Source organism: Desulfovibrio desulfopostgatei (assembly GCF_053570645.1).
The window spans coordinates 1-57671 of the sequence record NZ_JBRBQS010000002.1 but is presented as its reverse complement, the minus strand read 5'-3'; the positions used below and the strand labels follow the sequence as shown (position 1 = coordinate 57671).

Genomic DNA, 57671 nt, shown 5'->3' with positions numbered 1-57671 from the left:
AATTCGACAAGATAAATGGCCACATGCGTATTTACCAGAAATAGAATTAAGCGTACTATATATTTCAGCAGATTAAAGCTGCAAATTCTGCGCGGAAGAAAGCTACAATAGGGATGCGGAAGGCACAAACGATGCTGCCCACGCAAAACAAAAATAATTTCGTCATGCACAAAAGGCGCAAAACAGCGCCTAATGCGGATTTAAGGCAAGGACAAACGGATATGAACGCGGCAGACCAAAAGAATTTTACAAATTTTCTTGACAGTCAGAGGCCAAGCGCTTACATATCTGTTCTCGCAGCGAGAAACGCTGCACGTGTCGCGGGGTGGAGCAGCTCGGTAGCTCGTCGGGCTCATAACCCGAAGGTCGTAGGTTCAAATCCTGCCCCCGCAACCAGATAATTCAAGCCCTTACGGAGACGAGCCGTAAGGGCTTTTTTATTTGTCCTACCCTATTCCTACCCTCCCTCACTATAAGAAAAAAGTTGATTTAAGATACCACCATAAGCACATCGAAGGTGGATCAAATATGTTTTGGGAAACTGTCAGCTCAACGCCAAAGCTAACAAATGAAGCCAGCGTCGAACAGCACGTCGCTTATCCTCTATTGCGCGTTCTCGGCTTTGAAGAATCGGACATCAAGGCTAAACACCCCATCGAATTCCAAGAAGGACGGAAGAAAAGGGGGAGAAAGCATGAGGCAGACTATGTTGCATTCTATGGCCCTGATACAAATGCCTCCACCTCTTTGATTGTAGTTGAAGCAAAATCGCCCAAAGAAGAGCTCGATGATGCTTTGCCACAAGCAGAAACATATGCACGTATTTTACGCGCACCTTATATTATCCTTACAAATGGAATAAAACTTCAAATTTGGCAGCGCCAACCCGCAGACATCAGTACATTGGTTATCGAATGCTTTGTAACAGATGTAGGCCAAAAAAGAAGCCTCATAGAAAAGGTACTTTCCAAAGAATCTGCCTGGAAATTTTGCGTAAACAGCAAAATAAAGAATCCAATTTCTACAAACTATGATGTGGATGATTATATTTTACATGAAAACATACGAAACACGTCTGATAAATTCTACACCGAAAGAAGGCTAACTAGTGATGAGGACCATAAAAGCTTCACACAGTCAGCCAAACTTCTTAATGAATTCACCAAAGGAGCAATTATAATTGCCCCTTCTGGATATGGCAAAACTTCATTAGCCAAGAGCCTCTACAGCAAGGCGATAAATAGCCACAAATCAGGCCATTATAAAAAAATTCCAATCGAAATTTCAATACGCGACGTAATTAATACCAACGAGCGCATGACAGACTTCATATTTTCGCGCTTAAGTTCGCACTGCCCACATATAACAAAGTCTCAATTTCTCAGCATCCTACTCACTCAAGGACTATTACTAATATGTGACGACTTCGACACAACCGATATTACCAAAAAAAATTTTCTCGAAACTGAATTCAATAACATTATCCGAGATTACCCCCATTCTCAAATATTTATCTTTTCACGTATTACCTCTAACATTAACCTTCCTAGATTGTATCTTCAGCCGCTGAATGACACCGAGAGATGTGCACTATGTGAACTTTATGGAAATTCAAATGGATTACAAAAATATTTCTACCACAACATGCCTGAACCGCTTCAAGTTCTCTGTGGAACACCTTTAATATTACGCCTATCATTAGAACACTATAAAAAACATCATGAATACCCAACTAGAATTGAAGAGTTGTTTATTTCCTGGACAGACAGCCTTTTACATTCAAGATTTGAAAGAATTACAAATGTAATCACAAAAGAAAAAGCCCTAATACTCCTATCGGTTAATTCAGTAGATTATAAGATTGATAGAAAAAAGTTTTTATCAATTCTTATGACAGAAAATATTGCGATACAAATTTTTGATGAATTAATAACGGATGGAGTAATCATACAAACAAATACATTATTACATCTTCAGCATGATGCGTTAGTAGACTATTTTAAAGCAAAAAACATAGCAGACAACAACGAAACATATATTTCAAAAGATCTACAAGTCGCCGCCGTCAATGATGACTCTTTTTTTGTTGTAATCTTGATGTCTCTGCTTAAAACAAGAGAAGCACAGCTAGCCCTATGGGAACAATTTAAATCTCTAGGCATAAAGTCGTATATCAATACCCTACGGTACAGATTCGATACGACAAAAAACGCTTTAATTAATGATGATGATCATTCAAATTTGTATCTAGACGATATATATAAAGGAATAACATCACCTCTAAAATTCTTCTTTGATCCTATTAAACATATTATTCTTGAATCCCTTTGCGAAGAACCAGCTTCAGATATTACTATTTCTGGCGCATTATACAAAAACACATCTGAACTATTCTACTCTATACACCCTAAGGAAGACAATAATGCAAGCAATATACAATTAACCTCTCCACAATTCACAAAAAATTATGTAAATCTATTACGTTCAAGACTCAGATTAGATAGTGGAAGAATTTTAGGATTCGACCTTCTTCGCAAGCACCTTATCAAAGCTATCTCAAGGAGATCTTTAATCGGCGGGTCACACCTTGCTAATGAACGTCTCATCAGCAGAATACGGTTTTTAAGCAACATCTATAGAATACAAATTTCTCCACATCACAACTTTACACAATTAAAGAGAACCCTACATAAATATAAACGTAAACATGCCTACCTCACGCCGAGTAAGTATCTATTTTCGATCACAGAAATGCTAGAAGATATTTCAATTTTAGAGGCATCGGGGAAGACAACACCCAACATTTGGTGGCGTGACATTGTACCGGATACAGATACATACAGTTCGCAACCAGACAATATTTCTTTATTTATCAGCGAATTCTATAATAGAGTTCAACTTCTATTTAAAGAGATTATAGAAACAAGTTTTATATTAGTAAAAAAAGAAATCGACCTTTATAACCAGCTACCATTACGGTTTTCAGTCTATCTTTCCCCAGCAAACAACAAACAGCGCTTTCACTACTACTGCAAACCTGTCTTTACCTGGAATGAAGCTGGCGCCGATGTTGAGTTTACCGACACCCCTCCTCCAATAGATATATCACTATGTGATGATATTATAAGCCAGCTACACAAATTCAATCGCCCCACCAGAAATTTCTACTGGCACGGTTTCAAGAGTCCGCCCAATTTTGATACACAGGGACACATAGGCTCAATCTCTGGAGAAACACCCGTCCTTCATGAAGCCTTCTCCTGGGTCAACACTTCTATTAAACACTTACTCTCAGGTTTTTCTGGACGAGATTATGGGATACCAGACTGAGATTACTCCCTACGATTAGCTAGGACGATATACCTAGCTAATCGTAGCTCATCGCATATAAAATACACAGGACTTGACCGAAATGAAAAATTGTAAAATGGGTTCTACATGGAAAAAATGCGATTTACATTTTCACACTCCAATTTCATTTGACCATCAATATCGTGCTCAATCTCCAGAAGAAACAATCCAAAAACTTACCTCTGAGGGCATCTCTCTTGTTGCCATCACCGATCACTATTTTATTGATGCAGAATACATTCAATCTCTGCGGGAAGCATCAAATGGCACAATAACTTTTTTGCCGGGTGTTGAAGTCCGAACAGACTTGGGCGACGACGCAGTACACATGATTGGAATATTTTCAGAGGAACTTGATATAAAAAGATTGAGCAATGAGCTGTGCGGGCTAACCGAAATTTACAAAGAAGACCTCAAGGATAAACGTAAATTAGAGAGTAGCTATACTAAGCATGAAGCATTCATCGAATTTATCAGAAGCAAGCGTGGATTACTTTCAATTCATGCAGGCTGCGGTAGAAGCGGCTCGTTCGAGACAATTGGAAATAAGGATTGGTGCCAGCGCGCTTTCAAAACTGAATTTCTAAAAACAAATGTCAACTTGCTCGATGTAACAAAGGATAAACATGTCACGGACTATAAGACCATTGTCTTCCCCACAACTGGCTTGTGCCACCCCTTAGTCTCGGGCTCTGACAATCATGATATCCGATCTTATACACTAAGACTGCCCTGCTGGATGAAATGCGACTCAACCTTCAAGGGACTCTTACAAGTCATCAGCGAACCAGAGGAACGAGTTTACTTGGGGGAGCTGCCGCCTGCACTTCAACGTACTCAGGCGTTCCCAACGTGCTATATCCAATCTGTGACAATTGAAAAAAATACAGATTCAAACTTGGCACAAAAATGGTTTAACAAATGTTCCCTTGAGCTCAATCCAGGCCTTGTCTCTATAATCGGTAACAAAGGAAACGGCAAAAGCGCACTCGCGGACATTCTAGCATTACTTGGCAATAGTCACCACAAGGAAGAAGACTTCAGCTTTCTTAATAAACAAAAATTTCGTCATAAAAAAAATGGAAAGGCTGCTCACTTTCACGCGCAGTTAACTTGGCTTTCTGGAGAAAAATCTGAATCTATTAACCTCGCGAAAGACGTAAATTTTTTAGATTCTGAACGTGTAAAATATATACCACAAAGTTTTTTGGAAGAATTATGCAATGAATATGATGGCAAAGAAAGATTTCAAAATGAACTTCAAAAAGTAATTTATTCCCATATTCCTGACGATGAGAAACTTGGCACAAATACATTAGATGGCCTTGTTAGTTATGTTGCGAACGAAACTCTCGACGCAATACATGAGATCAAAAATCGCCTCAGCAAGGTGAACAAAAATATTTCAACTTTTGAACAAGAGATATCTACTTCAAATCAGATCCGGCTCAACAATTCTTTTGATTTAAAGGTCAATGAATATCTTGTGCTTCTATCAAAAAAACCCCCTTTCATCTCAAATCCAAGTAAAAACGTTGAAAGCAAAAATTTTGTGTCAGACATTTCGGAAAAAATCGAACGCACAAAGGCTGAAGTTCAAGTATTAACGCATCAAGACTCCGATAATAAAAATAAATTGCGCTTATGTAAAATCAGATTAGCAAAGCTTCAGAAATTACAAGAAAGACTTACCAATTTTAAGATTCGATTTGATAGCTTTAAATCAGAATCTCCAGAGTTTTCTGAACTTGAGTTAAACATTGATGACATTATAACGTTAAAAATTGATGACACACCTATAAAACAATTAACAACAATTGAAATAAAAAATGAACAATATTTAAAAGACAGTACAGATATAAACATTGTTGGATCAACTGCACATCAGCTTTTATTAAAGACTGAAGAGTTAAAAAATCTCATTAATAAATTGAGTGAACCTGATCGTATTTATCAAAACTACATCAACGACAGGCTAGAATGGAAAAATCAAATAAAAAGTATAGTTGGAGACAAGAAAACTCCAGAGACTCTCAGGTTTATTCACTGCAAAATTAAGAATTTAGCTACTACTCCGGACAAATTAAAGGACTTATTTGAACAGAGAAAAAAGATTTCGGAAGAAATTTTTTCTAAAAAAGCATCATTACGTGATAAATATGCACGGTACTATTCTGCCGTTGAGTCCTTCATAAAAAAACATCAACTAGCTCAGCAACAACAATTCAAGCTCGAGTTTACTGTCTCAATAGCAGATCAAGGCTGCTCTGAACGATTTTTGGCAATGATCGACCAGGGAAGAGCTGGATCCTTTTATGGAAAAGAAGCGGGGAGAAACAAGCTTGAGGATGCAATCATCAAAATAGATTTTAATGCTGCGGAACAAGCAATCAGCTTTGCTGAAGAAGTAACGCGTCTTCTCAAAATTGATATTCGCTCCAATGTCCCGCAAGATGATGTGAGTAGCCAGCTAGTCAAGGGCATTAGCATCTCTGAAGTCTATGATTACATATTTTCTTTTGACTACCTTCAACCAATCTACAATTTGAGTTGGGCAGGAAAAGAATTAGAGCAATTATCCCCTGGTGAAAGAGGCAATTTACTCTTAATTTTTTATCTCCTCATTGATCAAGAGCAAATTCCACTCATACTTGATCAACCTGAAGACAATCTCGATAACCATACAATTTATAAAAACCTCGTCCCATGCATTAGAGACGCGAAAAATAGACGACAGATAATCATGGTTACACATAACCCGAATTTGGCTGTTGTGTGCGATTCTGAACAAATTATTTATGCAGAAATAAAAAAGGAAGTTGATTCCGAAGTAATTTTTACATGTGGGGCGATTGAAAACCCTGAGATAAACAAGCATGTTGTAGATGTACTGGAAGGAACTCGCCCTGCATTCGATAAAAGAGATTCAAAGTACCTTTCCTAACGGGCAGGACGCCTTGAGTTGATTAACCGTTAGACTTGCACTAAAATTTTATTAAATTCGGGAGACTCTCATTATATCCTGATTCTTCAATCATCTCTATATGCCAAGAGACTGACCGCCATGAACAACAAATTTTTCATCTTTGCCCTGGAGTATACGACGATTTTCAACCTCCTTCATTTGTTTTCGTCGTGCAAGCAGGCTGTCAATTTGGGCAATAATTTTTCCAGAGAGCTGGATAAGTCGTTCAAGCGCTTCATGCAATAATCGTATTCTTTCTGCTTCTCTCGAACCGATTGCATCTCTGTTTGAAGCTGTTCCAATCGCTGCCCCTGCTGACGCATTGACTTGTGATTTTCCGTTTCCCAACGTGCCAAGGCTTCTTTCAGGATAGCTTGTAGTTCGGTCATGATTCACTCCACCTTGATTGCGGTTTGCTTTCCCATCGTCCAGCCAGTGCTGGCTTTGCTGCCCAGTGGCAGGACAATGAACCGTCCATTCTGATCGCTGTGCAGGGTTAACCCCCAAGATTTGTTCTGCATGGCTGCCAGTGTTCCCATCACTTCCTTCTTTTCCTGGTCTAACGAACTGATCTCTTGGCGAAGCTGCTTCACTTCGCGAGCGAGATACGAAGTCAAAACCCAACTGCCGCCAGTGACTCCAATCAATAAGGCAAGGCCCAACAGCAGATGGCAAAGCCATCCTTTGAGCATTGCCCATCCCAGTAGATGATAGCGCCCTTCCATTAGGAATAAATCTTTGTTCATCTTTTCTGATAACGCTTGGCAATGGTCGGTAATAGCGTTCTCCGTTGTAGCCAGCGCGGCGCTCGCATACTCGCTCAAGCTGGCTTGCAAGCTCTGCAAGGTCTGGGTTGTAAGCCGCTCCAGTTCTTCCTTCTCTTGTTCCAGCCTTTTCTGAGCACGATGGTTCAATTCGCCAATCTGCATGATAAATCCCCCCTCTCAACCGCACACGTTGCCCCGATTCAGGATTTTCTACCGTGATATAATCTTTCCCTTGCCTGGGAACGGTCAAACCAAGTTCCTGAATTGCAGTAATGCACTCGGAGCGAGAGGTGACGGAACCGTGCTCAATTCGAGCAATCAGATAGTCGGTCAGCGTATCCCGAATGCTGCACCTTTCATCTTTCTTGGATAAATCCTTGCCCCACCTTTTGAGTCGCGCATACGTTATATCCGCATGGTCAGGAGTTCTCACACGCGCTCGTTCCGGGTCATCAGGACGTGTCCAGCCTTCCCGCCAGTTATACAAATCGCGAAGAACATCAAAATCCTTTTGCCAACCTGGAGGAAAAGCGTTTAGCGCCTTGCCTGTACTCAACTCCATGCGTGGTGTTACAAAGTGAAGTTCATGATGGCCAGCGTGGCTGTGCCGAACCCAAAGAATGCTGAACTGATCGGGTTCAAGCCCTGCAAATGCCGTGTTTTCAAAATCATCCATCAGACGGCTTTCCTGTTCTGGCGTAACCGCATCCTCCGGCCCCCAGGACAGCACTCCCGCAGAAAATTTCCATTGCCTGTCTTGTGAATCAATCAAGGCGCGGGTCAAAGCTGGATCTCCACGCAATACTTCCGGCGGGCATTCCTTGCGACCGGGATAGTCGAGCCGCAATAGATAGTTGATAGCTGCGCCCCCGGCTCCTTTTCCATGCGGGAACAGTTTTATGTACATGACGTATCCTCGCGAGGGCGCTCATCGGCCTGAGTAAAGGCAAGCCAAAGTGCCTCCAATCGCAACACAACCTCCACCGTGGCGATATGCCCCTTATGAATATTCGCCCACCTAGCTAGTTGGTTGATGTTGTTCCCGGCTTGGCCCAACAGCCGCAGGCGTTCCTTCTCTTCTGGCGTTTGCCGCAAACGGCAATTCAGCATGCGCTGGCGAACTAGATCAGAAAGTGTACACCCGCATGCAAGCGCCTTGTCCTCCATGATGGCTTTTTCCTCTTCCGTCACGCGCACCTTAATGACTGCATTACGAGGCATAGGCACTTCCTTGTTGTAGGCGTTTATGCTTTGCAGGGATCGAAGGGCGGCACGCCCTCGCCAGCCCCGGAAGTGGTCACGCGATAGCGTGGACACAACGGGTAGGCTGGCTCAACAAAATAGCCACAGCTATTCATAACTGCCCTCTGGCGTTGGATTGCTCAAATTTTCCCACACTTGCTTTTTAAAATAGACGCGCACCTTCGGGTGATTTGGCGTGCAAAGCTTGGGGTCTACGCCGGAAATGCGCTGCCGATCTTCCATGGAAAGGCCTTCAAACCACTTGGCACGCGCTTCGTCCACTCGCTCCTTGCGTATTTCTTCCAGCCGCCGACTTTCTTCTAAGGCATCCTTCTCAGCCTGTTCTTCTGGTGATACGTATCCTTTAGGGCGCGGGTAGTAGCCTTGGTTGGCAAGAATTTTGAAAACCCAATTGAGAGGGCTACTGACCTCATTACCATTTCGGTCGCGCATGCAACCGTGAGCCAGTTCCCACTCAGCATGCGTCAGCCCCTGAAGCAACCCGCCTGTGTCTTTGTTCATTTGGCGCAAGCGTGAAACAATTTGGCCTACCTGCTCTGTCCCAAACCCCATGCGCACCAATTCAGGCCAATGAAAGGCCATATCTTCAGCGGTAAAGGACGAAAGGGAAGAAGGGGTGTGCGTGCAACAAGAGATAGTAGAATCTTCACTTCTTCCTATCTTATCTAGAGGGAAAACATGCATGGTTTGTGGAATGCCATGTTGCATGCCTTCGCGTGATATGCGTGGCACTGGCATATGAGGACAAAGTCTTTCCGCTTGAAGTGTGATCCAGACTCCACGAATTGTGCCATGGCGTGCCTGACGGTGCTGCAAAAAACCGTGCACCCCCAAGCGGAATACAATGCCTCGCATAGCTTCTGGGGTTTTTTTGATGCCGCACAACTCTAAGAACTGCTGAGCTAGTCGTTTGTATGGAATGACCTGATTGCTCACTAGCCCAAGCATCGCGAGAACCTTTATCCACACAAAAGAAAGCCCCAAAGGACACGGCAAGGCTTCTTCCTCACGTGCGCCCGGATGTGCATGCGGGTATGCGTGACCGCGTCCGTTCAGTTGAATAATGACATTCACGCATGGGTGACTACACGCATGCCCAACTGATAGGCCGTCTAGCATCTCACCTTGAACGGATTTTGTTGTATTACTTTCGCCAATCGCTGCCGGTAACAGGTCTGGGGGACAAGTGACGATAGCGTTGAGGGGCTCAGACATGGCGGCCTCGCAACACTTCTGCGGTGTCGCGCGTCTCCACCGTGCGCATTGCCAGATAGGCATCCAAGTCTTCCCGGCGGTAGATAACGCGCCGCCCGACTTTACAATAGCGCGGCCCTCTGCCAAGGCAGCGCCACACTTCAAGGGTTCCTGGACTGAGATTTAAATAGGCGGCGGCATCAAGAGTATTATAGCCGCCTTTAGGCTGAGTGAATGGCATAGTGTTCTCCTGTACGGGGTTAAGTTTCGTACAGGAAAACACAATGAAAGCCTGAAGGCATCACCAAAGCGGTTTGAAGGCCTCACTTTTACACAATTTCATAATAGGGATGGTAAAAGTACACGCTCTCCCGCATTTCCATCAGTGTTTTGCCTTGAGCATGGGTAGGGGGGACAAAAGATGTAGCCCACTTCAAATAACTGTCGGCCACCAGCAAAAAACCTCTAAAGCCGTTAGGTTTACCTGCATCGAACCGCTCTTTCGAAAAAAAATGCTGATCAGGGTATCTGTATGGAGGAGGACACTCCCACGAACCATCGGCGGAGCTAAAAAACTCGTATGCTGCCCAGTAATGCGCCACCGGGCTAAACTCTTTCCATATCCTGTTTGAAAATGAGCTGCGTGATATTTGCTTTAGTTTTCTTCCATTCTTTATTTCAATCGCATCTTCCCCCTTTGCTAAAATATCAAAAGACTTATGGACAGATACTTTGTTACGACACGCTGTTCTTAGTATTTTGCCAACAAATTGCCCACGATGTTTTTTCTCGTCGAATTCATTTTGAGGCGTGTTTGTTTGCTCACTGAAAAGAATTTTTTGCAAGTTATCAGAATCAGAAAGATACACATGCAGGCTTGCGAGGTCTTGCGCACATTGAAAAGAGCTGTATTCTTCTTGACGTTCTTTTTTTGATAATCCCTTTTGCTCTAACTGCATACGTATCACAAATGATTTCCATTTACTTCCAAGGTCAGGATACAACATTGCTCCAAGAACATTTCCATACACAGCTCCCGCATCCCATTCAGGGAAGTGAATCTGTATTGCATCCGCAAACATCACTTGTGTTTTTTTGCTCTGCATTGCCATACAGACAACTCCTGAAGGCTACGACTAAACACAAAGAGCTTTGAACGTTTGGCGAAGACCACGTGCATCTTCAAGCGCATGATGAGAGTTATCGGCAACAACGCCGGGCAGCGGTTGCCATACACAACGATGCCCTCCCGGTATGGGTAGCGGATACCCCCCACACAAAGAGTTTACGAGATCACGATCATATTGAGAGTCTGACAGCAGGACGACAGGTTTTCCAACATTGCCAAGCCACGACAGAAAACGTGATGCCAAATCTTCACGCGAGAATTGTGGCCCTGTGAATTTAGGCAGCACATGGGCTTTCACAAAATCTGAGCAAGCATCAAAAGGAATCGGGGCAACTTCGGCGTAAAACTCACACCCAGAAGTACTTATGGCTCCAAGCGAGAGCAACTCTGGATTGCTAAAACAGGTAAACTCCGTGTCAAAATAAATGACTTCGTGCCGCGCCATAAGATCACCCATTGCATCCCGGCTGTAAAAGCTCCATTGCGCAGTTCCCGGCCTTGCGCAAGGTATCAGGCAAGAATTGACCATAACGCTTTGTCATTGCGGTGCTTTTATGGGTAAGCATTTCAGCTAGCACATCTAGAGTAAATTTGCCTGAGTTGGCGAGCGTAACAGCAAAATGGTGGCGCAAACCATGAAAGATTCTGAAGCTTGCAGGTAGCTTGGCTGCCACCTTGATGCGATCAACAGCATTGCATTCTACTCGCCGCACTCCACCCTTACCGGGGAAAAGGTATGGGCTATCAACGCCGCGCTCGTCCTTGAACGCTTGCTGCTGGAGCAAGATCTCTCTTGCCGCATTGTTCATGGGGATAGAAACGCTTTTGCCGCCCTTGGGGTTATTCAAACGGATGAACCCAAATTGAAAGTCCAAGTCGGCATTCTGTAGCCCAAAAATCTCTCCCTTTCTCATAGCTGTAAAATAGGCAAGCTTGAGCATGCGGCATGCTTCCTGATTAGGCCAATCAGCCATTACGCCAAAAAGGGCTGACGTTTGCTCAGGAGTCAAATATTCCACTCGTTCATTATCACGGCGCGGCATTTCGATTGTAAATGCTAGAGGTGGGCAATAGCCGCATTTTGAGCCATAGTTGATAATACGCCGCAACAACTCAAGGGCATTCCATTTGGTTGCATCAGCGCAATCGCCCATGCTGTTTTTCAGCTCCTCCATGTCTGGATGCGTGAGGTCAGGGACGCGCCTTTTCTCAAACAGCGGGAGGATATGCTTTTCATAACGATTCAGGTCAGTGCGATAGCCCTTAAGGCTGGCCCCTTTGGCTTCAAAATACAAAGAGGCAAGGTCGCCTATGGAACGGTTGCGCTTTTCTGCCTCTACACGGCGATCTTTGGCGGTCAGTACAGGCGCACCAAGGAATATCTCCTGAATGCGGCGAGAACGGAATTCATCTGCCACCTTTGGCGTGATCCCCTTGCTTTTCCAACCGACCTTTTCCCATATCTTGCGGCCAGCGATTTTAAAAGTGATAACAAAGCAGCGGTCCGGCTTGCCATCAAAGAGCTTGGTCTTGCTCTCGTAGCAGTAAACACCTTCAAACTTGTTAGCGTGAACGCGTGTGTACTTGCTTGCCACAAGCAACCCTCCGGGAGCGTTATATTAAGACCATCCTTATCATTCCCTACAGTCCATTTTCGGAATGTTTTTAGTATTAAAATTCATTATGAAGCCACAATTTTTGCACGTATAACGGTTATAATCATATCTTATTGTAATTTCATTTACACAAGTGCATTTTGGTGGGGACTTTAATTTTCTTTGAATAGAAAGATCAAAATCTTCACACCCACAAACAAGGCACTTTAAAGGAACAGGTTGTTCCGTATTAATATGAAAATTGCTCATGCGATCCTCGCAATACAGATGGAGCATAAGGCCATCTTCTTGTTTGAATTTTCCCGAATCTATTGCCTGGCTTAAACGTAAGTCCAAATTACACGCTGTTTCAACCACGCTAAATTTACCAATTTTATGTTCCAGCTAGATAGCCCATAGACTAGCAGCAGGGAACGCCTAATGAGCCAGCAAAATACGAGAGAATTACGCAAAATTGGGGCTACCCTATTCCTACCCGGCGACTTAAACTAGCCAATATTTGGCTAAGGTATACAGAATTATACACCCGACAATTTTTTTTGCAATACACCAGCATTAAAGACTATAATAGCCGATTGGGTTGGGTAGGATTTTTAAAAATCAAATACTTGAAAGGCTCATAACCCGAAGGTCGTAGGTTCAAATCCTGCCCCCGCAACCAGATAATATAAGCCCTTACGTTGAACAGACGTAAGGGCTTTTTTGCTTAATTACCTTGTTATGTGTGCGACACCCGTTCTCTTCAATCGATCCGATATTAGGGAGAAGTACAAATGGACATTTTAATGAGAACTTTCAACGGCGGCTCCGCGAAAGTCGAAATATTTTGCACACCGAACAACACCTACTACGCAAAAAAGACATTGACGGACTTACAGCTTTCAAGGAGATTTAGACGCGAGGTTAAGTATCAAAGCAGCTTTGAACATCCCAACATAGTACCTATTTATGAACCATGCCTAGATACTACACCTCCAAGCTATGTGATGCCTGCCGCCATATGCACGCTTTTCGATTACCCCAAACCACTTCCACCCTCCTTCATATTCGATGTTCTTGCAGGCTTAGAAGCCATACACGAAAAGGGTTATTCACATAGAGACCTAAAACCACAAAACATCCTTATTTTTGAAACTGCTAACGGCCAGAATATTGCCGCAATTTCCGACTTTGGGCTATTAGATGTCCCAAACACGGCTAATACAAGCACGCTAACACAGACTGGCATGTGGGGGGGTACCCAAAACTATTCTGCCCCAGAGTGCTTTGCTGATTTGAAAAATGCAGATTACCGAGCAGACTTTTACTCATTTGGCGCGATACTCTTTGATATTTTCTTTGGTAGACCTAGAGTTCCATGCGCAGAGCTTACAGCAGAAGGGCCGATTGGAGCAGTTATCCAGCGATGCACTTTTTTGAAGCGCGAGCTACGTTACAGTAGTGTTTCAGAAATACGTTCTGCATTGTCGACTGCACTTAGTAGCACATCAGAAGACTCCCTAAGACTACCTGCCCTTGCAGCACTGCAACAAGTCGTTGATGAGAACATCAGTGACATTTCTCAAATAATTAAGCATGTAGATTTGTTAAGCTCTGATACTTCATTTCAGGAAAATTTCTTTAAACACTTAACTCCTAATTTAATAGATACAATTAAAGCTCTCTCTGAACCACATTTCACTAAACTTCTCGAAAATTTTTGTGTCTATATTTCAAGTAATGGTTTTTCATTCAGCTATTGCGATAAATTGGCAGATCGCGCAAAAAATTTGCATGCCAACGCGGATGAAGACGGTCAGGCACTTGTTACTGTTGCCATTTTAGAACTCGGTGTAACACACAATCGATTTTATGTTGAGGAACTGTTTATTGAGCTAGCTGGGCAAAATATTTCAAATTCTGTAGCACTAAAAATCAAAAACGCCGCAATCAGACTCGGTGTTAATCTTGAAGAAAGAGTATCCCAATGCTGCAGCTCCCTAAAAATAGGACCGCATAATGTCCACAGACTCATCACTGAATAATTATCAATACGATTATTTTTCCATACCTAAACAAGGGAAGAAAACCAATGAAGACTCATTGATGCTGCCCTTTTTGCATCATGACGGTATTTATTTTGCAATAGCTGATGGAGTTGGAGGAAACGGCAATGGTGATATTGCTTCAAAACTTGCCATTGATATATGCAAAAAAATTTTGTCCAGCAGCATTCACATAAGCATGCACGCATTGCTTGAGAATATCTGGAATGAGTACATTGAATATTTGCGGCCTAGACGCAAGTATATAAATGCCGCAACAACATTAACAATATGTAAAATTTGTGACCAGAATATGACTATCGGCCACATTGGAGATTGCCGGGTATATATCCTAAAAAACAAACATATATCAAGAATTACTAACGATCATACACTTTCAAATGTAATAAATGTGCACGAACTAAAGAAATACAAACACAACTTTGACAATATTATAACATCGAGTCTTTCTTATAATAAGTATACAGCTGATGTTATACAGAGAACTTTACAACCTGAAAGCATTATTATTATCTGCTCTGATGGTGTATATAAGACATTCTCAGACAGAACTATTCTATCTTTTTTCCCTGATTATAAAAAGGCAAAAGATGGTTTTGAAAATATGAAAAAGCAAATAAAATCGTTAACCCTGAAAGATGATTGCACCATGATTTTTCTTGCAGACAATCCTTGATATTATATTATTACTGATGATATCAATTTTTGAGTCATGCGTTTCACGAAGAAAAAACAATTAAACTAACCTCTATGCACTCCCATCATATTATATTCCTCATGATCTTAAACAAGCACGTTTCCATTTGCCCTCTTACCAATCCCTTAAAGTTCAGTGTAAATCAAAAAATAAACAGGGTTACCGCACTCTTCCAAACAAATTTTGTAGGAGAGCCAACACATCCCCCTCACCTCAGCCCCACAAGCAGGGTCTTGCCGTCTGGCGCGAGCTTAAACACACCAAACTTAGCGCCTGTATACTGATGGGCGGTTCCCTCCTGAAAATAGAAGGCCGTGGCGGCGGTGAGAACTTCGTAGCCGCGCAGCCTGTAGGCCAGCAGAAATTCATCGGCTTGCAGGGGGCTTCCATCGTCCAGGCGCACAAATGATGCCGCGTGCGGCAATGGGTCATTGGTAATGCGCAGCACGGCAAAGCCTTCCGCGTTCCTGCTTTCATCATGTGTATTGCGGCTGTTTGCGCTCGCAGTGGGGGAACTGGCACTGCCATCCGTGCCTCCACCGTTTGCCGCATTGCCCGAAGCTCCAGCCTCCGGCGCCGCGTTTTCCGCATTCATTTGAGCAGCCTTTTGGGCCGCGCTCTGTGCGGCGCTCTGCCTTCGCAGTGCATTACGAATATCGTTGTTCACCACATAACGCAGGGTCATGTAGTCGCCCATGAGCGGCGCGCGAGGGTCAACCGGGGCAAGGGGCAGCAGGATTGTTTTGCCCTCCGCCAGCACGGTTTCCATGCGGTATACGGAAAGGCCGTAGCCGCCCAAAAACAAAACCAATACCGCAAGAATATAGAGCTTACGCATGGGCTGCCTCCCGCGCCGCAGCTTTTGCCTGCCATAGCCGCAGAATCAGGGCCAGCGCCAGCAGGCCAAGGCCTGTTGCCATCAGATAGATGGACTTTTGCGAAAACGGCACAGCCAGACTGTAGTAATAAAAAACCATGTAGGCGAAGAGATACGCCAGCACAAAACCCTGCATCACCACACTGCCCATCCGCCTTGCCAGCGTCAGCCCCAAAAGGGCCAACCCCGCCCCCGGCAGATACCACGACACCGCAAACACAAGGGGCATGCCAGCCATTGTGAGCAGCCGGGCGGGCCTGCCCGCGCCTTTGCCTAACCAGAATGCCAGCGCGGCCACAGCCAGAGCCGGGGCAAGCCCCAAATATCCCGTAGCCAGACCGGGCAAACCCATATCGCTGGCGAGGCTGTACGCCGGGGCAAGGGTGAACATCTCAAAAATCAGCACAGAAGCGTAAAAGCCGTAAAACCACCCTTCCGCCACTTTGCCACGTGCCGTGCCGCGCCACCTGTGTTCACGCAGGCAATAGCAGGCCAGCCCCGCGCAAACCAGCGCCCACCACAACGAAAGCAGCTCCACCGCGCCGCCTATTTCGGAGGCGGCAAAACCATTGCGCGCATACCCGTAAAAGAACGCAATCCCCAGCGCCACTGAGTTGCCGATCACCACCGCCGCCAGCACTGCGTAGCCAGCATTGCCCATGAGGATGCCGAGAACCAAAAGCACCCCCGCCAGCGCAAGACAGGCCAAACCTTCGGGCCTGATGCTGGCGCACAGGGCAATGGCAAGCCCGACAGTTCCGGCAATCACCAAGGCAAAGCCAAAGTGCCGGGCAAACAACTGCTGCCTTGCCAGCAGCACCCGCCCCATAAGCAGCACCGGCACAGATGCCGCAAAAACTGTCAGTTCCTCATTGGAGCTGATCCCCAGACTCTCAAAAAGCAAAAATCCAAAAAAGACGATAAAGAAAACCGCCGCCATCCATCCGCCAAAGGCAAGCATGCCCCTGACATACCAGGGGGAGGGTTGCGCCCCCAGCCTGCCCAATGCGTCAGACAACGATTGATTGAGAGGCACAAAAGCGCCCGCCTGCAAGTGCGCCCACAGCGTTTGCCAGTTATTCCCGGCAGTGGCGCGGGCAAGGATTGAAGGAAAAAAGGCCACGGTTTCGGCCTCCTGCCGGGGGGACGTCATCATGCTGCGTTGCAGGTGCAGGAGTATCTTTGCCAGCCCCGCATTCACGCCCGTGACAAGCAAACCCCACAGCAAAAAGGTTGCCATGCTTCCGGCGCTGAAAAACAGCTCCGCTTCCGCCAGAGCGGAAAGCAGCACTGCCGCGCCCGCTGCCAGAAGGGTCGCAAGCATGAAAAGGTCGGGTTGCCGGGTGCGATACCACCACCACGAAAGAGCCGCCGTGACCAAGGCAAAACCTACAACAAAATTGGGCGAAAGCCAGAGCATCTGCCCATCCCTGAAATACAGGTCAAAAATAGTGGCGATCAGAAAAAACGTGGTGCGGGAAACCATGTCAAAAAAGAGCAGTCTGGGCATCCAGCGCGAGCAGAGCCACGCCTGCGCATGGGCCTTGTTTTTACTTTGGCTTTCATTCTGCCCTTTGCTCTGGCCTTGGGGATTATCTGGGGCATCATCCAGATTCTGTTGCAGTCTGGTTGCCGCCCTGCGGGCCATCCACTCCCAGCACGCAATGGCGCAGGCAATGGCAACAAGCCACTCCGGCACCATAAAAAACTGGCCCAAGGCATCAAGAGGCGATGAAAGGCTACGCCCAAGCCAGAGCGCCGCAAAGATATTGGCTGAAATCCACGCGGCAAACCACAGCCCGGCCTGCCTGCCCGCCAGCGCAAGCAGCACCAGCAACGCCGTCCATACCCTGAACAGCTCCCACAGCTCGGCCCCTGTCTGGTAGGTCTGCCCAAACACCGCCAGCATCGGCCCCATTGCAGTGCCGCAGGCCAGCAGCAAAACCTGCCCCAGCCGAGTATCCGGCCCCAGCAGCACAGCCCCAAGGCCGCTCCCTGCCACAAGCGCACCCGTGAGCGCCATGCGCGCAAAGGGCGTCATGGCTCCCCAGTTCCAGGCAATGAAGCAGATCATGCCCGCCAGAAAAAACAGCGCCCCGCCCAGCAAAAACATCTGCCGCCAATAGGCGAGCCAGGCCTTGCCGTCCGGCCTGAAACCGCAAAATTCCACGGCCCGCTGCCATGCTACAGTGCTGATTACCCCGGAATCGCAAAGGGTATTGAGCGAGGCCTTGGTCAGCGGCGGCAACACTCCGCCACCGGGGGCGAGGTCTGGCACAGTGTATGGGGCAGTATCTGGTGCGTGGCCTGCCACATGGTTTGGCGCGTGGCTGGGCGTTGCAGAAGGATCAGAATTTTCAATTTTGGTCATGGGCGGCTTCCTAACAGTGCGCAGGGGCTTGAAAAGCAATGACGGTTATCAGCGTAAAGGCAGCATAACAAAACACCCTCTGCCGGAGAACAGGAATATATCTCTGTAATTATAGCCAGATATACGATTCTGCCGCTAGATCAAGCAACACCCGGACAATGCGCCCATTGACAGAAGCCTGCGCGATTCCCCCTACAAAAATTTACGACATGAACGGCATCTCCCTGTTCAAAACAGCCTTTCCAATATCTGCTGATCATATCAATCATATCAAGCTATTGCGCGGAAACGCCCTTGTGCCCAACAGGCAAATGTTACTTTTTTGTGCTGTTCTATTGGCGAGGGTCTGCTGGCCCTATTGTTTTTCCCTGCACGTCCGTTTAGAACCAAGCATCACATCAGTCATTCTATGATATAACTGCGAGGGAACGGCAATGCTGAAAAATATCTCTGTTGCCAGAAAGTTCACCATTCTTATAGCTTCTGTATTTCTGGGCATGACTGCCCTTTTTGTTATTTCAACATACACGATATCAAAAACATCAATTGGTTCTACAACATATCAATCCATAGAAAACAGCAAGGATTTGCTTGCCGATATTTTACCTCCACCGCTTTATGTGGTTGAAACATATCTTGATGCATTGCAAACAGTTAACACCAATGATGCTGCAAGCCTTGAAAAAATTTACGGTTCCATTGCCCAGCATAAAAAAGCATTCCAGCAGCAATACGAACTCTGGCATTCCGGCGCTATTGACCCAAAGATCAAGGAAATTCTCAATCAGGAACTGTACCCCACGGGGAATGCCATCTTTGAAATATTTGAAACCAGGCTCAAACCCGCACTCCAAAACGGCAACAAGGCAGAAGCTGAAAGCATTTGCCTGAGCCAGCTTGCGTCTGCCTATCAGAAGCACCGGGCCGTGGTGGACAAGCTTGCGATTCTGCTTGATGCCTATTCCAAAAAAGTTTCGGACGAGGGCCGCAGCGTTGTTGAAGCCGGGCGCATTTTCTTTACCGCCATGTTTATCTGCGGTCTGGCGCTCATCACGGTGATCTCGCTGGCTATCGCCATGGGTATTATCAAGCCGCTCAGGGAGTGCATCTGTTTTGCAAAAAACATCAGCAACGGCGCGCTTGATTCAGAAATGACCATGAAGAGAAAGGACGACTTTGGCACGCTGGCAACGAGCCTCAGCACCATGCTTGTGGAGCTGAAACGCAAAATTTCTTTTGCGGAAGAAAAAAGCCAGCTTGCCGAGCAGGAGGTCGCCAAGGCCACCCGCGCAGCAGAAGAAGCGCACGAGGCCAGACAAAAGGTCGAAGAGAACCGCAACAAACTTGTGGATACAATCCACAGACTTGAGAGCGTGGCGGGTGTTGTGACTGCGGCCTCCGAGCAGCTTTCTGCGCGCGTTGAGCAGTCCAGCCGGGGCGCGGACGAGCAGTCAGGCCGGGTGCGGGAAACCGCCACAGCCATGGAAGAAATGAACGCCACCGTGCTTGAGGTCGCCAGAAACTCCCAACGGGCTGCCAGCGCCTCTACCGAGACGCGCGGGCAGGCTCAGGACGGCGCCGCAGTTGTAGACAAGGCGGTCAAAGGCATTGAAGACGTACGCGCCCACTCCCTTGCCATTCGCGAAGACATGGCGGTGCTGGGCAAACAGGCAGACGGCATCGGGGAGGTCATGAACATCATTGCAGACATCGCCGACCAGACCAACCTGCTTGCGCTTAACGCCGCCATTGAGGCTGCGCGCGCAGGTGATGCGGGTCGCGGCTTTGCCGTGGTGGCCGACGAGGTGCGCAAACTGGCGGAAAAAACCATGACGGCAACCCAGGATGTGGGCCGCGCGGTGAACGAAATTCAGGCTGGCACGCGCAAAAATATTTCCAGCGTGGAAACCGTGGTCAAGGCCATTGAAAACGCCGCCGCCCTTTCCGCCCACTCTGGCGACTCGCTGAAAAATATCCTCGGCTTTGTGGATCAGGTCAATGATCAGGTTCAGTCCATTGCCACGGCCAGCGAGCAGCAGTCCGCAACCAGCGAGGAGATCAACCGTTCTGTTGAGCAGATTGCCACCATCTCCGCAGAAACAGCGCAAGCAATGGAACAGGCCGCCACAGCGGTATCTGACCTCATGCAGCAGACCCAGATATTACATCAGCTCATAAAGGACATGAAGGCGCAAAGCAAGACCGCCTGAGTAATCCCGCACAAGATCGCAAGCTCCCCAATGGCTGCCTTTGGGGAGCTTTTTTGCGCACTGCCCCATTGCAAGCAACTGGACGCGTATCAGGCATAACGGTATAGCTTGCCCATGATACCCCGCGCTCGCTTTATCATGCTGAATCTGTACCACATCCTGATTGACGGCCTTTTCGATTCCGTTCCCGTTGTGCTGGCATTCATGGCGCTGGCCCTTGGCAGTGGAGAAACGGATGTGGGCCTTGTGGTATCTCTGGGCGCGGCCCTGAGCACTGCTGTAGGCCTTGGCACGGGCCTGTTTTCGCGCCGGTTCGGCTTTTACGGCTCTGTGACCCTGCTTATAGGTCTTGCCGGGCTTGGCTATCTGGGCGCGGCTTTTGCGGGCAGCATGATCACCGCCGGGGCGTGCTTTGTGCTGGCAATGGCGGGCTTTGCCGCCTTTCATAACATTTCTTTTTCCTACATCACGGCCAATACTGAAAGGCAGAGCCTTGGCCGGGTCATGAGCGACTTTACCGCCATTGGCGATGTGGGGCGCATCCCGCTGGTGTCTTTTGCCGCCTTTGCGGCGGCCTACTCTGTGGGAACCATGCCGGGCTGGCGGGCAATCTGCCTGGCCTATGGCGTGCTGGCCCTGTGCGCCGCCCTGTGGCTCTTTTACACCGCCGTAAAAAAATCCCCATCGGCAGACGCCAGCACGCAACCGGGCAATCCCGCTTCTGATCCATTGCCCGGTGCTGAGGCAGCCCCACCCCCGCGCCCGAGGCGCAATCCTTTCGCCGGGTTCAGCATACTGAAAAACCGGGATGTCTTTCTGGCAATGCTTGCCAGCATGCTCAATGCTTTCAGCAACGACAGAATCTTTACCTTTCTGCCCCTGCTGCTGGTGGCAAAAGGCATAGACGCCAAAACCATCGGTTCGTTCGCTCTTGGCTTCACCCTCGGTTCCTTTGTGGGCAAGATGGCCTGCGGACGCCTGATAGATATTTTCGGCACCCGAAAAATCTTTGTTATCGCCGGTATTATCCTTGCCCTGCTGCTTTGCGCCCTGCTTCAGTCAAACAATCTCATACTGACGGTGATTATATCCCTGGCCATCGGCATTGTGACCAAGGGAACCGTGCCCGTCATACAGACCATCATTACGGAGCCGGTACGCGGCGCAACCGTCTACGACGCCATTTTTTCGCTCAATTCCTTCGGGCGCGGCATAATCAACATGCTGACGCCAGTGCTGTTTGGCGGCATTGCCTCCATGTGGAGCATGGAGGCCGTCTATCTGCTCATGGCAGCGGTCGCCGCGCTGGGCATTGTGCCTGTTCTGCTTATGAGCCGGAGCCGCACCGCCGCCGAATGAACGGCATCTGCCGTCTGCACGTCCCGATAAAAGCGAAAGCGCCCATGAAATCATGGGCGCTTTATTTTTGCGGTGCGTCAGGTGCTGACCGTGCGAGGCCTAGAACTGATACACAAAGGTCACGGCTGTATTCCAGGCATCGGCGCTGCGGTCGCTCTTGCCATTCATCTTGCTGTTGCCCCACACGGATGCGCTCTTGTCGAGGAAGAGCGCATCATAGTTTGTTTCCACATAGATGGTGAAGTTGTCATACATCTTGTACTTGGTGCTCAGGCCAAATTCCACAAGGCTGTCGTTGCGGGTCAGGTACAGACCCTCGCGGCCTGGCACGGAACCATCATTGGGGGCCATCCAGCTTCCATTGGCGTTTTTGATCTTTTTCAGGATCGCCGGGTCGTTGGTGCCGCCCATGTAGTTGATGCGGAAGGTATGGCTGAGGTTGTCGATAACGCTCATATCCTTGAGCCGCGCGCCAATGCCCCAGGTGCCTGTCATGGATTTGCCCACGATGCTGTCGCGGCCCACAATGGGGTCGCCATGGAAGGCGAATTCCGAAAAGTCGTTGGGGTTGTTGGGGTGAATGTTGGGCATGCGTTCGGAGCCGTTGCCCAGATTGTCGTCGTCGCCCGAGGTGTACCAGCCGTAGAGACCAGGGCTGCTCCAGTCCAGCTTGTATTCGAGCAGCAGGGAGGCCAGCCAGCCTGCGCGGTTCATGGCGGCATCGTCATACTGCACGGAGCCGTAAACAACATCCCACGACACGCGAAAAGGATCAAACAACGTCACCTGACCGGGCAGGCCCATCCACATGGCATTGCCGTATTCGCTGAGCTTGCTCTTGTGGAAGCCGCCGTACAGGGGCAGCAGACCGGCCTTGGGGCCACCGGCGGAGGCTACGCTGGTATAGCTGGTGATCTGGGAATTTTTGACGTTGTTGTAGTTGATGGCCGGACCAATGCCCATATACATGCCCCAGGGCGTGAGGCTTACACCGTCAAGCGTCAGGGGCAGGGTCAGGCCCACGGCGTCCATGTTGTCCATGTAGCCGGGGCTGCGGTTGGTTGCATCAGTGGTGTTGTCGTTAAAAAGGCGCGCCCAGAAGGCCGTCACGCCCACGTTTTCATTAAAGGCGTAGGAGGCGGTGATGCCCGCCGCATCATCGGCCAGCACCTGGCTGTTGTTGATGTAGTCGGGCAACTGCATGGGCTGAATACCCATGCGCACCTTGAGGGCAGTCTGCGGCACAGTCCAGTCGAGAAAAGCGTTCTTGACCTTGACCCAGTTGCCGTCCGCACCCAGCGAGCCGCCGCTGTTGCTGGCGCCCCAGTATTGCATCATGCCGCGATTGTAGCCGCCCAGTTCAAAGTGCACCGTGCCGGAAAGATTTTCAGAAGCCTTGGCGTCCAGCTGCAGGCGAACCTGCTGGGCGGCTTCAAATTCGTCTTCACCGGAGCTGTAGCCCGTTTTGTTCCCGCCTTCGGTAAAATTGCCGTGCTGGCCGTAGCTGAAATTATAAGCCCAACGGCCCTTGGCCGAAAAATCAATGGCGCTTGCTCCCCCGGGCACTGCGCACAACATCCCGGCTACCAAAAGTAACACTGCAATTTTCTTCATCCCCGGCTCCATCTTCGTTTCCTGGTTCAGTAACTCAATGACCAACGCAACAGCCTTCCAAAATCTGCACACATAGGGGGGTCGCCATTCCTAACTCCGCAGGTGATATTTTTCCACACTATTTTTTACTTGGCCGTGGAACGTGTGGGCTCCGCGCGCTACACCTGTGCGGTTTCAGGGGATATTTTCAAAATGTTGCCATTTGCGGCAGCACTCCCAATCTGGCAGCAATAACCGTTTTCAGCGCGCTTGCCGCCATTTGCGGCCCCACAACGCACCTGATATGATAGCTCCTGGCGGGCAAGCCCACGCCTGCCGCAATTGTGCCGCACACTCACAGGCGGAGCCCAGCCACGGGCCGCCGCCACAATCCGGTCTGCCCGCCAGCATGACCGCCCTCATCGGTTTGCCATGCTGCACGCCATCAGAAATTCTAGCCTGTTTGTAAAGCTTGTTATTATGGTCAGTCTGGCGCTTTGCCCGCCCATGCTGCTTGGGCATCTGGCTGGTTCCTATTTTATCAGCAAGTACGGCTATGAGGATGCGGAAAACACCGTTTCAAGCGTGGCGCAGCTTGCGGCGGAATCGCCGCTGGTGGTGGAGGCCATGCGCACCCGCCAGCCCGAGGCGTACAGACAGATGACCGCCTTTCTTGAAACGCTCACCCGTGCCTCGGACGTAAAATTTATCGTGCTGATAGATATGCAGGGCATCCGCCTTTTTCACCCCGACGCTGCAAAAATCGGTCAGCACTTTATGGGCGGCGATGAAGGCAAGGCCCTTGAAGGGCAGTCCTACCTTTCATCGGCGCGCGGCACATTCGGATTTTCGCTGCGGGCGTTCCGGCCCATTTTTGACGCGCAGGGCAATCAACTGGGCGCGGCTTCCGCGGGTATTCTGTCCAGCGATATTGAAGCGGGCGTGGCGCGCCTGACCGGGCCTCTTGGCTGGCTGCTGGCGCTCTCGCTGGTTATTGGCATCGTGCTGGCGGTGCTGCTTTCACGCACCATTAAAAAAATTCTTTTCGGGCTGGAGCCGCACCAGATCGCGCGGCTCCTTGAAGAACGCAACGCCATACTGCGCACCACCCGCGAGGGAATTATCGCCGTAAACAAGGACGGTACCCTGGTGCTTGTTAACGAAATGGCCGAAAAAATCCTGCGTTCGGCGGGCGTTTTCGGCCCGTTGGAGGGCCAGCCCGTGCAAAGCGCCATCCCCGGCACCCGTCTTGACGCCGTGGTCAGGGAAGGCAGGCCGGAGTACGACCAGGAGCAGAATATCAACAGCAGCGTGGTGCTGACCAACCGCGTGCCCATTCTGGTGCAGGGAGAGATAATCGGCGCGGTGGCGACCTTCCGCGACATGACGGACGTGCGCGCCCAGGCCGAACGCCTCACCGGCCTCAGCAATTATGTTGAGGCGCTGCGCTCGCGCTCGCACGAGTACCTCAACAAGCTGCACGTCATTTCCGGTCTGTTGCGCAATGGCCGCCACGCGGAGCTTGATGCCTACCTCGAGCAGATCATCGGCAGCAAAAAACTGGAAACCTCCGCCATTGCCGCGCTGGTCAAGGATCCCATTGTTGCGGGTTTTCTGGAGAGCAAGTACAGCCGCGCCCATGAAATGGGCGTGACACTGGTGATTGAGGGGCACGGCGTGATCCCCCCGCTTTCGCCCAAGGGATCGCACGCCTTGGTCACGGTGGTGGGCAACCTCATTGACAATGCCTTTGAAGCCACCATCTACGCTGTAGAAAAAAGGATTACCCTGAATATCGAAAATATCCCGGCTCAGGCGGGCGGGTGCGACGAACTTGTTATCAGCGTGTCCGATACCGGGCGCGGCATTTCCGATGAACATCTGGAAAAAATATTCACCAAGGGCTTTTCCACCAAGGGGTCAAACAGGGGCATCGGGCTTTACATGCTGCTGCTTACGCTGGAAGAAATGGACGGTTCTGTGGAAATCGACGCAAAACCTGGGCACGGCACGGTCTTTACCGTGCGTGTTCCTGTGGCTGCGCTGGCGCAAGGAGAACAGGAATGATCCGCGTGCTCATCGTTGAAGACGATCCCATGGTGGCAGATCTGGCGGCAGTGTATCTTGAGGGAATAGAGGGCTTTTGCCTTGAAGGCAGGGCCAGCTCCGGCGAGGCCGCGCTGGAACTGCTGCGCGCCGGAGAGATTGATCTGGTGCTGCTCGACATGTTCATGCCCGGCATGACCGGCATGGAACTGCTGCGCATCATCAAGACCAATTTTTTCAATACAGACGTCATCATGATAACCGCCGCGCAGAACAGCGACGACATTCTCAACGCCCTGCGCATGGGTGTTGCAGACTATATCGTCAAGCCCTTCACGGTTGAGAGGTTCCGCGCCGCCCTTGAGCAACTGCGCGAAAAGCGCCAGCTGCTCACATCGCCCGAGGTGCCCATCACGCAAGAAATCCTGGACAAGCGCATATTTATTAAAAAATCTGGTCAGCCTCCGGCAGATACCCCAAAGGGCATAGACGCCACCACACTGCAAAACATCATACAGGTGCTGCAGGGCTGTTCCGGCCCGTTCAGTCTCAAGGATATTGAGCCGCTCACGGGCATTTCGCGCATATCGCTGAAAAAATATTTCGACTACCTTGCGGCGACTGACCGCCTGGGCAGCGAAAAAGATTACGGCGGCCACGGCAGGCCCGTGACCAGATATCACTGGAAAGGCTAAAGTGCAGAAAAGCCCGCTGCTGGCCTAGCCCAGCGCCCGCCATGCGATGAACAGGCCTATGGCCATGCAGAGCCCGCTGACCATGCGCTTGAGCAGGCTCACAGGCACACGGTGTGCAATATGCGCGCCCACGGCTATGCCCACAAGCTCGCAGGCCGTGACCCACCAGACCGTGGAATAGGAAATAAAGCCGTTGCTCATGTTGCTTGCAGAGCCGGAAACAGAAATAACCATTTGCAAAACCTGGCTTGTGGCAATGCACTGCAAGGGCGCATAGCTGAACAGCAGCATGACCGGCACGGAAATGATGCCCCCGCCAGCCCCCGTCATGCCGCACAAAAATCCCGTAAAAATGCCAATACCAAAGAGCAGCGCCGTATTGCCCCTTGGACTGAGCCGTTGTGCCATGCCCGTGCCCTTGCGCGCCGGAAGCATGGAATACAGACTGGAAAAGATTATCAGGCAGGCCAGCAGAATGTTGAGCCCGCGCGCCGGAACATACGCCCCCACGTACGCCCCCACATAACCCGACAAAAAGCTGCCCGCCACCACAGGCAGGGTAACCCGCCAGTCAATGGTGCCGTAGCGCTGATAGCTCGCCGTTGCCACAATGCCCGCAAACAGAAAGCTGAACAGCGCCGTTGCCATGGCCTCATGCGTGCCAAGCCCGCCGAAAAACATGATGGCCGGGATCAGCAGCACGCCGCCCACCCCTGTTGCGCCAATAAGCGCGCCCACCAGAAATGACGAAACCGCAAGCGCCGCAAGCATAAAGGCTCCCATAACAGACGCCGGACAATAGTGCGAAGCCTGTCCGGCCAATATCAGTCTGGCCCAATAACAGCCCGACCCGGCGTGACGCAGCACACGCCCAGGCCGGACTGTGAACGGGGGCGGGCTGGCATTAGCCCGGCCCCCGGCAGGAGGAGAGGGTTTCTCCAAATGGGGTCTGGCAGCACGCCAGGCGGTCAGCCCTCCACGTGCCAACCAGCCTGCACGGCAGAACTGCCGTAGCGGCGGCCAGACTCCAAAGTTATCAGAGGATCAGGGTGTTACGCCCGATCCAGCCCCAGCACACGGCGGGCATTTTCATACATGACCTTGCGCCGGGTTTCTTCAGTGAGGTCAAAGTGGATATAGGCATCAAGGGCGTCAGCAAGCTCCACAAAGGGATGGGCGCTGGCAAAAAGCACCTTGTCGGGAATGAGATCGTTCATGGCGCGCACATACACGTCAACCATGGGCGCGCGCTCGTATTCCGAAATATCCATGTACACGTTGGCATTGCGCAGGCAGGTGTACACGGCCTCGTTCACGTAGGGGTATGCGCCGTGGCTCATGATGAGCGTAAGCTCGGGGAAGTCGCGGGCAACTTTGTCCACATCGCGGGGGTCGGCGTATTCCAGAATGGCCCCAGGCACCTGCGGCGGCGGAGCCATGGTGATGAATACGGGGATATTCAGTTCGCAACACTTTGAGTACAGGGGATAAAACCTGGCTTCAGAGGCAGGGATATGGGCAAGATAGGGGTCAATGGCAATGCCCTTCATGCCGTATTCGGCCACAACCTGCTCAATCTCGCGCACCGCCGCCATTTTCTTGTGCGGGTCAATGCCCCAGAAGCCCACAAACTTGTTGGGATAGGCCCGGCAGAATTCAAGCACGCTGCCGTTATTGGCCGGGAAACCGTAGGTCGTTTCGCAGTCGCGGCCTGTGATGACGCCAAGGTCTACGCCAAGCCGGTCAAGATCGGCCACAATATCCTCAAGCGGCTGGGGCTTGCGCTTGTCAAAGCCAATGGCCTTACAGGCAGCCTTGAACATGGAGCTGTTCTTGATGCCGTTGATGATCTCCGGCGTATTGGGACGAAAACGAAAATCAATGGTATTCATTGTGCAGTTCTCCTGAACTGGCTACAGAGTTCAACAACCCAAGTGCGTTATTTGCCGCCTACAAGGCAAAGGGGCACTTCGGGAATATAGGTGCAGATGAGCAGCACGATCACCATGAGGCCAATCATGGGCAGGGCCATACCTGCTATCTTTTCCAGTTTGGCCTTGGCAACGCCGCTTGCCACAAACAGATTGACGCCCACTGGCGGCGTGATGAAGCCAATGGCAAGGTTTACGACGATGATGACGCCGAAATGCAGGGGCGACACGCCCACACCCGTGACAACGGGCAGCAGTATGGGCGTAAGGATGACAATGGCGGCCAGAGCCTCCATGAAGGTGCCCACAATAAGCAGAAGGATATTGATGAGCAGCAGGATGACGATCTTGCTGTTTGTGAAGCCCAGGATGGCGCGGGCAATGGTGCCGGGCACATCCTCAATGGTCATGATGTTGCCGAAAAGCGTGGCCATCGCCATAAGCACAATGATAATGGCCGAGGTTTCGCACGATTCAACGCATGAAGCGAAGAATGTCTTGATATCCATTTCGCGGTAGAGAAAAAGCCCCACGATCATTCCGTAAAAAGCGGCGATGGCTGCGGCCTCGGTGGGCGTCATGACGCCGCCGTAAATGCCGCCAAGCACGATTACAGGCACCATGAGCGCCCACTTGGCTTCCCACGAGGCCTTGCCCAGGGTATGCAGGTTGCGCACCTTGTTTTCGCCGCGCCAGCCCTGCTTGCGTGAATAGAAGTAGCAGTAGCCCATGAGCACAAAACCGGTCATGATACCCGGCACGATGCCGCTCATAAACAGATCGCCGATGGAAACCTGGGCGGATACGCCGTAGACCACAAAGGGGTTGCTTGGCGGAATCATCACGCCCACGCAGCCAGCAGCAGCCACCAGGGCGGCAGAAAAATACTTGTCGTACCCGCGTTCGATCATGGCAGGGATGGTCAGTGCGCCAATGGCCGCCACCGTGGCCGGGCCGGAACCGCTGATAGCCCCAAAGAACATGCAGGTCACAATGGCCGTAAGGCCCATGCCGCCATACAGACCGCCCACTATCTCGTCCGCAAGGCTGAGCAGACGCCGCGAAAGGCCGCCAGCGCCCATGAACACGCCCGCAGCGATAAAGAACGGGATGGCCATGATGGGGAAACTGTCGATGGACGTAAACGACACCTGGGCCATGTACTCAATAGGCAGGGTGTCTGCGCTTATGATGGTGGCAAGGGTGGAAAGCCCCAGCGAAATGGCAATGGGCACGCCAATGGCGCACAAAACCACAAAGTATCCAAAAAGCGCCGTCAGAGGCTCAATATAATCAAAGATAAAACAGGGAGAAGCAATGAGCGCTGTCAGGGCCAGACCAATGAGCGTATCAAGCGCGCCGCACTCCTTCACCTGGCCGTAGAGCGACTGCAAAAGCCGCAGGCACATGAGGCCGAAGCCCAGCGGCAGAATGAGGTACGGCACAAGATAGGGCATGCCCAGAGCAGTTGTGTACTGGGGAAATGTCAGCAACCGTTCTATCTGCCCCCAGCCGAACCATGCGATGGTGGCTGTAAGGCATAAAAACAGCGTTTCAACCGTTATCCAACTGATGCGCTGCCAGCGGGGAGGCAGGTGGTCATACAGCATGTCCACGCGGATGGACGAGCGCTTTCTGATAGCCACAGAAACGGCCAGATAGGAAATCCAGATAAAAATATACCGCGAAAGCTCTTCAGTCCATACAGCCGCACCGGCACGTTCAATGAACTGGGTAATGATGTAGCGGTAAATAACCTGCCAGGTAATGAATAAAATAATGCTGATCAGGCCAGCGACCATGAAAATGCTTTCAAAATTCTGGTTCAGCCAGCGCAGAGGACTGTTTTTTGCTTCTGTGGCGTTCATGCTTTTCCCCGTCGGTGAGTGCTAACTCTTGTTGGGGGGCCTGCCAGCAAAACTGGCGGCCCCCCGACAATAACTACTTCTGCGTTGCGGCGATCAGTTCCAGCAACTCAGCAGGAATTTCCTTGGCAAACTTTTCGCGCACAGGAGCGGTCTTCTTTTTCAGTTCCTCACGCTGTTCGGGAGTGAGCATGTGGATGGTGATGCCCCGGTCACGGAAGGCCTGCCAGGCCAGCTTTTCAAGCTTCACGGTCTCCGCGCGCTGCCATACCAGAGCTTCGTGAGCCGCTTCGGCGATGATCTTCTGCTGTTCGGGGGTGAGGCTGTCCCACTTCTTCTTGTTCATCAGCAGCACATGCATGGAATAGTTGTGCTGTGAATCCATGGCATACTTAAGCACTTCAGTGTGCTTGGCATCGTTGAGCAGGGAGAATGTGTTGCCCTCGGCATCTACAGTGCCCTGCTGGAGCGCAGTGTAGGTTTCACCCCAGGCCACAGGAGCCGGGTTCATACCCAGTTCGGTGGCCACGGCCACTTCCACGGGGGAATCCGTGGTGCGCACCTTGAGGTTCATGAGATCCTGCACGCTGTTCAGGGGCTTTTTGGCAGAAACAAAGTTGCGGTAGCCGTATTCGCTGAACATGATGGTCTTGAGGCCGATACCGCCTGCAACCTTGTCCAGAGCCTTGCCAAGATCGCCTTCGTCCAGGGCCTTGTAGAGCTTGTCCTGATTTTTGGGGTCAGTCACATAGGGCAGATCGATGGCCATAAAGGCCTTGGAAAAACTGGCAAGGTTGGGCGAAGAGCTTGAAGACATATCAAGCGTGCCAGCCTGAGCGGCTTCTGTGGTCACGCGGTCGCTGCCAAGCTGGCAGTTGCCGAAAATCTGGATGCGGATTTTCTTGTTGCTTTTCTGCTCAACAAGTTCCTTAAACTTTTCATACCCTACGGTCACGTTATTGCCCGGAGCCATGGGGTGTCCCAGCCTCAGGGTCAGCGGCTTTTCAGCAAAGGCATCTTGCGAAAAAAGGCTCATGCCGAGGCAGGCTGTAGCCGCAAGAGCGGTTGCAAAAAATAGTTTACGCATGTTTCTCCTCACTCTCTGTAGGGGGTTGTAAAACATAAACCAGGACGGCCTCATCAAAGGCCTCCGCTTTGTGATTTTTTTGTTTTGCACAATGCGTGCCATTAAAAATCAGGATCTAAAAGTGCGTATGGCTAATTTAGACTTATTTTACAGCTAGTTAATAATAAACAAAGCGCGCAGCCAATCAGCGCAAGATTATTGCTGTCGCAAATCCGCACCTATTGATACCTGCTGCCGACAACGCTTCTGGGCATATTGTGAAATATGTTTCATATAGGATTTTCGCAATTTTGAGACCCTTTGGCAAACCGCAATTCCTCAGCATGTCGCAAAATTGCGTCGCACTCCTGTACCAGTTTATCAAAAAACAATCCTGACTGATGCAATCATGCATCATCCCTTCCCTCGCAGGTGCCATCTGAGCGCCTGCAAATTCATATTTTTAAAAAAATAAAATTATTTCACAGTATTATAAAATTTGGCACACCCCATGCAAATAGGGGGCAACCGAGGATTGCCACAAACTATCGGCGTTCTCCGCGCGGCGGCACCACAACAGCACCGCGCGCCACATATTCATATTTCAGGAGTAGCGTGATGAGCACCACCACTTGCGAATGCCGGTCCCCCCAGGAACAGCGTTTGTACGACAAGATCGAGGGCAGGGAAGACAAGTTCCGCAAAACCCACACCCGCGTTTTCAAGCTGCTGGAGCGCTTTGAGGGCCAGAAGCCGCGCATCGACATTGAACGCGCGCTGTACTTCACCCAGTCCATGCAGGAGACAGACGGTCAGCCCCTGGTACTGCGCTGGGCAAAGGCCCTCATGCACATTGCGAAAAACATGACCGTCTACGTGCAGGAAGACCAGTTGTTGCTTGGCCGCGCCGGTTGCGATGGCCGTTACGGTATTCTGTATCCCGAACTTGACGGCGACTTTCTGGATATCGCCGTGCGCGATCTGCCCACCCGCAAGACCTCGCCCGCCACGATCACGCCTGAAGACGCCAAGCGCGTTATTGAAGAAATTGCGCCGTACTGGAAGGGCAAGACCTATCATGAGGCCCTTAACGCCGCTCTGCCCGCCGAGATCCACAAGCTGACCTATGACGACCCCATGGGGCTTATCTCGCGCTTTATCGTCAACGAGACTTCGTCCTTCCGTTCGTCCATCCAGTGGGTGCACGACTATGAAAAGATCCTGAAGCGCGGCTTTAACAGCATCAAGAAGGAAGCCCAGGACAAGCTGGACGCCCTTGATCCCCTGAGCTGCAAGGACGCCTGCGAAAAGCGCCCCTTCCTTGAAGCCATCGTCATCGTGTGCGATGCCATCGTGCTGTGGGCCAAGCGCCACGCCGTGCTTGCCCGCGAAATGGCCGCCAAGGAATCCGACCCCACCCGCAAGGCCGAACTGCTGCGCATGGCCGACAATGCAGACCACGTGCCCGGCGAACCCGCCCGCGACTTCTGGGAAGCCTGCCAGAGCCAGTGGTTCACCCAGATGTTCTCGCGCATTGAGCAGAAGACCGGCACCACGATCTCCAATGGTCGCATGGACCAGTACTTCTTCCCCTTCTACGCCAAAGACCGCGCCGAAGGCAAAATCACCGATGCCCAGGCCACGGAACTGCTGGAATGCATGTGGGTAGGCATGGCCGAGTTCATCGACATGTACATTTCGCCCACCGGCGGCGCTTTCAACGAAGGCTACGCCCACTGGGAAGCCGTGACAGTTGGCGGCCAGACCACCGATGGGCGCGACGCCAGCAACGCGCTGACCTACCTGATCCTCAAGTCCAAACGCGAGTTCCCGCTGCATTACCCCGACCTCGCGGCCCGCATCCACTCCCGCGCGCCTGAGCGCTACCTGTGGGACGTGGCCGAAACCATCAAGTACGGTTCCGGCTTCCCCAAGCTCATCAATGACGAAGAAATCGTGCCCCTCTACGTTTCCAAGGGCGCGACCTTTGAGGAAGCCCTGGACTACGCGGTTTCCGGCTGCACCGAAGCCCGCATGCCCAACCGCGACACCTATACCTCCGGCGGCGCATACATCAACTTTGCCGCTGCCGTGGAAATGGTGCTGCGCAATGGCCGCATGAAAAAATACGGCGACCAGCTGCTGGGCGTTGAAACCGGCGACCCGCGCAACTTCAAGACCTGGGACGAATTCTGGAACGCCTACGTGCAGCAGCACCTGCTGTTCCTCAAGGCGGCCTTTACCCAGCAGTACATCATCAACAAGCTGCGCGCCCAGCACTTTGCCCAGCCCATGGGCTCGGCCATGCACGACCTGTGCATGAAGCACTGCATTGACCTGCATCAGGAACATATCCCCGAAGGCATCAACCTGGGCTACTTTGAATACATGGGCCTTGGCACGGTCGTGGACTCCCTCGCCGCCGTGAAAAAGCTGGTGTTTGAAGAAAAGAAACTGAGCATGGACAAGCTGCTGGCAGCCATTGACGCCAACTTTGAAGGCTACGACGACGTGCGCGCCATGTTGCGTTCCGCCCCCTGCTACGGCAACAACGATGAATACGCCGACGCCATTGGCCGCGAAATCGACAAGATTTCTGTGGAATACGGCGGAAAATACTCCATGAAGGAGCTGGGCATCCACAACGATGTGCGCTACGTGCCCTTCACCTCGCACGTGCCCTTCGGCAAGGTGGTTTCCGCCACGCCCAATGGCCGTACCGACGGCTTCCCGCTTTCCGACGGCTCCTCGGCCTCGCACGGCGCGGACGTCAACGGCCCCACCGCCGTGCTGCTCTCCAACTACCAGACCAAGAACATGGGCATGCGCGACCGCGCCGCCCGCATGCTGAACATCAAGTTCACGCCCAAGTGCGTGGAAGGCGAACAGGGCACGGAAAAGCTGGTGTCCTTTATCCGCACCTTCTGCGACCTCAAGCTCTGGCATGTGCAGTTCAACGTGGTGAACAAGCAGACCCTGGTGGCCGCGCAGAAAGACCCGCAGAAGTACCGCAACCTCATCGTGCGCATTGCCGGGTACAGCGCCTACTTTGTGGATCTGTCGCCCGACCTGCAGAACGACCTGATTGCCCGTACTGAACACGACGTGATGTAATATTCAACCGCGCGGCAGCCTCAGCATCCGGGCTGCCGCGCTTTTTTCATAAAGGAAGGGTTTATGTGCCTGGAAGACAGCCAACAGCGGGGCATGGTTTTTAACATACAGAAATATTCGGTTCATGACGGCCCCGGCATAAGAACCATTGTCTTTCTCAAGGGCTGTGCCCTTTCCTGCCGCTGGTGCAGCAACCCTGAATCGCAAAAACGCGAACCGGAGCTGGCATTCAATGCCGGACGCTGCCTGGGCGTTTCCAAGTGCGGGCACTGCATTGTGGCCTGTCCGCACGGCTCCATCACCCTGGGTGATGACGACAAGCTGAACATTGACCGCAGCCGCTGCGCCGAATGCGATCTGCCCTGCGCCGCTGCCTGCCCCGCCCAGGGTTTGCTGGTTTATGGCAAAGAGCGTACGGTGGATGATGTGCTGAATGTCGTTGAACAAGATATGGCCTTCTACGCCCGCTCTGGAGGCGGCCTGACCCTTTCGGGAGGCGAACCCCTATTGCAAGGGGAATTTGCCGTGGCCCTGCTGCGCGAGGCCCGCACCCGGCGCATCAAAACCGCGGTTGAAACCTGCGGCATGGTTTCGCCTGATACCATCCGCGAGGCCGCGCCATACCTCAATTACGTGCTGTTCGACATCAAGCACATGGACAGCGCAGTGCACGAAGCGCAGACAGGCCTGCCCAACAGGCGTATCCTCGAAAATTTTCGCATTCTGGCAGAAGAATTTCCCGATCTGCCCATACTGGCACGCACACCGATAATTCCCGGCTTTAACGACAGCGAAGAAGCCATTGCCGCCATTGCCGGATTCCTCAAGCCTTTTGAGCGGGTGGAATACGAAATGCTGCCCTACCACCGCCTTGGTACGCAAAAATACCAGTTTCTCGACAGGCCCGTGCCCATGGGCGATGTAAAGCTGGAAACAGAGCACATGAACAGGCTTCAGGCTGTGGCGCAGGGCATCCTGGGCGATCGGCTCCGCATACCCCACTGATAACCACTTACCCCAAACTGACGACCTATGGCATGCAAATCTTCCGAGCTTCTATCAAAACATGTGGAGCGCATACTCGACGCCCTGCCTGAAGGCGTTTTTATAAGCGACGCCTCTGGCACCAGCCTGCGGGTCAACCGCATGTACGAGCAGCTGACCGGGCTGACCCAGGAACAGATACGCGGCAAGAATGTGCGCGATCTGGTACAGGAAGGCACGTTTGACTGCATCCTGAACCCGGAGATCGTGCGCACGGGCAGGCCCACCACCCATGTGCAGCAGCTCAAAAACGGTAAAAAGCTTGTGCTTACGGGCTTTCCCGTTTTTGATGCCAAGGGGGATCTGTGTCTGGTGGTCACGTTTGCGCGCGATGTCACCCTGCTCGCCCAGTTGCAGACCCAGGTGGCCGGGCAGTGCAAGCTTATTGACCAGATCAACGATCAGTTGGCCTACATTGCGCAGGGCGCGGCAAAATCACGCGAACCTGTGTATGCCAGCCGGGCCATGGGCGATGTGGTTTCCCTGCTGCGCCGCTTTGCGGACACGGACGCGACCGTGCTTATTCTGGGCGAGACCGGCGCGGGCAAGGACGTGTTTGCCCGCTACACCCACTCCCAGTCGGCCCGCAACGATAAAATCCTGCTCAAGGTTGACTGCGGCGGCATTTCTGAATCGCTCACAGAATCCGAGCTGTTCGGCTACATGCCGGAGGCGTTCACGGGCGCTTCCAACAAGGGCAAGGCCGGATATTTTGAAATTGCCGATGGCAGCACCATCTTTCTGGACGAAGTGGGCGAGTTGCCACTTTCCATGCAGACGCGGCTCTTGCGCGTGCTCCAGGACGGAGAAATCATGCGGGTGGGCGCTTCCAGCCCGCGCAAGGTGGACGTGCGCATCATTGCCGCCACCAACCGCGATCTGGCCGAAAGCGTGGAGGCCGGGACCTTCCGCCGCGACCTGTACTACCGCCTCAATGTTGCCACGGTGCGCATCCCCCCACTGCGCGAAAGGCAGGAAGACGTGCGCGCCCTGGCAGAACACTACCTCGCCCAGTACACTGCCAAATACCACAAGGCCATGGCCTTTATGGACGTGACCCTCGACATCATGACGGCCTATTCCTGGCCCGGCAACGTGCGTGAGCTGCAAAACCTTGTGCACAGTCTGGTCATCACGCTCAGCGGGCCGCTGATTTCCCCGCGCGACCTGCCGCCGCAGATATCCGGCGCACCCCGTGAAGCCTCGTGCTATACCGAGGACATCCTCGCCGCCCGCCGCCCCCTGCGCGATATAATGGCTGAAATGGAGCGGGATTTTCTGCTCAAGGCCATTGAAGTGCACGGCTCTGTGCAGCGCGTGGCGGAGCTGTTCCAGATCAACCGCAGTACGGTGTTCCGCAAGTTGCAGGGCGCACGGCGGATTGACTGATGCGTGTGGGCGTCAGGGCTGGCAACGCGACAGTCAAGACGCATGCTTCCCCCTTGGTGGTGGCGGCCTTGACGACCCTGGTCATGATTCTTTTTGCCGCCAACTCCCTGCTCTGCCGTTTTGCGCTTGCCGAAGGGCAAAACGCTCATCCCCTGAATCCCTCTGTATATACGGCCCTGAGGGCCATTTCTGCCGCTGCCATGCTCTGGCTGCTCCAGATGCGGCGCGGCGGCAACCCGCTGCGTGCCGGCAGCTGGGGCGCGGCGCTGGCGCTGTTTGGCTATATGGCCTGCTTTTCCTGGGCTTATGTTCGGCTATCTGCCGGGGCGGGCGCTCTGGTTATTGCCGTGGCCGTGCAGGCTGGCATGCTCGTGGCCGGGCTGCGGCTGGGGCAACATCCCGGCAAGGCCCAGAGCCTGGGCATTGGGCTTGCCATGGCAGGCCTGGTCTATCTGCTGCTTCCGGGGCTTGATGCGCCACCAGCAGGGGCTGCTACGGTCATTTTCTGCTCTGGCCTGTGCTGGGCGGCCTATACAATTTACGGCAGGGGGGGCGGCAATGCCGCTGCGGCCACGGCTGGCAATTTTATCCGCTGTGTGCCGCTGGCTGTGGTGCTGTTAGCTTGGGCTGAGGCCTTTGACCAGGCTGGCATGCCTGCCGCGTGGCCGTGGGCAGGCGTTGCCTGCGCCCTGGCTGCCGGAGCTCTGGCTTCGGCTCTTGGCTATGTGCTCTGGTATGCTGTTTTGCGCTGGCTCAGCGTGCCCTCTGCCGCTGTGGTGCAGTTAAGCGTACCGCTCATCACCGCCCTTGGCGGCACCATGCTCATGAACGAAGCTCTGGGGCTGCGGCTGCTGGTGAGCGCCCTTGCCATTCTGGGCGGCATTTTCTGTGCAACGGCCCTGCCCCACCTGATGCGCAGACGCTGAGCAAACCGGCATGACGCCTGCCCCATCCCCAGTATGCCGGGGATAGAAAAACCACCGCCGTAACGGCGCGCAAATCGCTACTTTGCTGAAGTGGAAAGCAGATTGGCCAGGATGACTTCCATCACACGATAAAAAACTTCAAGGTCTGCATCGGATATGCCCGTCAGAGCTTCAAAGCGCAATTGGTTGCCAATATTCAGGATATCTGTGATGACGCTGTCAGCTTTGGGGGTCAGACATATCCGTCTGGCGCGCCTATCGCCCTCCACGCCCACACGCTCCACAAGGCCCATGCGCTCAAGGCCATCCAGTACCCGCACCAGGGTGGGGCCTTCCACGCCCACAGAAACGGCCAGATCCTTTTGCAGGGCCTTGCCGTTCATCCGCGACAGGTGCATGAGCACCAGCCAGCGCGCTTGGGTCAGCCCCAGATGGGAAAGACGCTCGTCAAGCTTGGTACGCCATGTGCGGGAGGTGCGGTTGATGATTATACCAACAAGGTCTCTGGTAGAAGCGCTCATTGTAATGCCCCCATTGTGTGCGTTGCCAGCTTGCAGTTGACACTTTCTTGCCGTCTGCATGGTGCCAACCCAAAACTAATTTTGGCACCAGATGTTATGCACTGCCACATCCAATCGTCTCGCGCAAGTCAGAAAAATTTTCAAAAGCACACATCAGCCCGCAGAATCAGACCACGCGCAGAGGATCACCCTGCCAAGCAGACCTGCAACACGCTGCTGGAGCGCATATGGCAAACAGGAAAGTATGGAAAAAAGTCCGGAAAATAAAGCAAATAAAATATATGCGAATTAATACAACCTAAAAACAGGGCTGGACGCCAGCGCGTTGAACCCTTTACCGCTGTCGCGCCAACTAAAAAAGGCAATCCAGAAACATGCGATCGCCAATGCCCTGAATGAATGCGTCAATGTGCACCAGAGCCAGCCGACGTTCCAGAGCCCCACGTTCGTGCCTGCATCCGCAGAGCATGTCTTCAAGTTCGGTCACATCCCGAACGCCAAAATAGTCGCCGAACAGACGGATATCGGCGATTATTCCGTCACGCACATCCATGTGTACGTCAAGTACGCCGCCAGGGGTCTTTGTGCTGCGTTCAAAGGCGTAATTGGGTGAATAGCCAAAATTCCAGTACCAGGAGCGGTAGCGTTCTTCTGCCAGAGCCTCAATGGCGGTTATTTCTTCCGCGCTCAAGGCAGTCTGCCCCGACCAATCCTCCCCGGCCACAAAGCGCATGAGGTAGTTTATGAATTCCTCAATGGGCATGGGTTGGGGCAAAAAATCCACAATATTGCCCACACGACCACGCACGCTTTTGACTGATTTATCAATGTATTTTGCGGGGCTGGGCTTGAGCGCGGCACAGACAGAATCCAGGTTGGCAGAATACAGCAGGGTGCCGTGGTGCAGCAGGCGGTCGCGGTGCATGTGCTGCGCGTTGCCGGAAATTTTGCTTTCGCCAACGACCATGTCGTTGCGGCCATTGAATTCACAGGGGACGCCAAGGGCATTGAGCGCTTCGGTAATGGGCGTGGCAAAGCGCTTGAAATCCAGCAACCCTGAATGGTTGTTCAGGCTGATGAAGGTAAAGTTGATATTCCCCAGATCATGAAAAACAGCTCCCCCGCCGGTAAGCCTGCGCACAACAGGGATGCCGTGCTGCTGCACATAATCGGCGTTGATCTCGGAGTGGGAGTTCTGGTTCCGCCCCACAATAACAGAAGCCGCATTACGCCAGAGCATAAAAATGTCGGTTTCGCTATTGCGCAGCAGCCATTCTTCCGCCGCCAGATTGAACGAGGCGTCTGTACAAGGATTATAGATAAAGCGCATACTCCCCCCCATAAAACACATTATTGGGACATATCGCATTTTCTACATTTGTCCAAGTCATTCACCGATGCCGACGATTGCAGGCATGAGGGGAGCGGCGCTTGTTCCGCAAGCTGGCGGCAATGCAGTGGGCGTTATCAACGCTGGCATAAAAGAGCGTGTATCTACTTGGCCGTATGCCCGCTCTTTTATGCCAGGGAAGTATCAGCAGCGGGTTGTGCGAGCTTAAACAGCTCCCGGCAGCCCACCTTCAGCCAGCCTGCCAGCTATTCTACCGTAACCAGTGTGCCTTCTTCAAAAACGCAGGGGTTCAGCTCATTGCCAAGACCGGGCAGATCCGGGATGCTGAACATGCCGTTCACCGGCTGGTAGTCATACTTGCACAGGCGTTTGTTGTAGCCGTGCAAGTTGTATACATGGTGCTCGTGGATGGTGAAATTGGGAATCACCGCCTCAAGATGCAGGGACGCTGCCGTAAGCAGGGGGCTTGAGCACACGTGCACCTGTACACCCACGTCATAGGTGTGGGCCATATCACATATTTTTTTTGCTTCGGTTATGCCGCCGCAGTTGCCGATGTCCGGCTGGATCATCTGAATGGAGGCATTGTGAAAGTACGGAGCAAAACCCCATCTGCCATAGATGCGCTCCCCCTGAGCAATGGGAATGCCCAGATTGTCGTGGACGTATTTGTTCAGTGACGGTTCCGGGGTGCAAGGTTCTTCAAAAATCAGAATGCCATATTCCTTGGCCATGTTCCCGATCTGGATGGCAGACTGCACATCCGTGTAGGAGTGGTTTTCCATTATCAGATCCACATCCGGGCCAATGGCTTCGCGCACGGCGCTGATGCGATCGCGCAGCATGCGCATGACATGCGGCGGCTGAAGACGGGTGGTTTGTTCGCTGTTGGTGCGGTTGCCCTTATCATCAAAGGCATAAAAATCAATCTTGATGGCATCATAGCCATCACCAACAGCTTTTTTGGCATAGCGCGCGTAATCATCCGGGCTGACTGCCGCCTTTTTACCGTCCTCATCCCATCCAAACTGCAACTGGCTGGCATAACAGCGCAGTTTTTCACGCCTTTTACCGCCGAGCAACCTGTACACCGGTTCTTTGTAGTATTTGCCCTTGATATCCCACAGGGCCACATCAAGGGCTGAAATACCGGCAAAAGCCACGGCTCCGCCATTCTGCCCCCAGAATGTGGATTTATAGAGTGTTTCCCATATGGGTTCATTGTCCAGAGGATTTTTGCCGATCAACAGGGGCGCAAGCTCGCGGATCATGCCAAAGGCAGCATACGCGCCCCGCCCATACGCGAGTGCGGCCTCGCCATCACCATAAAGGCCGTTATCCGTGTACACACGGCAAAGAACTGGTCGCCACAGGGGCGGGTTATTGGGGGTATCCAGTATCACTATGTCGATCTTGGTGATTTTCATGGCAGCATCCTGTTTAGCAAAGTGCATTTGCCTATATGATTACACTTTTTGTCCTGCCATTGCGCGGCAGGGTTACGATCAATGACAACAATCCGCATCCGGCACGATAAACAATGCCAGATACGCCGCGCTGAAGGCGGCTAGAACCCGGCAACGCTGCCGCCCTTGTACAGGGCATTGATGGCATTGCGAACATCTTCAGTGGTATATGCCTTGATGAGATCCCTGGTCCACGGAGCGTCCTTGTTGGCGCTGGAAACAGTGAAGCCCACGCCAAACTTGTCCAGATCGCTGGACTGGGCCAGTTCTGTAAAGTCAGCCACCTTGTTGCTCACGATAAAAAGCTTGGCGCTGCATGCCGCGTCAACATCCTGAAGGGCAGAAATAACCTGATGCGTATCGAGCTTTATGATCTCGATTTGTTTCATGTTGCTTTCGATATCAAGGTCGGTGGGATTGGTGACGCCGGGCTTGAGCTTGATGAAACCCAGTTCCTCCAGCAGAAGCAGAGAGCGGCTCATGTTGGATTCGTCCTGCGGAATGGCTATGCTGGCACCTTCTTTTATTTCACTGATATTTTTGTGCTTTGAGGAAAAGATACCAAAGACGTTTTTATGAATATACGGCGTAAGCATGGTTATGCTTTTTGATTTTGTTTTGTTGTAGCTGTCCATCCAGGGCTTGTGAGCGTGCAGGGAGGCATCAATTTCGTTATTGTCGATGGCTTCAAACATTATTGTTGCATTTTGCAGAACAATTACTTGAACCTTGTAGTTCATGGCTTCAAGTGCCTTCACCCCTGCCTGAACTTCTGGCTCATTGTAGGCCATGCAGGCCAGTCGCAACGTTTTTGGCTGTGCGCTTGCCTCAGCCTTGGAACTTTCCTTTGTTTCATTGCAGGCGGTCAGACACAACAGGGCAAGGACGGAAAGCAGAACAAAAATCTTTTTCATTGGTGAAATTCCTTTTTCATCATTTATTATATGCTGGTAGCCTTGTGCTAACTTTATTGCGGCGCGCCATGTCAGTTTGCAGACTTGTACAGCCTGTCTCCTATAGCCTGAATACCCATGACGATAACAAACATTATAAAAACGAGAAGATACATTACAGTGTCGTTAAAGCTCTGGTAGCCGTAAATGAGTGCCGAAGCCCCCACGCCGCCTGCTCCCATTGTCCCGGCAATGGTAGAAAGCCCAAGCATATGAATGACCCCAAGCACGGACGCACTGATGAGCGAGGGGAGAGTGGCGGGCACAACTACCCGAAAAATAATCTGAAAATTACTGGCGCCGAATGAATGCGCGGCTTCAATGAGGGCAGGGTTTACTTCTTTCAGGCTGTTCTCAAACATTCTGCCAAAAAACGGGGTGGAGGCCACAGTAAGCGGCAGCAGAGCCGACACCCAGCCAATGGAAGAAGATGTTACAAACCGTGTAACAGGAATGATGGCCACGATCAGTACCACGAAAGGAAAGGAACGTATGCTGCTTACCAGCGCGCTGAGCACCTGATAGGTTCTGGGGTTTGGCCTGAGGCCGTTCTGCCCGGTCACAAACAGCGAAACTGCAAGCAAAAAGCCAAAAAAACCACCGAGAAGCGAGCCAAAAAGCAGCATCTTGCCTGAGGCCACAAGCGCGGGAAGAAGTATCTTTGCCCAAACAACTTCCATAGGATAATCAACCATTGCAGCAACCTACCGCGAAATAATTTTGCAGGGCACGCCCTGTTTCTGAAAAAAAGACAGGAATACATCCGCGCGTTCACTCGGGAAATTCAGGGCAAACACCCCATATACGCCACCCCTGTGGCGTGACACCTTGCTGTCCAGCAGATGATAGGGGTGGCCCACATCGCGCGACATTCTGTAGAAGAGCTCCTGCTGGGTGCGCTGCTCCAATGTGACAATCTGAACCGTACAACCCTCAGCCGGAATTTCCACCTCTCCTTCACCCAGCAGATTGATGAGGGCGGGCGGCTGCTGGATAAATATTTCGCGCACATCGCCCGTGGTGTCGCATCTGCCATTCTCCAGAATGGCCATCTTTGTGCAGATTTTGCGCACCACAGACATCTGGTGGGTAACGGCAATAATGGTGACCCCAAGTTTTTCATTGAGGCTCATGAGCAACTCGAGGATTTCATCAGTAGTTCTGGGGTCAAGGGCCGATGTGGCTTCATCGCTTAGCAAAATGGCCGGATCCATGACCATCGCGCGCGCAATGGCCACTCGCTGTTTTTGACCGCCGCTCAAGTTTCTGGTTTTGGTATTTATTTTGTCTGCAAGGCCTACAAGTTCAATAACATACTCAATCTTGTCCTTTTGCTGCGGCACAGGTTTATGCCAGCACTGCATGGGGAGGGCTACATTGTCGTAAACAGATTTGCGATCAATGAGCGAAAAATTCTGAAATATCATTCCGATATTTTTTCTTGTTTCGCGCAGCATGTTGTCATTGAGACCTTCAATGGCAATGCCGTTAACCGTGATACCGCCGGAAGAAAATTTCTCCAGTCCGTTGATGCAGCGCAACAAGGTGGATTTTCCTGCACCGCTGCGTCCAACAAGGCCGTATACATCGCCCTTGTTGATGGTCAGATTGATGCTGTCCAGCACCTGCACTGTTCCATAAAATTTTGACAGGTTTTTGATTTCGATCATGGGTGTTTGAGGTGGCTATAGGTGGCGGGGAAACTACCAAAACCCGCCGGAACTGACGGGTTGGTGCGGGGCTGAGGCAGCACAGGCCGGACAGAGGGGGAACAGGGAACACGTGCGCCGGATGGGGGATGTGAAGCTACGGGAGGTGCAGCAGCAAAAGCCGCCAGACCGGTGACTGCCCAAAGGGCAGGCACCAGCCAGCGGCATGCTGATTCAGAAAGAATGCGTGAAAAACAGGAAAAACGTGCTGCTAACAGCAAAATGCCGGCTGTTTGCAGCCGACGTGAGCACCTGAAGGCGTGGATAAGCTCATTTGCGCGGGGATTCTTCCAACCTGGAAGAAATGAGGCGGTCATAGCCTCAATCCGTTCATTTGAGCGAAAGGCAGCGGCATCCTGTTACGCAATGGGATAAAACCTGAAAAGAAATTAACGGTTGTGTTATTTTTTAACGATAGTCAAATGAACTTTGTTTGTCCACTGATGGCCTCTTTGCGGCACTGGGAACCTTTCCGCAGATCAAAGCACTGCATTCTACAAGGGGCATATAGAGTGTATTCTTGTCAGCCCCTTGGCGGATGGCCCGGCCACTAGCGCCTGGGCGTCTGAAGCTTGGGCAGGGTATTGGCCCCGTGGGGCAGCAGTGTTGCCCGCAGGTCTTTGCCGCCGTTCAGCTTTTTTGCCAGCGCAAGGGCTTCATCCAGCGTTGTGGTAATGTGGATCTTTGTTTTGGCAAAATCTGCGGCATTCATGGAGCTGACCATGATGAGGTTGTGCTTTTCCGCCGACTCCGCAAACAGAAAGCCCACATAGCTGCCTATGGAAAAATTCTCGCGCAGGTCTTTTTCGCGCGCGTCCATGTTGTCGAAATCGCAAATCTGGTGCTGGGTATCAGGGCTGCCAAAGCCCTCGGTGCAGGCGGACAGAATGATGATGGTGCCGCCCTCGCTCACCACCGCAAGGGCGTTGGCCAGGGTCTTGATGGTCTGGTAAAAATTGATGTCCTTGGGTGCGCCGCCTGCGCTGGCGATGACCAGAGGAGTGCGTTCGCCCACGTTGACGCCGTCGATGGCGTCAACCAGCGCGCAGGCCTCGCGATGGGCCTGCACCATGTCGCCCGCCACGGCCTTGATGATGTTGTAATTGTCGTCCACCACCACGTTGAGCAGGAAGCTGGGCTTGGCCAGCAGGGCGGCTTCTTCAAGATCGGCGTGAAAAATATTGCTGGTTTCCATATTGGCGCTACGCACCGCCGCATTGGTGCCGCTGCCAAATCCCTTGTTCAGGGCCAGGTTGTGGTGCCGCTGGATGGTCTCGTAGCTGGCGATGCCGGGCAGCAGATACTTGGGGCCGCCGCCGTACCCGGCCAGAAAGTGATACACCACGCCGCCGGTCAGGATGATATGGTCGCACTCCATGGCAAAGCGGTTAAACCACACATCCGTGCCGTTGCTGGTCACGCCCGCCTTGACCATATCCGCCGCATCGCGGCACTTGTGGTCAATAACCTGAATACGGTTGTAAATATCCTCGGAAACGATGGCGATGTGCTCCTCGCGCGTCATGGGACGGTGCGTGCCCGTGGCCGTGAGTATACGAATGTCCGCATCGCGGATGCCGCATTTGTTCAGACGGGCCACCACAGCAGGAACATAAACATTGGGCGACTGCCACAGGCGGGTGGAGTCAGGCACGACAATGCAGACCGTCTGGCCGGGTTTGAGCATTTCCTCAAGCCGGGGCGAACCGATGGGATTATCCAGAGCTTCGTTAATGTGCTCCAGCGCGCTTTTTGCGGGCAGCGCAACCGCATTGGAATGCAGCTCCGCCGCGATGAGGCCGTTGCCAAGCTCCACAGAAAATTCCCTGTCGCCGTATTTCATGTAATGCTGTGCCATGAGTCGTGTCCCTGTTTGTTGCTGTGCCGCAAATGCAGCGCCGGGCCTTGTTCCGCGCAATTCTGCCGCGGCGCCAGTTCGTTCAGGGTCTGTTATGCCTCATGCAGGTTTTTGTGAAGAGGGGAAAATTCCGCTTCCGTGCCGCATTTGCTCTACCCAAACAGCGCGCTGCCCGTCATTACAAGGCCCGCGCAGGCAAGCATGGCGTCAATAAGCAGGCGGAAGGTCGCTTCAGACATGCCAAGCACAAAACGCTTGCCCAGAAAGGTACCAACAGCCAGCGCCGCCCCAACCACAAGACCATTGCACAGCACTGGCAGGGGCAAGCCGCCCACAGCGCCGAAGGCCAGAGCCTTGGCAACATACACGGCAATGGACGCGGCCGCCTCGGTGGCGAGCAGCGCGCCCTTGGCGAGGCCAAAACCGGCAAATATGGGAATGGTCAGCGGCCCGGTGGAATACACTACCCCGGTCAGATATCCCACAAGACCACCCGCCAGGGCCATCTGCGGGGAGCCAAGATGCATGCCGCGCGTGCGGCTGGCCCGGCGCAAACCGATGAGCGCAAAAAAGAACAGCCCAATGCACAGGTTGGAAATTTCCGCGGGCATGATCCAGAGAGTCCGCACACCCAGCACCGCCGCAGGCACGGCAGTTACCGAATAGCAGGCAAAGGCCCTGAGGCTTATCTGCCGCCGCCAGGCCACCACCCGCGAGGCATTGCCCACGATGGAGGCAACAGCCATGATGGGAATGGCGGCCTTGGGGCCGAAGGCCAGACTCAGCACCGGCAGCAGGATTATGGACGACCCGGTGCCCACCACCCCGCTGATGGCCCCTGCCACAATGCCGCATAGAGCAATGAGCGCGTATACCACGGCCTCTCCATTCTGTGCGCGCAGATTTGCGTTTACAGGGGCGTAATCTGATCTACCTCGTGGTGGAACACATAGGGGTCTGCCACCAGCTCAAAGCGTTCGTCATCGGGATAGTGCACGGCAAGCTGGTAATTTTCGCCCGCAAAGGCCTTTATGGCCTCCAGAGAATCCCACCAGGTGGCAAAGAAAAAGTGCTCCCATCCGCGAAAGGTCATGCGTTTGACCGCAACACCCAGATTGCCATGAACGCTTTTGGCGTGGTCTTCGCCCGTTTTGCGCAGATGCCCGGCAAAGGCGTCCCCCATAGCTACAGGTACGCAGCCGTGCCATGTTCTCACAATCATACTGTCTCCTGTCTGCTCCTGCGCCGCCTCTGACGGGGGCGCATTGTCAACGAAAATGCCTTGTGGTACCCAAACCGCACACCAAGTCATTCTGCCTGAGGGATAATCCCGGCGTACTGGCGGCCCCGCGCCTGCGCCCTTGCTGTTTTCGGGGCAACAAACCCTGGCATCACCACATCGATTCACACCGGCCTACAGACCACTTTTCCTGTCCGCCTTCCAGAACGATTTCTATGCCATTACGCGGAGCACGCATATGATCGGGCCAATTGTGAACAGTGGCGGACTTTTCATCGGCGGCATCATCGGCGTTATTTTTGCCGACATTTTTCCTGAACGGCTCAAAAAAGCGCTGCCTTCCATTTTTGGCGTCATAACCCTGTGTCTGGGCGCAACCCTTGTGGGTAAGGCCGCAGCACTGCCCGCCGTGACGATTTCGCTCATTCTCGGCACCATGGTGGGCGAAATCATGTATGCTGAGGCCCTGCTGCAAAAGTTCCTGCGGGCCATTTTTAGCCTGCTTAAGAGCAAGCGCATGGGCGACGAAAACTTTTCCCTGATGGTCATAACCTTGGTGGCGGCATTCTGCTTTGGCAGCATGGGCTTTTTGGGGGCCTTTCATGAAGGCCTCACCGGCAAGCCCGACATCCTGCTGACCAAGGCCGCGCTGGACATGTTCACGGGTGTGGTTTTCGGCTCCTTCATGGGCTTTTCCGTAAGCCTTATCGCCGTGCCGCAGTTTATTATTCTGGCGCTCATCTACATGGGGGCCACCACCATTGCCCCGTTCATGACCCCGGCCATGCTCAACGACTTTACCGCCTGCGGCGGCGTCATCTTTGTGGCCACGGGCCTGCGCATGTGCGATATCAAGATATTCCCGGTCATCAACATGCTGCCCGCGATGGCCATTATTTTGCCGCTTTCGCACCTGTGGGAGCTGTACTTTCCCTTCAAGTAACCGGCCTGCGACCATGGCTGAAATACGGTTTTGCCCTCCGGCCTTGCGCGCCAGAGGGCAAAACCGGTTAAACACTGCGGCTAGTGCAGCGATTGCAGTTGGGCCAGCAGATCCTCCGGCAGATCAATACTATTTCGCTCACTGGCGGCGCGGCTGAGGCCGATACGGCGATCGCCCGGCAGGCGCGCGCCCGGCTGGTCGCTGATGAAGCCCAGCAACTGCTCCACGCGGTCCAGAAAATTCGCCCCTGCCGTTGCCGCAGGGTCCATGACCAGAAAGCTCTGCCCCAGACGCGGCGGCGGGCCATCAGGCGTGAACAGCGAAGAGGCCTCAATGGCCAGGGAAGCCCCCGTAAGCGCTGCCGACATTATTTCCACAATGAGAGCCAGGGCGTAGCCCTTGGGGCCGCCAAAGGGCAGCAGCGCACCGTTGAAAGCCTTGACCGGATCGCAGGTGGGATTGCCCTCCGCATCTACAGCCGCGCCCTCGGGAATAGTCTCGCCTTTTTTTGCAGCCTGCAAAATCTTGCCGCGCGCCAGCAACCCCATGGAAAGATCAACTACAAGGGGCGAGGCGTCCTTGCGCGGGCAGGCCATGGCCAGAGGGTTCGTGCCAAACGTCACCTTTGAGCCGCCGTAGGGGGCCAATGCTGCGGGGCTGTTGGCAAAGCCTAGGGCCAGCAGGCCCTGCGCCGCCAGATCCGCCACGGGAAATCCCATCACGCCCGCATGGTGCGAATTGCGCACGGCCATGAGGGCCACGCCAGACTCCCTGGCGGCCTTGGCCACCACGGGCAGGCCATCGGCAAAAGCGCTGAAGGCGAAACCGCAGCAGGCGTCAACCAGCACCACGCCGGGTTTTGTGCGTTCCACCACCGGAACTGCGTTGCCATCAACCTTGCCTGCCGCCGCCTGGGATGCATAGTAGGGAATGCGCGAAAATCCGTGCGAAGGCAGGCCTTCCATTTCTGCCCGCAGGAGCGAGGCGATGGTCAATTGGGCATTTCGCTGCTCGACGTTGTGGGCCTGCAAAATGTCTTCGCCCATTTTTTGTGCTTCGGTAAGGCTGATATGAGGCATGGAGTCTCCAGATTCTAGCTGATTTTACTTATAGTTGCTTGCATTGCGCGAGCACTTTTTGCATACCAGTATTGTTGATGGCGGAAAAGGATGTTTTGCGCGCCCGCCCTGGGGCTTTTCTACGCACAAACTAAATGCTAACCTTAAAAAGGCGCGCTGGCTCCCGCTTGGCCCGTGCTGCCGTTGAAGCTCCACGCGCGCGGCCATAATGGCAGTTCTGACCTGCGCGACGATCGGGAACAAAAGCCCTGTATGGGGGCAGCGGGCATCTTTTTTCCGTTTTACAGAAAATTGATGCTTGACTGCGCGCCTTAGTCGCCATAAGCAAGCTCGCGACAGGCATTGCCGCCGAAAAATTCCCCCCCTGGAATTCGGCGCTCAGGGTTAGTGCCCCTTTTGGGAATTGCTGCCTCACGCGATGCCAACATAAGGAAGGATAATGACGAGCTTCCATGACTTTCTTCGCAGTCTTTTTCCCATATGCCGCAGTATTACGGGCAACGGGGTGCGGCAGACGTTGCGCATGTTGCAGGAAGAATTACCGGGATTACGTACCTTTGAGGTAGCGTCTGGATCCAAGGTTTTTGACTGGACAGTGCCGGACGAATGGAACATCAGGGGCGCGCGGCTGACTGGCCCATCGGGCGAAGTGATTGCCGACTTTGCCGACACCAATCTGCATGTGATGGGGTATTCCGAACCCGTTGACTGCGACATTTCGCTGGAGGATCTGCAAAATCATTTGCATTCCCTGCCCGAAATGCCCAATGCCATTCCTTACATCACATCATATTATGCCCGGCGCTGGGGCTTCTGCATCAAGCACGACGAGCGGCAAAAGCTGGCCCCCGGCATGTACCACGCCTCCATAGATTCCACTCTGGCTCCGGGGCATCTGACATACGGCGACCTCGTGATTCCAGGCCAGTGCGAAAAAGAAATTTTTCTTTCCACCTACATCTGCCATCCGTCCATGGCCAACAACGAGCTTTCCGGCCCGGTGGTGGCCACGGCCCTTGCGCAGTGGGTGGCGCAGCGCCCGCGCCGCTACACCTACCGTTTTGCCTTTGTGCCGGAAACCATCGGCTCCATCACCTATCTGAGCCGCAACCACGAGGCCTTGCGCCGCAATGTGGTGGCGGGCTTCAACCTCACCTGTATGGGCGATGAACGGGCCTATTCCTATCTGCCCAGCCGCAAGGGCAACACCCTGGCCGACAAGGCCGCCCTGCACGTGTTGCACCATTTTGCACCCGATTTTATCCGCTACACCTTTCTTGACCGCGAGAGCGACGAGCGCCAGTACTGCGCGCCCGGCATCGACCTGCCCCTGTGCAGCGTCATGCGCAGCAAATACCACGTCTATCCCGAGTACCACACCTCGCTGGACGACTGCTCGCTTGTCACGCAAAAGGGGCTTGAAGGCAGCGTGAACATCATGACGCGCATCCTTGAAGCGCTGGAAGAAAACGTCACCTACGAGCCGCGCGTGCTGTGCGAACCGCAGTTGGGCAAGCGCGGCCTCTACCCCACGCTGAGCACAAAAACTTCCTGTACGGAACAGGTCAATCTGATGATGGATCTGCTGGCCTATGCCGATGGCGAAACCACGCTGCTTGAAGAAGCAGACATTGTGGGCAGGGATATTTTTCGCTGTGCGGAAACCATGCGCAAGCTGGTTGAAAAAGACGTGCTGGCGGTCAAAACCTGCTGACGACTGTGCGCGGCATGGCTGCAAGGCCGCCGCGCAACAGCCGCGTCACGCCATGTCCCAGCCCTGGGTTGTTTTCCGTCCCTGCTTGTAGCGGAAGTCGCATACCTTGCCGCCCTCAGCCAGCGTTGAGGTGCGCGCAAGGCCCGTGCCTTCCGCCCTTGCGGTGGGAAAGTCCACCCGGCAGGGATAAGGAGCCAGCTCGGGCATGCCCAGCGAAGCAAAATACTTCATCAGCCCGCATTCCGTGTAGTTTACGCCGATATCAAAATCGCGCCCATCACCCCGAAATACTGTCTGCACCCAATCCAGCGGGTAGCGCCGCTGCTGGCTGCGCATGGCCCAGCCCTGCAACAGGGCAAAATACTCCGGCGTAAAAAACCGCTGCCCGTTGGCGCGGTACGCTTCCTTCTGCTCCTCAAAACTGTAGACCGCCAGATCGTACACAAGCTTGCCCACATCCCTGGCGCTGAATCCGTGCGGGCGCATGGCCGTGTACAGCGCCGCATACTGCGGCCCTACCAGAAAGCTGGGATAGGTCAGGTTTTCCGGCCCGCCAATATCCGGCAGAGGCAACAGACGGGCATGGGCCTGCCTTGCCTGGGCAAACATGGCGCGCAAATCTTCCGCTGGCCGCTGCCCGGCAAGCATCTGCTCCGCACCGGCGCACATGCCCGCAAATTCTGCTTTGAGGGCCTCATCGCTCACCGGCATGCCTATGCCCTGCGCAATGGAGGCCATACAGGAACAGGGCAGCAGCAGACCGGCGCAGGTTCCCAGCGCAAAGGAGCAAAATGCGCGCCGGGTATAGCGTGGAAGCATAGTGACATGGTGCATGACGGCTCCTGCTTGCGACGCGTTTGCGCGCCAGACTGGGGGTTTACGGCATGGCTCACACTAGCGGGAGCCGGGGGCGCTGTCCACGCGCGCCATAGCAGCGGCAAGGGTCTGTGGTATGGTCAGTGGCATGGATGCGCGGCACGCCTCGCTTTTGTGAGCAAATCACTATTAATTACAAATTATCATTTACTAATTTTAAATATAATTCAGTGTAATATATGCTTATGGCGATTTCATCACATTGGTATACCGGTTGACATGTAAACATAACTGGTACATGCAAAACGGCTGACCGGCGCATGTGGGAGACTGACGTCATTTCACCCCTGAGGCCGGAAACTGTTGCCCGTGATCAGACCAGCCGAGGAGCGTTCATGCCAATGCCTTTTGCCGTTGTGGTGTTGCAGCACCACAGTGTCCGCCTTTTCGGTGTGCGCATCCACACAACCCTGCACAACGCCCCGCAGGAATGCCCCCGGCTGTGGAATGAGGTCTTTACCCCCCGCATGCCAGAGCTGAGCGGCAAGCCCAGCAATACCTATCAGGGGCCGTCTTACGGGCTTTCCTTGTTTACAGACCATGCGGGGCTGGCTTTTGATTACTGGGCTGCAATGGAAGCTCCGGAACTTGCCGCGCCTCCCGCAGGCATGGACGCGGTAACCCTGCCGGGCGGTCTCTATGCCTGTTGCCGCATCCCCGCCGCAGGCATGCTTCAGGAAGCATACGACTACATGTATGACGAATGGCCTCAAACGCCGGGCGGCTATACCGTTCTTGCCGACAAGCCCTGCTTTGAGCGCTACGACAGCCGCTTTTTTCAGTCCGGCACCCACGATGTCTATGTGCCCGTGCTGCCCCGCGAAGACTAGCCTGCCCCCTGCTGCGGGCTTTTGGGCCTGACTTCCCAGCTTCTTGGGTCTGATTTTCTGGCCTGACGGCCCTCCCCTCATTCGCGCTCAGGCTTTCTGCCTTGCTCTGCCTGTTTGCCTGCCCTTCAAACCATACCATAAAAGTATGCTATAAATTGCACTCTTTTTCAGAATGTGCCATATTGCGAATGAATCGTAATAATCGGCAATTCGGCTGCACCCTTGCGCCTGCACATGCCGATGAGGAGCGTACATGGCACTGACCCGACGTAATTTTCTGGTGGGCGCGGCCTCTGCGGCAGGCATTGCGGCTGCGGGGCTGGATGCCCGGGCCGAAACCAATGGCGCGAGCGCCTCTGCCCAGCATGCGGAATACGCAACCCTGCTCGACATTGAAAAATGCATTGGCTGTGGGCAGTGCGTGGAGGGCTGCCGCGAGCGTAACGGGAGCCGCTATCCGGAAGTCAAAAAGCCCCTGCCGGTCATGTTTCCGCCCGGAACCAAGGACGAGGACTGGTCTGGCAAGCGGGATGTGGACGACAGACTCACGCCCTATAACTGGCTGTATATTGAGAGCGTTACCGTGCAGAAGGACGGCGCGCCGCTTGAACTGCACATTCCCCGCCGCTGCCTGCACTGCACAAATCCGCCCTGCGCCAACCTCTGCCCATGGGGCGCGGCCAGCCGCCAGCCAGAGACCGGCACGGTGAGCATAGACAGCCAGACCTGTCTTGGCGGGGCAAAATGCCGCACGGTCTGCCCCTGGCACATCCCGCAGCGGCAATCGGGCGTGGGGCTGTATCTTGACCTCATGCCGCGCTTTGCCGGCAACGGCATCATGTACAAATGCGACCGCTGCGCAGACAGCTTTGCCCACGGCCAACTGCCCGCCTGTGTGGAGGTTTGCCCCCAGCAGGTGCAGACCATTGGCCCGCGCGATGAGATTCTGGCGCAGGCACGCAAGCTGGCGCAGGAGCGCGGCGCGTACCTTTATGGCGTGACGGAAAACGGCGGCACCAATACCTTCTATCTGTCGCCCGTGCCGTTTTCCGAACTGGCGGCGCAGGTCAAACCCGGCCCCGGCAAGCCCACCTTTGCCCCGGTGGCGGACTCCATGGCACAGGCTGGCAACCTCACCCGCATGCTGATGACGGCTCCGCTGGTGGGCGTGGCTGGGGCGCTGGTGAGCGCGGCGCGCCAGGGGCAAGGCCCGAACCACACGCAGGCCCGCCCTCAGGGTGCGCTGCATGACCCCAAGACTGAAGCTGCCCTCTCCGGCGGCTTGCTCAAGAAGCTGTGGGTGACCGTGGCCCTTCTGCTCGGCTTTACGGGCATGATGCAACTGCCCGTGGCAAGCCGATACGGCATTGCCAAAGTTCCCGGCCTCACATGGACAGGCGATTTTTACACCACGCTGAACGTCCACTATATTCTGGCTGCCCTGCTGCTGGCGCTGGGACTGTATTGGCTGACCCTGCAAGTGCGCGGCAGGCTGCGGGGCCGCCTTGCCTACTGGGGCAAGGTGCGGCTGGCAGTGCTGGGGGTTGTGGTGCTGAGCGGCATGGCCCGCGTTGCCAAAAACCTGCCTTCCATCACGTTTTCGCCGGGTATGACAACCTTTATTGACCTTGTGCATCTGGGCTTTGCCGTGCTGCTTGGCGTGCTCTGCCTCTGGCTGTGGGTAACAGGGCGCGGCGCATGGCGCGAGGATGGATAACGGGCGTTGCCCGCAAACATGACTGCATGCACAGGCGGGTATTCTGCGGAATGCCCGCCTTCATTATGGGCTTGGCTTTCACCCGCAAAAATTTGTCTGTACTGGTCGCTACAGCTCTTGGCCCCGGCAGGATTTGGCGCTACGCTGATAGCTGCATCTTCCCCTCCTCAAGCTAGTTTTGTGACATCCACACCCACCAGCGAGGCGCATCATGACCATGCCCGCATTTTACATCCCCCACGGCGGCGGCCCCTGCTTTTTTATGGACTGGATGCCGCCGGACACTTGGAATGCCCTTGGCGACTGGATGCACTCCATCCCGGCGACTTTGCCGCAACAGCCAAGGGCGCAGATTGTATTCTCCGCCCATTGGGAGCAGTCGGAATTTACCCTGCTGACCACGCGGACCCCTGGCCTGTATTACGATTACTACGACTTTCCACCGCATACCTATGAGTTGCAGTGGCCTGCGCCGCCTGCGCCGGAACTGTTTGACCGTGTGGGCCAGTGCATGCGCTCGGCAGGGTTGCCGCTGGCAGAGGACACTACGCGGGACTTTGACCACGGCGTGTTTGTGCCGGGCCTGTTGATGTATCCAGAGGCGCAGATGCCCACGATACAACTATCGCTGCGGCGGGGGCTTGATCCGCTGGAGCATCTGGCTCTGGGGCGGGCCCTGGCCCCTCTGCGGGATGAGGGAGTGCTGTTTGTGGGCAGCGGCATGAGCTTTCACAACATGCGGGCCTTCCGCTACGGGGATAACACGCCCATTGAAGGGGCGGATGTTTTTGACAACTGGCTGGCGGATACCGTGTGCAACCCCAATGCCGCCATGCGCAACGCTGCCCTTGCGGAATGGGAAAAGGCCCCCGGGGCGCGCTTTGCCCACCCGCGCGAGGAGCATCTGATCCCGCTGATGGTGATTGCCGGGGCTGCCGGAGCCGCGCAGGGCAAGCTTGCCTGGCACGGCAGGGCTATGGGCGCACCGCTCTCGGCATTTTCTTTTGACTAGATGAAATAAATACTTGCACCCCACGGCGAAAAAGTATAATTCCAAATTCCTCATGGGGCTGTAGCTCAGTTGGGAGAGCGCTTGAATGGCATTCAAGAGGTCAAGAGTTCAATTCTCTTCAGCTCCACCAGATAGGTAATTAAAACCCCCGATCATTGAAAAATGGTCGGGGTTTTTTTGCGCGCNTTGGACAAGGATTGGGAAGAATAATCAAGAAGTATGGCATTGCCGACTACAAAAAAAGCAGCCGTTGCTTTGTGCGAAGTAACGTTTTGCTTCGTGGACGGCTTCTCGGCACGTTGAAAAGTTTCCAAGATACAATCGGTTGTCTTGATTCGGCATGTAGGAGCATCCATCTTCGTGAACTTCATGATCGCCATTCGTCTGAGCCTGCCTGTTCACGTAATAGTTAGGCATGTGCAAATCCTCCAATTTTACTTTCCATTATTTAGATAAGATATTTGCTATCTCCACTAGTCAACTAATGTCATAGGCTGGCGAATATCGCTCTTGCGTGGGGATGGGGAGTTTTATAACCTATGACTACTTCTTGGTAGAGACATGTTTAGCCACGTCTCTACCAATTGGTGTCCAAATAGCTTATGCGTATTGAATCAATTTCCATGTAACCGACTTGCCAGCGTAGGGAGGAAAGGTATTACCCTTTGCGATTGGGGCGGTCGTGGTCGGGGTGCTAACAACTTTCCAAACGCCAGATTCAGGGCACTTTTCTCCAGTATTACCGGTCGTTCCAATAGGAGCTTTTGACATGGTGTCCTCCATGAAATTAAGTTCTGCAGACGGCATCAGGCGGCCTATCCGAATGAAAGCCTCTGCGCATATGGATACATGCTATTAAAAAACTAAAATGTGGGCGAGTGCCAAAATAAATTTTTTATTCCCATAAAATCTTTTTTGAAAAGCATATGAGCATATAGCGAGGGCTTATGGATGACTATTACCAGAAGCTAATGCAAGGTCAGAATTGGGATCGCATTGTGCCTGAGGTTCTTCTCTATTGTGTTTCCCTATTTAAACAAGATGGTAGAAGTAGAACTCAGATAATTGCTCAAGGCCACCTTGCTGAAGATATGGCACAGCAAGCAATTGGCCTTGTACTTTCGGGCAAACGAAAATGGGAGCCAGAACGTGGTGAACTCATTCCATTTATAAAATTTGGCGTAATAAAAAGTCTTCGGTCAAATGCCTATAAACTCAAAGAAAACTCTATTGTAGACTGCCTTGACGAGTACTACTGCCTTAATGACACTACCGATTGTCCCCTAAAAACTGCAGAAAGCTTGAAAACTCCGTCTGCTGAAGAAATTGCAATTCAGAATGAGGATTTAGCTATTTTGCTTGACACGTTTAATACTGCAGTCAGCGGAATGACTAGTGAGGAAGTACAAGGCATATTTTCTTGCATCACTGAAGGAATATGTAAACCAAAAGACATAGAAATATTAACAGGTGTACCAGCAAGAAGAGTTTCTGAAGTAAAGCGCCAAATTAAAGACAAATTGAGAGGCACCAATGATTCAGAATAAAAAGAGTAACAAATTTTATATTGGTGCTGTCATTAATTTTGCACTTGATATGGAAGAATTAAGTGATGATGAAATAATTAATGAATTAAAAAAGAATAATATAGACGTAGATACTGCTATTCCTAAAATACTGTTGGATGTTCAAAAAACAATCTACAATAAGACATGGACAGATATCGCATATGAGAATAAATCTACAATGTCATCAATTAGCAAAAATATTTCAGAAACGCTGTCTTCAGGGAAAGAGAATATTCTTGCGGCCATAAAGGATCTGCTTTTATCCGGAGAATTCCAAGTTCAACATAGAGATTATAAGGACTTAACAGAGGATGATTTACTAAGTTTACTTGAAGATGCTGAATTTTTGAGGAAGCTAGATGAGTCCAAAAGAAAAAGCTGAGTACATTTTATCCATTCTCGGTATTCAAGTAAAAGAAGATATCGAAGTGGATTTGATATCAAACTTTTTTGGTATTTTTGTTGCTAGAAGGGATCTTTCCGGCTGCTCAGCAAAGTTAACATGCAGTAAACGAAGCGCACGGATCACTATTTCCAGTGCTGAAAAATACGAACCACGTACCAGATTCAGCATTGCTCACGAGCTTGGGCATTTTTTTCTTCATAAAAATAAAAAAGGCGTTTTTTCTTGCACTTCAGATGATATGTATCTATGGGGTGTTCCTGGGATTGAAGTGGAGGCTAATATATTTGCTGCAAATTTACTTATGCCGGAGAAAATTTTTAAAAAATATACATCAAAAAAGGAGCCATCAACTGAGCTAATTATAAAAATATCAAATGATTTTTGCACCTCACTAACTGCGACTTTAATTAGATATGTTGAATGCTCATTTGAACCATTAGCGCTTGTACGTGTTCAGAATGGAATAATAAATTGGTCTAAGCGTAATAAAGATTTTACATATTTTTTGAGACGAAATGGGAGTAAAATTCATGAACATACTTATGTTATAGACTGTTTTCAAAAATGTAAGAGCAATGCTGCTGGCAGTGTGCCTGCTTATGCTTGGATAGATGATTATAGAGTTGATGGGGATAGTACCATCCGTGAAATATCTTTCTATTCTGCAGCAGCAAATACTGCCTATTCCTTGCTTTGGGTTGATGAGGAGATAGAAAAATAATGAAAATAGAGATGCAATAGCGCGAATTTTTCTCATCTGAAAAAATCTATAAGCATCGATTGTATTTTGGAAACTTTTCAACGTGCCGAGAAGCCGTCCACGAAGCAAAACGTTACTTCGCACAAAGCAACGGCTGCTTTTTTTGTAGTCGGCAATGCCATACTTCTTGATTATTCTTCCCAATCCTTGTCCAA

At 52.4% G+C, this 57671-nt stretch carries 45 protein-coding genes and 2 tRNA genes; 22 read left to right on the top strand and 25 right to left on the bottom strand.

What is annotated here, in order from left to right:
• The first annotated feature begins 319 nt into the window (after positions 1 to 319).
• From ACUZ9Q_RS00240 to ACUZ9Q_RS00230, 3 genes are all read left to right on the top strand, one after another.
• A tRNA-Met gene (locus ACUZ9Q_RS00240) sits at positions 320 to 396 on the top strand.
• 132 nt (positions 397 to 528) lie between these two features.
• Entirely contained in the window at positions 529 to 3330 is a 2802-nt protein-coding gene (locus ACUZ9Q_RS00235; protein WP_449247124.1) for a type I restriction enzyme HsdR N-terminal domain-containing protein, read from the top strand.
• Between the two features lie 82 nt (positions 3331 to 3412).
• Positions 3413 to 6295, top strand: coding sequence for a TrlF family AAA-like ATPase (locus ACUZ9Q_RS00230; RefSeq protein WP_449247123.1), 2883 nt, complete (start codon positions 3413 to 3415; stop codon positions 6293 to 6295).
• Between the two features lie 96 nt (positions 6296 to 6391).
• Here the strand turns inward: ACUZ9Q_RS00230 and ACUZ9Q_RS00225 are convergent, their stop codons facing one another.
• The 7 genes from ACUZ9Q_RS00225 to ACUZ9Q_RS00195 all read right to left on the bottom strand — a co-directional run bounded on the left by ACUZ9Q_RS00225 (position 6392) and on the right by ACUZ9Q_RS00195 (position 12264).
• On the bottom strand, positions 6392 to 7990 hold the full coding sequence (locus ACUZ9Q_RS00225) for a relaxase/mobilization nuclease domain-containing protein (protein ID WP_449247122.1): 1599 nt from the start codon (positions 7988 to 7990) through the stop codon (positions 6392 to 6394).
• Positions 7981 to 8304, bottom strand: a complete 324-nt coding sequence (locus ACUZ9Q_RS00220) for a plasmid mobilization protein (RefSeq protein WP_449247121.1) — start codon at positions 8302 to 8304, stop codon at positions 7981 to 7983. Before ACUZ9Q_RS00220 ends, ACUZ9Q_RS00225 begins: the two co-directional genes overlap by 10 nt.
• Before the next feature lie 129 nt (positions 8305 to 8433).
• A complete protein-coding gene (locus tag ACUZ9Q_RS00215) occupies positions 8434 to 9561 on the bottom strand; it encodes a hypothetical protein (RefSeq protein WP_449247120.1) in 1128 nt (375 codons plus the stop codon).
• Positions 9554 to 9781: a helix-turn-helix transcriptional regulator gene (locus tag ACUZ9Q_RS00210; protein WP_233483559.1), complete on the bottom strand. Its 228-nt coding sequence runs from the start codon at positions 9779 to 9781 to the stop codon at positions 9554 to 9556. Before ACUZ9Q_RS00210 ends, ACUZ9Q_RS00215 begins: the two co-directional genes overlap by 8 nt.
• An 88-nt stretch (positions 9782 to 9869) precedes the next feature.
• Positions 9870 to 10652, bottom strand: coding sequence for a hypothetical protein (locus ACUZ9Q_RS00205; protein WP_449247119.1), 783 nt, complete (start codon positions 10650 to 10652; stop codon positions 9870 to 9872).
• A gap of 24 nt (positions 10653 to 10676) precedes the next feature.
• Complete coding sequence (locus ACUZ9Q_RS00200; protein ID WP_449247118.1) at positions 10677 to 11126, bottom strand: hypothetical protein; 450 nt, start codon at positions 11124 to 11126, stop codon at positions 10677 to 10679.
• Entirely contained in the window at positions 11119 to 12264 is a 1146-nt protein-coding gene (locus ACUZ9Q_RS00195) for a tyrosine-type recombinase/integrase (protein WP_449247117.1), read from the bottom strand. Before ACUZ9Q_RS00195 ends, ACUZ9Q_RS00200 begins: the two co-directional genes overlap by 8 nt.
• A 794-nt stretch (positions 12265 to 13058) precedes the next feature.
• Here ACUZ9Q_RS00195 and ACUZ9Q_RS00190 point away from each other — a divergent pair.
• Together ACUZ9Q_RS00190 and ACUZ9Q_RS00185 are read left to right on the top strand one after the other, a co-directional pair.
• On the top strand, positions 13059 to 14309 hold the full coding sequence (locus ACUZ9Q_RS00190) for a protein kinase domain-containing protein (RefSeq protein WP_215646952.1): 1251 nt from the start codon (positions 13059 to 13061) through the stop codon (positions 14307 to 14309).
• Positions 14284 to 15006 carry a PP2C family protein-serine/threonine phosphatase gene (locus ACUZ9Q_RS00185; RefSeq protein ID WP_449247116.1) on the top strand — a complete coding sequence of 241 codons (723 nt, stop codon included), beginning with the start codon at positions 14284 to 14286 and terminating at the stop codon, positions 15004 to 15006. Before ACUZ9Q_RS00190 ends, ACUZ9Q_RS00185 begins: the two co-directional genes overlap by 26 nt.
• A 229-nt stretch (positions 15007 to 15235) precedes the next feature.
• Here the strand turns inward: ACUZ9Q_RS00185 and ACUZ9Q_RS00180 are convergent, their stop codons facing one another.
• Entirely contained in the window at positions 15236 to 15865 is a 630-nt protein-coding gene (locus ACUZ9Q_RS00180) for a GDYXXLXY domain-containing protein (RefSeq protein ID WP_449247115.1), read from the bottom strand.
• Positions 15858 to 18275 carry a DUF4401 domain-containing protein gene (locus ACUZ9Q_RS00175; protein WP_449247114.1) on the bottom strand — a complete coding sequence of 806 codons (2418 nt, stop codon included), beginning with the start codon at positions 18273 to 18275 and terminating at the stop codon, positions 15858 to 15860. The genes ACUZ9Q_RS00180 and ACUZ9Q_RS00175 overlap by 8 nt, the downstream gene beginning before the upstream one ends.
• A gap of 434 nt (positions 18276 to 18709) precedes the next feature.
• Here ACUZ9Q_RS00175 and ACUZ9Q_RS00170 point away from each other — a divergent pair, with 434 nt between their 5' ends.
• Together ACUZ9Q_RS00170 and ACUZ9Q_RS00165 are read left to right on the top strand one after the other, a co-directional pair.
• A complete protein-coding gene (locus tag ACUZ9Q_RS00170) occupies positions 18710 to 20485 on the top strand; it encodes a methyl-accepting chemotaxis protein (RefSeq protein ID WP_449247113.1) in 1776 nt (591 codons plus the stop codon).
• Positions 20486 to 20599: 114 nt separating this feature from the next.
• Positions 20600 to 21844 (top strand): MFS transporter, encoded by a 1245-nt coding sequence (locus tag ACUZ9Q_RS00165; protein ID WP_449247112.1) that lies wholly within the window; start codon positions 20600 to 20602, stop codon positions 21842 to 21844.
• A 99-nt stretch (positions 21845 to 21943) separates the two neighbouring features.
• On the opposite strand, the gene ACUZ9Q_RS00160 is transcribed toward ACUZ9Q_RS00165, so the two are convergent.
• Positions 21944 to 23458, bottom strand: coding sequence for an outer membrane homotrimeric porin (locus tag ACUZ9Q_RS00160; RefSeq protein ID WP_449247111.1), 1515 nt, complete (start codon positions 23456 to 23458; stop codon positions 21944 to 21946).
• 411 nt (positions 23459 to 23869) lie between these two features.
• Here ACUZ9Q_RS00160 and ACUZ9Q_RS00155 point away from each other — a divergent pair, with 411 nt between their 5' ends.
• Entirely contained in the window at positions 23870 to 25504 is a 1635-nt protein-coding gene (locus ACUZ9Q_RS00155) for an ATP-binding protein (protein WP_192113437.1), read from the top strand.
• A complete protein-coding gene (locus ACUZ9Q_RS00150) occupies positions 25501 to 26178 on the top strand; it encodes a response regulator (RefSeq protein WP_227118107.1) in 678 nt (225 codons plus the stop codon). The genes ACUZ9Q_RS00155 and ACUZ9Q_RS00150 overlap by 4 nt, the downstream gene beginning before the upstream one ends.
• A 24-nt stretch (positions 26179 to 26202) precedes the next feature.
• Here ACUZ9Q_RS00150 and ACUZ9Q_RS00145 read toward each other — a convergent pair whose 3' ends face one another.
• The 4 genes from ACUZ9Q_RS00145 to ACUZ9Q_RS00130 form a co-directional block, all read right to left on the bottom strand.
• The gene (locus ACUZ9Q_RS00145; RefSeq protein ID WP_449247110.1) at positions 26203 to 26961 is read right to left on the bottom strand and encodes a sulfite exporter TauE/SafE family protein; all 759 of its coding nucleotides are present in this window, start codon (positions 26959 to 26961) and stop codon (positions 26203 to 26205) included.
• A gap of 269 nt (positions 26962 to 27230) precedes the next feature.
• Positions 27231 to 28070, bottom strand: coding sequence for an amidohydrolase family protein (locus ACUZ9Q_RS00140; RefSeq protein ID WP_192113434.1), 840 nt, complete (start codon positions 28068 to 28070; stop codon positions 27231 to 27233).
• A gap of 47 nt (positions 28071 to 28117) precedes the next feature.
• Positions 28118 to 29977 carry a TRAP transporter large permease gene (locus tag ACUZ9Q_RS00135; protein WP_192113433.1) on the bottom strand — a complete coding sequence of 620 codons (1860 nt, stop codon included), beginning with the start codon at positions 29975 to 29977 and terminating at the stop codon, positions 28118 to 28120.
• 73 nt (positions 29978 to 30050) lie between these two features.
• Entirely contained in the window at positions 30051 to 31061 is a 1011-nt protein-coding gene (locus tag ACUZ9Q_RS00130) for a TRAP transporter substrate-binding protein (RefSeq protein ID WP_192113432.1), read from the bottom strand.
• 597 nt (positions 31062 to 31658) lie between these two features.
• On the opposite strand from ACUZ9Q_RS00130, the gene hpsG reads away from it, so the two are divergent.
• The 4 genes from hpsG (at position 31659) to ACUZ9Q_RS00110 (ending at position 37513) form a co-directional block, all read left to right on the top strand.
• A complete protein-coding gene (hpsG, locus tag ACUZ9Q_RS00125) occupies positions 31659 to 34154 on the top strand; it encodes a (2S)-3-sulfopropanediol dehydratase (protein ID WP_215646963.1) in 2496 nt (831 codons plus the stop codon).
• 63 nt (positions 34155 to 34217) lie between these two features.
• Complete coding sequence (gene hpsH / locus ACUZ9Q_RS00120; protein WP_227118109.1) at positions 34218 to 35159, top strand: (2S)-3-sulfopropanediol dehydratase activating enzyme; 942 nt, start codon at positions 34218 to 34220, stop codon at positions 35157 to 35159.
• 27 nt (positions 35160 to 35186) lie between these two features.
• Positions 35187 to 36587, top strand: coding sequence for a sigma-54 interaction domain-containing protein (locus tag ACUZ9Q_RS00115; RefSeq protein ID WP_449247109.1), 1401 nt, complete (start codon positions 35187 to 35189; stop codon positions 36585 to 36587).
• Positions 36587 to 37513: a DMT family transporter gene (locus ACUZ9Q_RS00110; RefSeq protein ID WP_449247108.1), complete on the top strand. Its 927-nt coding sequence runs from the start codon at positions 36587 to 36589 to the stop codon at positions 37511 to 37513. The genes ACUZ9Q_RS00115 and ACUZ9Q_RS00110 overlap by 1 nt, the downstream gene beginning before the upstream one ends.
• Positions 37514 to 37590: 77 nt before the next feature.
• Here the strand turns inward: ACUZ9Q_RS00110 and ACUZ9Q_RS00105 are convergent, their stop codons facing one another.
• The 9 genes from ACUZ9Q_RS00105 to ACUZ9Q_RS00065 form a co-directional block, all read right to left on the bottom strand.
• The gene (locus ACUZ9Q_RS00105; RefSeq protein ID WP_449247107.1) at positions 37591 to 38034 is read right to left on the bottom strand and encodes a MarR family transcriptional regulator; all 444 of its coding nucleotides are present in this window, start codon (positions 38032 to 38034) and stop codon (positions 37591 to 37593) included.
• Between the two features lie 352 nt (positions 38035 to 38386).
• Positions 38387 to 39364, bottom strand: coding sequence for a lipoate--protein ligase (locus ACUZ9Q_RS00100; RefSeq protein WP_215646966.1), 978 nt, complete (start codon positions 39362 to 39364; stop codon positions 38387 to 38389).
• A gap of 266 nt (positions 39365 to 39630) precedes the next feature.
• Entirely contained in the window at positions 39631 to 40812 is a 1182-nt protein-coding gene (locus ACUZ9Q_RS00095; RefSeq protein ID WP_215646967.1) for a mandelate racemase/muconate lactonizing enzyme family protein, read from the bottom strand.
• A 140-nt stretch (positions 40813 to 40952) separates the two neighbouring features.
• Positions 40953 to 41765, bottom strand: coding sequence for a MetQ/NlpA family ABC transporter substrate-binding protein (locus ACUZ9Q_RS00090; RefSeq protein ID WP_449247106.1), 813 nt, complete (start codon positions 41763 to 41765; stop codon positions 40953 to 40955).
• A gap of 71 nt (positions 41766 to 41836) precedes the next feature.
• Entirely contained in the window at positions 41837 to 42499 is a 663-nt protein-coding gene (locus ACUZ9Q_RS00085; protein WP_215646969.1) for a methionine ABC transporter permease, read from the bottom strand.
• A gap of 9 nt (positions 42500 to 42508) precedes the next feature.
• Positions 42509 to 43474: a methionine ABC transporter ATP-binding protein gene (locus tag ACUZ9Q_RS00080; RefSeq protein WP_215646970.1), complete on the bottom strand. Its 966-nt coding sequence runs from the start codon at positions 43472 to 43474 to the stop codon at positions 42509 to 42511.
• A gap of 589 nt (positions 43475 to 44063) precedes the next feature.
• Complete coding sequence (gene larA, locus ACUZ9Q_RS00075; RefSeq protein WP_449247105.1) at positions 44064 to 45371, bottom strand: nickel-dependent lactate racemase; 1308 nt, start codon at positions 45369 to 45371, stop codon at positions 44064 to 44066.
• Positions 45372 to 45523: 152 nt separating this feature from the next.
• Positions 45524 to 46249 carry a sulfite exporter TauE/SafE family protein gene (locus ACUZ9Q_RS00070; RefSeq protein WP_192113424.1) on the bottom strand — a complete coding sequence of 242 codons (726 nt, stop codon included), beginning with the start codon at positions 46247 to 46249 and terminating at the stop codon, positions 45524 to 45526.
• 32 nt (positions 46250 to 46281) lie between these two features.
• Positions 46282 to 46593 carry a hypothetical protein gene (locus ACUZ9Q_RS00065; protein ID WP_192113423.1) on the bottom strand — a complete coding sequence of 104 codons (312 nt, stop codon included), beginning with the start codon at positions 46591 to 46593 and terminating at the stop codon, positions 46282 to 46284.
• Positions 46594 to 46849: 256 nt separating this feature from the next.
• Here ACUZ9Q_RS00065 and ACUZ9Q_RS00060 point away from each other — a divergent pair, with 256 nt between their 5' ends.
• Positions 46850 to 47554 (top strand): DUF554 domain-containing protein, encoded by a 705-nt coding sequence (locus ACUZ9Q_RS00060; RefSeq protein WP_298991830.1) that lies wholly within the window; start codon positions 46850 to 46852, stop codon positions 47552 to 47554.
• 80 nt (positions 47555 to 47634) lie between these two features.
• Here the strand turns inward: ACUZ9Q_RS00060 and ACUZ9Q_RS00055 are convergent, their stop codons facing one another.
• Positions 47635 to 48633 (bottom strand): Ldh family oxidoreductase, encoded by a 999-nt coding sequence (locus ACUZ9Q_RS00055; RefSeq protein WP_449247104.1) that lies wholly within the window; start codon positions 48631 to 48633, stop codon positions 47635 to 47637.
• Positions 48634 to 49072: 439 nt separating this feature from the next.
• On the opposite strand from ACUZ9Q_RS00055, the gene ACUZ9Q_RS00050 reads away from it, so the two are divergent.
• Positions 49073 to 50347, top strand: coding sequence for a DUF4910 domain-containing protein (locus ACUZ9Q_RS00050; protein WP_215646974.1), 1275 nt, complete (start codon positions 49073 to 49075; stop codon positions 50345 to 50347).
• Positions 50348 to 50392: 45 nt separating this feature from the next.
• Here ACUZ9Q_RS00050 and ACUZ9Q_RS00045 read toward each other — a convergent pair whose 3' ends face one another.
• On the bottom strand, positions 50393 to 51181 hold the full coding sequence (locus tag ACUZ9Q_RS00045) for an L-2-amino-thiazoline-4-carboxylic acid hydrolase (RefSeq protein WP_449247103.1): 789 nt from the start codon (positions 51179 to 51181) through the stop codon (positions 50393 to 50395).
• Between the two features lie 377 nt (positions 51182 to 51558).
• Between ACUZ9Q_RS00045 and ACUZ9Q_RS00040 the strand changes: the two genes are divergently transcribed.
• The 7 genes from ACUZ9Q_RS00040 (at position 51559) to ACUZ9Q_RS00010 (ending at position 57477) form a co-directional block, all read left to right on the top strand.
• Entirely contained in the window at positions 51559 to 52053 is a 495-nt protein-coding gene (locus ACUZ9Q_RS00040; RefSeq protein WP_215646976.1) for a GyrI-like domain-containing protein, read from the top strand.
• Positions 52054 to 52306: 253 nt separating this feature from the next.
• On the top strand, positions 52307 to 53770 hold the full coding sequence (locus tag ACUZ9Q_RS00035) for a 4Fe-4S dicluster domain-containing protein (protein WP_449247102.1): 1464 nt from the start codon (positions 52307 to 52309) through the stop codon (positions 53768 to 53770).
• Positions 53771 to 53981: 211 nt separating this feature from the next.
• Complete coding sequence (locus tag ACUZ9Q_RS00030; protein WP_449247101.1) at positions 53982 to 54782, top strand: DODA-type extradiol aromatic ring-opening family dioxygenase; 801 nt, start codon at positions 53982 to 53984, stop codon at positions 54780 to 54782.
• Positions 54783 to 54836: 54 nt separating this feature from the next.
• A tRNA-Ala gene (locus ACUZ9Q_RS00025) sits at positions 54837 to 54912 on the top strand.
• A gap of 817 nt (positions 54913 to 55729) precedes the next feature.
• On the top strand, positions 55730 to 56329 hold the full coding sequence (locus ACUZ9Q_RS00020; protein WP_449247100.1) for a hypothetical protein: 600 nt from the start codon (positions 55730 to 55732) through the stop codon (positions 56327 to 56329).
• Positions 56316 to 56732 (top strand): hypothetical protein, encoded by a 417-nt coding sequence (locus tag ACUZ9Q_RS00015; RefSeq protein ID WP_449247099.1) that lies wholly within the window; start codon positions 56316 to 56318, stop codon positions 56730 to 56732. The genes ACUZ9Q_RS00020 and ACUZ9Q_RS00015 overlap by 14 nt, the downstream gene beginning before the upstream one ends.
• A complete protein-coding gene (locus tag ACUZ9Q_RS00010; RefSeq protein WP_449247098.1) occupies positions 56710 to 57477 on the top strand; it encodes an ImmA/IrrE family metallo-endopeptidase in 768 nt (255 codons plus the stop codon). The genes ACUZ9Q_RS00015 and ACUZ9Q_RS00010 overlap by 23 nt, the downstream gene beginning before the upstream one ends.
• The last annotated feature ends 194 nt before the right edge of the window (positions 57478 to 57671 follow it).

What these genes read in the sequence shown, in the direction of transcription:
- ACUZ9Q_RS00235 (WP_449247124.1), top strand. Translation starts at nt 529, where the DNA reads ATGTTTTGGGAAACTGTCAGCTCAACGCCAAAGCTAACAAATGAAGCC.
- ACUZ9Q_RS00230 (WP_449247123.1), top strand. Translation starts at nt 3,413, where the DNA reads ATGAAAAATTGTAAAATGGGTTCTACATGGAAAAAATGCGATTTACAT.
- ACUZ9Q_RS00225 (WP_449247122.1), bottom strand. Translation starts at nt 7,990, where the DNA reads ATGTACATAAAACTGTTCCCGCATGGAAAAGGAGCCGGGGGCGCAGCT.
- ACUZ9Q_RS00220 (WP_449247121.1), bottom strand. Translation starts at nt 8,304, where the DNA reads ATGCCTCGTAATGCAGTCATTAAGGTGCGCGTGACGGAAGAGGAAAAA.
- ACUZ9Q_RS00215 (WP_449247120.1), bottom strand. Translation starts at nt 9,561, where the DNA reads ATGTCTGAGCCCCTCAACGCTATCGTCACTTGTCCCCCAGACCTGTTA.
- ACUZ9Q_RS00210 (WP_233483559.1), bottom strand. Translation starts at nt 9,781, where the DNA reads ATGCCATTCACTCAGCCTAAAGGCGGCTATAATACTCTTGATGCCGCC.
- ACUZ9Q_RS00205 (WP_449247119.1), bottom strand. Translation starts at nt 10,652, where the DNA reads ATGGCAATGCAGAGCAAAAAAACACAAGTGATGTTTGCGGATGCAATA.
- ACUZ9Q_RS00200 (WP_449247118.1), bottom strand. Translation starts at nt 11,126, where the DNA reads ATGGGTGATCTTATGGCGCGGCACGAAGTCATTTATTTTGACACGGAG.
- ACUZ9Q_RS00190 (WP_215646952.1), top strand. Translation starts at nt 13,059, where the DNA reads ATGGACATTTTAATGAGAACTTTCAACGGCGGCTCCGCGAAAGTCGAA.
- ACUZ9Q_RS00185 (WP_449247116.1), top strand. Translation starts at nt 14,284, where the DNA reads ATGTCCACAGACTCATCACTGAATAATTATCAATACGATTATTTTTCC.
- ACUZ9Q_RS00180 (WP_449247115.1), bottom strand. Translation starts at nt 15,865, where the DNA reads ATGCGTAAGCTCTATATTCTTGCGGTATTGGTTTTGTTTTTGGGCGGC.
- ACUZ9Q_RS00175 (WP_449247114.1), bottom strand. Translation starts at nt 18,275, where the DNA reads ATGACCAAAATTGAAAATTCTGATCCTTCTGCAACGCCCAGCCACGCG.
- ACUZ9Q_RS00170 (WP_449247113.1), top strand. Translation starts at nt 18,710, where the DNA reads ATGCTGAAAAATATCTCTGTTGCCAGAAAGTTCACCATTCTTATAGCT.
- ACUZ9Q_RS00165 (WP_449247112.1), top strand. Translation starts at nt 20,600, where the DNA reads ATGATACCCCGCGCTCGCTTTATCATGCTGAATCTGTACCACATCCTG.
- ACUZ9Q_RS00160 (WP_449247111.1), bottom strand. Translation starts at nt 23,458, where the DNA reads ATGAAGAAAATTGCAGTGTTACTTTTGGTAGCCGGGATGTTGTGCGCA.
- ACUZ9Q_RS00155 (WP_192113437.1), top strand. Translation starts at nt 23,870, where the DNA reads ATGCTGCACGCCATCAGAAATTCTAGCCTGTTTGTAAAGCTTGTTATT.
- ACUZ9Q_RS00150 (WP_227118107.1), top strand. Translation starts at nt 25,501, where the DNA reads ATGATCCGCGTGCTCATCGTTGAAGACGATCCCATGGTGGCAGATCTG.
- ACUZ9Q_RS00145 (WP_449247110.1), bottom strand. Translation starts at nt 26,961, where the DNA reads ATGGGAGCCTTTATGCTTGCGGCGCTTGCGGTTTCGTCATTTCTGGTG.
- ACUZ9Q_RS00140 (WP_192113434.1), bottom strand. Translation starts at nt 28,070, where the DNA reads ATGAATACCATTGATTTTCGTTTTCGTCCCAATACGCCGGAGATCATC.
- ACUZ9Q_RS00135 (WP_192113433.1), bottom strand. Translation starts at nt 29,977, where the DNA reads ATGAACGCCACAGAAGCAAAAAACAGTCCTCTGCGCTGGCTGAACCAG.
- ACUZ9Q_RS00130 (WP_192113432.1), bottom strand. Translation starts at nt 31,061, where the DNA reads ATGCGTAAACTATTTTTTGCAACCGCTCTTGCGGCTACAGCCTGCCTC.
- hpsG (WP_215646963.1), top strand. Translation starts at nt 31,659, where the DNA reads ATGAGCACCACCACTTGCGAATGCCGGTCCCCCCAGGAACAGCGTTTG.
- hpsH (WP_227118109.1), top strand. Translation starts at nt 34,218, where the DNA reads ATGTGCCTGGAAGACAGCCAACAGCGGGGCATGGTTTTTAACATACAG.
- ACUZ9Q_RS00115 (WP_449247109.1), top strand. Translation starts at nt 35,187, where the DNA reads ATGGCATGCAAATCTTCCGAGCTTCTATCAAAACATGTGGAGCGCATA.
- ACUZ9Q_RS00110 (WP_449247108.1), top strand. Translation starts at nt 36,587, where the DNA reads ATGCGTGTGGGCGTCAGGGCTGGCAACGCGACAGTCAAGACGCATGCT.
- ACUZ9Q_RS00105 (WP_449247107.1), bottom strand. Translation starts at nt 38,034, where the DNA reads ATGAGCGCTTCTACCAGAGACCTTGTTGGTATAATCATCAACCGCACC.
- ACUZ9Q_RS00100 (WP_215646966.1), bottom strand. Translation starts at nt 39,364, where the DNA reads ATGCGCTTTATCTATAATCCTTGTACAGACGCCTCGTTCAATCTGGCG.
- ACUZ9Q_RS00095 (WP_215646967.1), bottom strand. Translation starts at nt 40,812, where the DNA reads ATGAAAATCACCAAGATCGACATAGTGATACTGGATACCCCCAATAAC.
- ACUZ9Q_RS00090 (WP_449247106.1), bottom strand. Translation starts at nt 41,765, where the DNA reads ATGAAAAAGATTTTTGTTCTGCTTTCCGTCCTTGCCCTGTTGTGTCTG.
- ACUZ9Q_RS00085 (WP_215646969.1), bottom strand. Translation starts at nt 42,499, where the DNA reads ATGGTTGATTATCCTATGGAAGTTGTTTGGGCAAAGATACTTCTTCCC.
- ACUZ9Q_RS00080 (WP_215646970.1), bottom strand. Translation starts at nt 43,474, where the DNA reads ATGATCGAAATCAAAAACCTGTCAAAATTTTATGGAACAGTGCAGGTG.
- larA (WP_449247105.1), bottom strand. Translation starts at nt 45,371, where the DNA reads ATGGCACAGCATTACATGAAATACGGCGACAGGGAATTTTCTGTGGAG.
- ACUZ9Q_RS00065 (WP_192113423.1), bottom strand. Translation starts at nt 46,593, where the DNA reads ATGATTGTGAGAACATGGCACGGCTGCGTACCTGTAGCTATGGGGGAC.
- ACUZ9Q_RS00060 (WP_298991830.1), top strand. Translation starts at nt 46,850, where the DNA reads ATGATCGGGCCAATTGTGAACAGTGGCGGACTTTTCATCGGCGGCATC.
- ACUZ9Q_RS00055 (WP_449247104.1), bottom strand. Translation starts at nt 48,633, where the DNA reads ATGCCTCATATCAGCCTTACCGAAGCACAAAAAATGGGCGAAGACATT.
- ACUZ9Q_RS00050 (WP_215646974.1), top strand. Translation starts at nt 49,073, where the DNA reads ATGACGAGCTTCCATGACTTTCTTCGCAGTCTTTTTCCCATATGCCGC.
- ACUZ9Q_RS00045 (WP_449247103.1), bottom strand. Translation starts at nt 51,181, where the DNA reads ATGCACCATGTCACTATGCTTCCACGCTATACCCGGCGCGCATTTTGC.
- ACUZ9Q_RS00040 (WP_215646976.1), top strand. Translation starts at nt 51,559, where the DNA reads ATGCCAATGCCTTTTGCCGTTGTGGTGTTGCAGCACCACAGTGTCCGC.
- ACUZ9Q_RS00035 (WP_449247102.1), top strand. Translation starts at nt 52,307, where the DNA reads ATGGCACTGACCCGACGTAATTTTCTGGTGGGCGCGGCCTCTGCGGCA.
- ACUZ9Q_RS00030 (WP_449247101.1), top strand. Translation starts at nt 53,982, where the DNA reads ATGACCATGCCCGCATTTTACATCCCCCACGGCGGCGGCCCCTGCTTT.
- ACUZ9Q_RS00020 (WP_449247100.1), top strand. Translation starts at nt 55,730, where the DNA reads ATGGATGACTATTACCAGAAGCTAATGCAAGGTCAGAATTGGGATCGC.
- ACUZ9Q_RS00015 (WP_449247099.1), top strand. Translation starts at nt 56,316, where the DNA reads ATGATTCAGAATAAAAAGAGTAACAAATTTTATATTGGTGCTGTCATT.
- ACUZ9Q_RS00010 (WP_449247098.1), top strand. Translation starts at nt 56,710, where the DNA reads ATGAGTCCAAAAGAAAAAGCTGAGTACATTTTATCCATTCTCGGTATT.